General features: G+C 72.1%; 52 protein-coding genes and 1 tRNA gene (1 of these 53 only partly in view). 34 read left to right on the forward strand and 19 right to left on the reverse strand.

Annotation, left to right across the window (positions count from 1 at the left end):
• Nucleotides 1–161 precede the first annotated feature (161 nt).
• Together RF640_RS01380 and RF640_RS01385 are read left to right on the forward strand one after the other, a co-directional pair.
• A complete protein-coding gene (locus RF640_RS01380; RefSeq protein WP_284563057.1) occupies nt 162–587 on the forward strand; it encodes a hypothetical protein in 426 nt (141 codons plus the stop codon).
• 182 nt (nt 588–769) lie between these two features.
• On the forward strand, nt 770–2,122 hold the full coding sequence (locus tag RF640_RS01385) for a heparan-alpha-glucosaminide N-acetyltransferase domain-containing protein (RefSeq protein WP_368826252.1): 1,353 nt from the start codon (nt 770–772) through the stop codon (nt 2,120–2,122).
• Between the two features lie 177 nt (nt 2,123–2,299).
• Here the strand turns inward: RF640_RS01385 and RF640_RS01390 are convergent, their stop codons facing one another.
• Nucleotides 2,300–3,517: an MFS transporter gene (locus RF640_RS01390; protein WP_336650131.1), complete on the reverse strand. Its 1,218-nt coding sequence runs from the start codon at nt 3,515–3,517 to the stop codon at nt 2,300–2,302.
• Between the two features lie 155 nt (nt 3,518–3,672).
• Nucleotides 3,673–4,851, reverse strand: coding sequence for an acyl-CoA dehydrogenase family protein (locus RF640_RS01395; RefSeq protein ID WP_017831811.1), 1,179 nt, complete (start codon nt 4,849–4,851; stop codon nt 3,673–3,675).
• A gap of 189 nt (nt 4,852–5,040) precedes the next feature.
• Here RF640_RS01395 and RF640_RS01400 point away from each other — a divergent pair, with 189 nt between their 5' ends.
• From RF640_RS01400 to RF640_RS01440, 9 genes are all read left to right on the forward strand, one after another.
• Nucleotides 5,041–5,844, forward strand: a complete 804-nt coding sequence (locus RF640_RS01400; RefSeq protein ID WP_095650652.1) for an enoyl-CoA hydratase/isomerase family protein — start codon at nt 5,041–5,043, stop codon at nt 5,842–5,844.
• Nucleotides 5,845–5,873: 29 nt separating this feature from the next.
• Nucleotides 5,874–7,031: a TAXI family TRAP transporter solute-binding subunit gene (locus tag RF640_RS01405; RefSeq protein WP_176337139.1), complete on the forward strand. Its 1,158-nt coding sequence runs from the start codon at nt 5,874–5,876 to the stop codon at nt 7,029–7,031.
• A complete protein-coding gene (locus RF640_RS01410) occupies nt 7,021–9,033 on the forward strand; it encodes a TRAP transporter permease (protein WP_217905340.1) in 2,013 nt (670 codons plus the stop codon). Before RF640_RS01405 ends, RF640_RS01410 begins: the two co-directional genes overlap by 11 nt.
• A 15-nt stretch (nt 9,034–9,048) precedes the next feature.
• A complete protein-coding gene (locus tag RF640_RS01415; protein WP_368826256.1) occupies nt 9,049–9,945 on the forward strand; it encodes an enoyl-CoA hydratase/isomerase family protein in 897 nt (298 codons plus the stop codon).
• A gap of 68 nt (nt 9,946–10,013) precedes the next feature.
• Entirely contained in the window at nt 10,014–10,895 is an 882-nt protein-coding gene (locus RF640_RS01420; RefSeq protein WP_368826258.1) for a 3-hydroxyacyl-CoA dehydrogenase family protein, read from the forward strand.
• Nucleotides 10,896–10,929: 34 nt separating this feature from the next.
• On the forward strand, nt 10,930–12,144 hold the full coding sequence (locus RF640_RS01425) for a CaiB/BaiF CoA transferase family protein (protein WP_368826260.1): 1,215 nt from the start codon (nt 10,930–10,932) through the stop codon (nt 12,142–12,144).
• Nucleotides 12,141–12,587 (forward strand): acyl-CoA thioesterase, encoded by a 447-nt coding sequence (locus RF640_RS01430; RefSeq protein WP_368826262.1) that lies wholly within the window; start codon nt 12,141–12,143, stop codon nt 12,585–12,587. The genes RF640_RS01425 and RF640_RS01430 overlap by 4 nt, the downstream gene beginning before the upstream one ends.
• Complete coding sequence (locus tag RF640_RS01435) at nt 12,584–14,041, forward strand: MFS transporter (RefSeq protein ID WP_368826264.1); 1,458 nt, start codon at nt 12,584–12,586, stop codon at nt 14,039–14,041. Before RF640_RS01430 ends, RF640_RS01435 begins: the two co-directional genes overlap by 4 nt.
• Nucleotides 14,038–15,273: an acyl-CoA dehydrogenase family protein gene (locus tag RF640_RS01440; RefSeq protein WP_035924192.1), complete on the forward strand. Its 1,236-nt coding sequence runs from the start codon at nt 14,038–14,040 to the stop codon at nt 15,271–15,273. The genes RF640_RS01435 and RF640_RS01440 overlap by 4 nt, the downstream gene beginning before the upstream one ends.
• A gap of 27 nt (nt 15,274–15,300) precedes the next feature.
• Here the strand turns inward: RF640_RS01440 and RF640_RS01445 are convergent, their stop codons facing one another.
• Complete coding sequence (locus tag RF640_RS01445; RefSeq protein ID WP_284563062.1) at nt 15,301–16,230, reverse strand: LysR substrate-binding domain-containing protein; 930 nt, start codon at nt 16,228–16,230, stop codon at nt 15,301–15,303.
• Between the two features lie 205 nt (nt 16,231–16,435).
• Here RF640_RS01445 and RF640_RS01450 point away from each other — a divergent pair, with 205 nt between their 5' ends.
• The 3 genes from RF640_RS01450 to RF640_RS01460 all read left to right on the forward strand — a co-directional run bounded on the left by RF640_RS01450 (nt 16,436) and on the right by RF640_RS01460 (nt 19,517).
• Nucleotides 16,436–17,329 (forward strand): hypothetical protein, encoded by an 894-nt coding sequence (locus RF640_RS01450; protein ID WP_284563063.1) that lies wholly within the window; start codon nt 16,436–16,438, stop codon nt 17,327–17,329.
• A 333-nt stretch (nt 17,330–17,662) separates the two neighbouring features.
• Complete coding sequence (locus RF640_RS01455; protein ID WP_368826267.1) at nt 17,663–19,033, forward strand: acetamidase/formamidase family protein; 1,371 nt, start codon at nt 17,663–17,665, stop codon at nt 19,031–19,033.
• Between the two features lie 43 nt (nt 19,034–19,076).
• Entirely contained in the window at nt 19,077–19,517 is a 441-nt protein-coding gene (locus RF640_RS01460) for a hypothetical protein (RefSeq protein ID WP_368826269.1), read from the forward strand.
• Here RF640_RS01460 and RF640_RS01465 read toward each other — a convergent pair.
• Both RF640_RS01465 and RF640_RS01470 read right to left on the reverse strand, forming a co-directional pair.
• Nucleotides 19,514–19,696: a hypothetical protein gene (locus RF640_RS01465; protein WP_368826271.1), complete on the reverse strand. Its 183-nt coding sequence runs from the start codon at nt 19,694–19,696 to the stop codon at nt 19,514–19,516. The two genes, RF640_RS01460 and RF640_RS01465, sit on opposite strands and share 4 nt — an antisense overlap.
• Before the next feature lie 74 nt (nt 19,697–19,770).
• Nucleotides 19,771–20,460 (reverse strand): hypothetical protein, encoded by a 690-nt coding sequence (locus tag RF640_RS01470; protein ID WP_368826273.1) that lies wholly within the window; start codon nt 20,458–20,460, stop codon nt 19,771–19,773.
• Between the two features lie 148 nt (nt 20,461–20,608).
• Here RF640_RS01470 and RF640_RS01475 point away from each other — a divergent pair, with 148 nt between their 5' ends.
• Complete coding sequence (locus tag RF640_RS01475) at nt 20,609–21,160, forward strand: MarR family transcriptional regulator (protein WP_336650136.1); 552 nt, start codon at nt 20,609–20,611, stop codon at nt 21,158–21,160.
• A gap of 120 nt (nt 21,161–21,280) precedes the next feature.
• Here the strand turns inward: RF640_RS01475 and RF640_RS01480 are convergent, their stop codons facing one another.
• From RF640_RS01480 to RF640_RS01490, 3 genes are all read right to left on the reverse strand, one after another.
• Nucleotides 21,281–22,840, reverse strand: a complete 1,560-nt coding sequence (locus RF640_RS01480; RefSeq protein WP_368826275.1) for a CoA-acylating methylmalonate-semialdehyde dehydrogenase — start codon at nt 22,838–22,840, stop codon at nt 21,281–21,283.
• Between the two features lie 35 nt (nt 22,841–22,875).
• On the reverse strand, nt 22,876–23,796 hold the full coding sequence (mmsB, locus tag RF640_RS01485) for a 3-hydroxyisobutyrate dehydrogenase (RefSeq protein ID WP_368826277.1): 921 nt from the start codon (nt 23,794–23,796) through the stop codon (nt 22,876–22,878).
• A 121-nt stretch (nt 23,797–23,917) separates the two neighbouring features.
• Nucleotides 23,918–25,315 carry an MFS transporter gene (locus RF640_RS01490; RefSeq protein ID WP_017831831.1) on the reverse strand — a complete coding sequence of 466 codons (1,398 nt, stop codon included), beginning with the start codon at nt 25,313–25,315 and terminating at the stop codon, nt 23,918–23,920.
• 177 nt (nt 25,316–25,492) lie between these two features.
• On the opposite strand from RF640_RS01490, the gene RF640_RS01495 reads away from it, so the two are divergent.
• Nucleotides 25,493–26,422, forward strand: a complete 930-nt coding sequence (locus RF640_RS01495; protein WP_368826279.1) for a LysR family transcriptional regulator — start codon at nt 25,493–25,495, stop codon at nt 26,420–26,422.
• Nucleotides 26,423–26,439: 17 nt separating this feature from the next.
• On the opposite strand, the gene RF640_RS01500 is transcribed toward RF640_RS01495, so the two are convergent.
• Together RF640_RS01500 and RF640_RS01505 are read right to left on the reverse strand one after the other, a co-directional pair.
• The gene (locus tag RF640_RS01500) at nt 26,440–27,321 is read right to left on the reverse strand and encodes an NAD(P)-dependent oxidoreductase (RefSeq protein ID WP_126346782.1); all 882 of its coding nucleotides are present in this window, start codon (nt 27,319–27,321) and stop codon (nt 26,440–26,442) included.
• Nucleotides 27,318–28,706, reverse strand: a complete 1,389-nt coding sequence (locus RF640_RS01505) for a four-carbon acid sugar kinase family protein (RefSeq protein WP_368826280.1) — start codon at nt 28,704–28,706, stop codon at nt 27,318–27,320. The genes RF640_RS01500 and RF640_RS01505 overlap by 4 nt, the downstream gene beginning before the upstream one ends.
• A 258-nt stretch (nt 28,707–28,964) precedes the next feature.
• Here RF640_RS01505 and RF640_RS01510 point away from each other — a divergent pair, with 258 nt between their 5' ends.
• From RF640_RS01510 to RF640_RS01540, 7 genes are all read left to right on the forward strand, one after another.
• Nucleotides 28,965–29,684, forward strand: a complete 720-nt coding sequence (locus RF640_RS01510; protein WP_368826281.1) for a FadR/GntR family transcriptional regulator — start codon at nt 28,965–28,967, stop codon at nt 29,682–29,684.
• 26 nt (nt 29,685–29,710) lie between these two features.
• Entirely contained in the window at nt 29,711–30,571 is an 861-nt protein-coding gene (locus tag RF640_RS01515) for a class II fructose-bisphosphate aldolase (protein WP_368826283.1), read from the forward strand.
• A gap of 122 nt (nt 30,572–30,693) precedes the next feature.
• Nucleotides 30,694–31,770 carry an aldo/keto reductase gene (locus RF640_RS01520; protein WP_368826285.1) on the forward strand — a complete coding sequence of 359 codons (1,077 nt, stop codon included), beginning with the start codon at nt 30,694–30,696 and terminating at the stop codon, nt 31,768–31,770.
• A gap of 93 nt (nt 31,771–31,863) precedes the next feature.
• Nucleotides 31,864–32,868, forward strand: a complete 1,005-nt coding sequence (locus tag RF640_RS01525) for a lysostaphin resistance A-like protein (RefSeq protein WP_368826287.1) — start codon at nt 31,864–31,866, stop codon at nt 32,866–32,868.
• Between the two features lie 106 nt (nt 32,869–32,974).
• On the forward strand, nt 32,975–33,502 hold the full coding sequence (locus RF640_RS01530; RefSeq protein ID WP_109244497.1) for a PadR family transcriptional regulator: 528 nt from the start codon (nt 32,975–32,977) through the stop codon (nt 33,500–33,502).
• Complete coding sequence (locus RF640_RS01535; RefSeq protein WP_284563073.1) at nt 33,499–34,263, forward strand: ABC transporter ATP-binding protein; 765 nt, start codon at nt 33,499–33,501, stop codon at nt 34,261–34,263. The genes RF640_RS01530 and RF640_RS01535 overlap by 4 nt, the downstream gene beginning before the upstream one ends.
• Nucleotides 34,260–36,485, forward strand: a complete 2,226-nt coding sequence (locus RF640_RS01540; protein ID WP_368826290.1) for an FtsX-like permease family protein — start codon at nt 34,260–34,262, stop codon at nt 36,483–36,485. The genes RF640_RS01535 and RF640_RS01540 overlap by 4 nt, the downstream gene beginning before the upstream one ends.
• A 109-nt stretch (nt 36,486–36,594) precedes the next feature.
• Here the strand turns inward: RF640_RS01540 and RF640_RS01545 are convergent, their stop codons facing one another.
• From RF640_RS01545 to RF640_RS01555, 3 genes are all read right to left on the reverse strand, one after another.
• Nucleotides 36,595–36,894 (reverse strand): hypothetical protein, encoded by a 300-nt coding sequence (locus RF640_RS01545; RefSeq protein ID WP_095650667.1) that lies wholly within the window; start codon nt 36,892–36,894, stop codon nt 36,595–36,597.
• A gap of 123 nt (nt 36,895–37,017) precedes the next feature.
• On the reverse strand, nt 37,018–38,574 hold the full coding sequence (locus RF640_RS01550) for an LTA synthase family protein (protein ID WP_368826292.1): 1,557 nt from the start codon (nt 38,572–38,574) through the stop codon (nt 37,018–37,020).
• 294 nt (nt 38,575–38,868) lie between these two features.
• The gene (locus RF640_RS01555) at nt 38,869–39,129 is read right to left on the reverse strand and encodes a GlsB/YeaQ/YmgE family stress response membrane protein (RefSeq protein WP_133409484.1); all 261 of its coding nucleotides are present in this window, start codon (nt 39,127–39,129) and stop codon (nt 38,869–38,871) included.
• A 223-nt stretch (nt 39,130–39,352) separates the two neighbouring features.
• Between RF640_RS01555 and RF640_RS01560 the strand changes: the two genes are divergently transcribed.
• Nucleotides 39,353–40,459 carry a zinc-binding dehydrogenase gene (locus RF640_RS01560; RefSeq protein ID WP_031282172.1) on the forward strand — a complete coding sequence of 369 codons (1,107 nt, stop codon included), beginning with the start codon at nt 39,353–39,355 and terminating at the stop codon, nt 40,457–40,459.
• 18 nt (nt 40,460–40,477) lie between these two features.
• Here RF640_RS01560 and RF640_RS01565 read toward each other — a convergent pair whose 3' ends face one another.
• The gene (locus RF640_RS01565; RefSeq protein WP_368826295.1) at nt 40,478–42,937 is read right to left on the reverse strand and encodes a DUF3427 domain-containing protein; all 2,460 of its coding nucleotides are present in this window, start codon (nt 42,935–42,937) and stop codon (nt 40,478–40,480) included.
• Nucleotides 42,937–43,010: transfer RNA gene (locus RF640_RS01570), tRNA-Ala, on the reverse strand. The genes RF640_RS01565 and RF640_RS01570 overlap by 1 nt, the downstream gene beginning before the upstream one ends.
• On the opposite strand from RF640_RS01570, the gene RF640_RS01575 reads away from it, so the two are divergent.
• The 4 genes from RF640_RS01575 to RF640_RS01590 all read left to right on the forward strand — a co-directional run bounded on the left by RF640_RS01575 (nt 42,995) and on the right by RF640_RS01590 (nt 47,276).
• On the forward strand, nt 42,995–43,309 hold the full coding sequence (locus RF640_RS01575) for a hypothetical protein (RefSeq protein WP_150110237.1): 315 nt from the start codon (nt 42,995–42,997) through the stop codon (nt 43,307–43,309). The two genes, RF640_RS01570 and RF640_RS01575, sit on opposite strands and share 16 nt — an antisense overlap.
• Nucleotides 43,310–43,960: 651 nt before the next feature.
• Nucleotides 43,961–45,241 (forward strand): MFS transporter, encoded by a 1,281-nt coding sequence (locus tag RF640_RS01580; protein ID WP_368826297.1) that lies wholly within the window; start codon nt 43,961–43,963, stop codon nt 45,239–45,241.
• A 14-nt stretch (nt 45,242–45,255) separates the two neighbouring features.
• Entirely contained in the window at nt 45,256–46,371 is a 1,116-nt protein-coding gene (locus RF640_RS01585; protein WP_095650674.1) for an NAD(P)-dependent alcohol dehydrogenase, read from the forward strand.
• Between the two features lie 2 nt (nt 46,372–46,373).
• Entirely contained in the window at nt 46,374–47,276 is a 903-nt protein-coding gene (locus RF640_RS01590) for a helix-turn-helix domain-containing protein (RefSeq protein ID WP_368826299.1), read from the forward strand.
• Nucleotides 47,277–47,307: 31 nt separating this feature from the next.
• Here RF640_RS01590 and RF640_RS01595 read toward each other — a convergent pair whose 3' ends face one another.
• Nucleotides 47,308–48,021, reverse strand: a complete 714-nt coding sequence (locus RF640_RS01595; RefSeq protein ID WP_368826301.1) for a sulfite exporter TauE/SafE family protein — start codon at nt 48,019–48,021, stop codon at nt 47,308–47,310.
• Nucleotides 48,022–48,278: 257 nt separating this feature from the next.
• Here RF640_RS01595 and RF640_RS01600 point away from each other — a divergent pair, with 257 nt between their 5' ends.
• From RF640_RS01600 to RF640_RS01615, 4 genes are all read left to right on the forward strand, one after another.
• Complete coding sequence (locus RF640_RS01600; protein WP_081994190.1) at nt 48,279–48,677, forward strand: BatC protein; 399 nt, start codon at nt 48,279–48,281, stop codon at nt 48,675–48,677.
• 2 nt (nt 48,678–48,679) lie between these two features.
• Nucleotides 48,680–49,885: a cupin domain-containing protein gene (locus RF640_RS01605; protein ID WP_368826303.1), complete on the forward strand. Its 1,206-nt coding sequence runs from the start codon at nt 48,680–48,682 to the stop codon at nt 49,883–49,885.
• A 67-nt stretch (nt 49,886–49,952) separates the two neighbouring features.
• Nucleotides 49,953–50,792, forward strand: coding sequence for a sucrase ferredoxin (locus tag RF640_RS01610; protein ID WP_081994187.1), 840 nt, complete (start codon nt 49,953–49,955; stop codon nt 50,790–50,792).
• 192 nt (nt 50,793–50,984) lie between these two features.
• The gene (locus RF640_RS01615) at nt 50,985–51,521 is read left to right on the forward strand and encodes a ferritin (protein ID WP_035924162.1); all 537 of its coding nucleotides are present in this window, start codon (nt 50,985–50,987) and stop codon (nt 51,519–51,521) included.
• Nucleotides 51,522–51,574: 53 nt separating this feature from the next.
• Here the strand turns inward: RF640_RS01615 and RF640_RS01620 are convergent, their stop codons facing one another.
• From RF640_RS01620 to RF640_RS01630, 3 genes are read right to left on the reverse strand one after another with little or no spacing between them, the layout of a single operon-like run.
• Nucleotides 51,575–52,648 carry a low specificity L-threonine aldolase gene (locus RF640_RS01620; RefSeq protein WP_368826305.1) on the reverse strand — a complete coding sequence of 358 codons (1,074 nt, stop codon included), beginning with the start codon at nt 52,646–52,648 and terminating at the stop codon, nt 51,575–51,577.
• 8 nt (nt 52,649–52,656) lie between these two features.
• Entirely contained in the window at nt 52,657–53,328 is a 672-nt protein-coding gene (locus tag RF640_RS01625) for an SDR family NAD(P)-dependent oxidoreductase (protein WP_368826307.1), read from the reverse strand.
• Between the two features lie 3 nt (nt 53,329–53,331).
• Nucleotides 53,332–54,762 (reverse strand): DUF6421 family protein, encoded by a 1,431-nt coding sequence (locus tag RF640_RS01630; protein ID WP_368826309.1) that lies wholly within the window; start codon nt 54,760–54,762, stop codon nt 53,332–53,334.
• Between the two features lie 123 nt (nt 54,763–54,885).
• On the opposite strand from RF640_RS01630, the gene RF640_RS01635 reads away from it, so the two are divergent.
• Together RF640_RS01635 and RF640_RS01640 are read left to right on the forward strand one after the other, a co-directional pair.
• A complete protein-coding gene (locus RF640_RS01635) occupies nt 54,886–55,341 on the forward strand; it encodes an Lrp/AsnC family transcriptional regulator (RefSeq protein WP_031282182.1) in 456 nt (151 codons plus the stop codon).
• A 140-nt stretch (nt 55,342–55,481) separates the two neighbouring features.
• Nucleotides 55,482–55,932, forward strand: partial view of an HNH endonuclease family protein gene (locus RF640_RS01640; protein ID WP_017831861.1) — the 5' portion only. Its footprint extends 266 nt past the window's final position; the window shows 451 of its 717 coding nt (coding positions 1–451); it begins with the start codon at nt 55,482–55,484; its stop codon lies off the right edge, out of view.

Consider the following 55,932-nt stretch of genomic DNA (forward strand, 5'->3'; position numbering starts at 1 on the left):
GCACCAGATTAGGCGCACGTCCTGTGGAAGCTGTGCGCAGCCTGTGCCGTGCCACCGGGATTCTCAGACAGGCCGGGGCGGTCGGCACAGCTCCGGCACAGACTCCGGGCGGACAGTGGAACCACTCGAGCCAGCCACCCACCGGACACCCAGGAGCGGACATGCGCACCATCACCATCACCGACGCCGTCGAGGCCGCCGCCCGCGCCCAGTACGAGCGGGCCGCCCACCCCGGAGCACCCCGGTGGGAGGACTGCGCCGAGTCCGACCGCGCCGTCTACCGCCACGCGGTGCGGCCCCACGTCGAAGCGGCCGCCCCGTTCATCGCCGCGAGGTCCCTGCAGGACGCGGCCACCGCCTTCGCCACCACCCGCCCCACCGAGTCCGCCCGGCGCAGCCTCGAGTACCCCGTGGTGGAGCTGCAGGCCATGGCCTACCGGCACACGGCGGCCCAGCGCCCCGTCGTGGTGCCGTCGTCGTCGGCCACGGCCTCGGTCACCGCTCCCGCCGCCGCCGCTGCGGCGCCGCGGCGGGTGCGCGCCGTCCTCGGCGCCCTCCGTTCGTCGAGGCGCCCCGAGGCCGTGTAGGCCTCGGGCGGTCCTGCGACCGGTCGCCCGCCGGCGGGCGCGTGTGCCGCGTCACAGCGGAAGCACAGCATTCCGAAAAGCCCACCACATGTGCGCCAGCAAAGGTGGGGTGTGCACCGGTCCTCCGACCGGTCCGGCGGGCAGGGGGTCCGCCGTCCTGCCGCGCTGAAGGGGCCGCTGTCATGACCGATTCCCGGGGCCGCCCGCCGAGGACCGTGCCGTGGGCGCCGGTCCCCGCGCGGCTGGCGAGCACTCCGCTCGCGGACGAGGCCTCGACCGGCCGCGCGACGGCCGACCCGGCCACGGGCTCGGCCACGAGCTCGACCGCGAGTTCCACCGCGAGCCCGGCCGCCGCACCCGCCAAGCGCCGCCTCGTCGGGGTGGACGCCGCCCGCGGCCTGGCCCTGATCGGGATGATCGCGATCCACATCCTGCCCTCGTGGGACCCGGAGACCTTCGAGCCCACCGCGCAGTGGACCGTCTTCGCCGGCCGCTCCGCGGCGCTGTTCGCCCTTCTGGCGGGCGTGGGCCTGGCCTTCAGCACCGGTGGCCGGACACCGCACACCGGCCGGGCGATGACCGCCGACCGGGCGGGGGTGGCCGTCCGCGCGCTGCTGATCGCGGGCCTGGGGCTGGCGATCAACCACGTGCTCCCCGGGAGCACGATCGACGAGGTCCCGGCCGTCAACATCCTCGTCTACTACGGGGCCTTCTTCCTGCTGGCGATCCCGTTCCTGCGCCTGCCCGCCCGCGCCCTGTTCGTCTGGGCGGGGGTCTTCGCCCTGGCCGGTCCCGCGCTGGTGCACCTGCTGCGGGACGTCCTGCCGGTCGTGGAGCGCTACAACCCGGACTACCTCGATCTCGTCGGGGACCCCGGGGCCACCGCGGCCCGGCTGCTGCTGACCGGGACCTTCCCCGCCCTGCCGTACCTGGCCTACCTGCTGACCGGCCTGGCCATCGGCCGGCTCGACCTCGCCGGGATCCGGGTCCAGACCGGACTGGTGCTGGGCGGGGCACTGCTGGCCGCCGGGGCCTCGCTGGCCTCCTGGGTGCTCGTCGACCGGGCCGGCGGCCTCGACCAGCTCGTGACCCGCACCCCCGGCGTCGACGAGGAGCTCGTCACCGAGGTCATCGTGTTCGGCCCCGACCCGACGCTGCCGACGACCACGTGGTGGTGGCTGACGGTCGGCGGCCCGTACACGAACACCCCGCCGGCCCTGCTGCTGGGCCTCGGCTCCGCGGTGGCCGCCCTGGGCGTGTTCCTCCTGCTGGCCCGCCGCTGGGCCTCCTGGCTGCTGCCGCTGAGCGCGATGGGCGCGATGACCCTCACCGTGTACTCGGCGCACCTGCTCGCGCTGGCCGCCGAGCTGCACTACGACCAGCCGCTGTGGTTCTGGATCCACGTGGCCGTGGCGATGGCCTTCGCCCTCCTCTGGCGCCAGGCCATGGGGCAGGGCCCCCTCGAGCGGCTGGTGGCCGCCCTGGTGCGCGCCACCCGCCGGCGCGTGCTCGCCCGCGAGCAGCGCCCGGGCTGAGCGCGCGGGCCGGGCGGCGCACGGCCGGGCGGCGCCGGGCTGGGCAGTGCGGCCCGAGCAGCACCCGGGCGGAGCGCGCGGGTAGGGCAGTGCGGCCCGGGCAGCGCCGGGCTGGGCGACGCGGCTCGAGCAGCGCCCGTGCGGACCGAGCCCAGCGCTCCGCCCGGCGGGCGGGTGCTACCGGGTCCCGGCTGGGGCGCTGCGGCGCCGCAGTGCGGCGTAGCCCAGGATGAGCAGTCCGGCCGCGGCCAGGCCGACGCCCACCCAGGCGGGGGAGCGGTAGCCCCAGCCGGCGGAGATGACCACGCCGCCGAGGAACGCGCCCACGGCGTTGGCCAGGTTGAACGCCGCGTGGTTCATCGCGGCGGTCAGGGACGGGGCGTCCTTGGCCTCGCGCAGCAGGCGCACCTGGAGCGAGGTCGTGAAGATCGAGCCCATGATGCCGATCCACAGCGCGCCCAGGACGGCAGCCACGGGGACGTGGACGAACAGCGCGAAGAACGCCAGGGCCACACCGGACACCGCGCCGGCGCCGAGGGCGGTGCGCTCGATCGAGCGGTCGATGAGCGGACCGGCCAGCAGCGAGCCCACGGTCATGCCCACGCCGAACACGGCCAGCACCCACGGCACGGTGCCGATGTCGAGGCCGGTGAGCTCGGTGAGGGTCGGGGAGATGTAGGTGTAGACCGCGAACATGCCGCCGAAGCCGATCGCCCCGGCGAGCAGCGTCAGGGCCACCTGGGGCCGGGCCAGGGCGCGGATCTCCTGGGCGGCCGAGGCCATGCCCTCGTTGCGGGTGCGCGGCACCCACAGGGCCAGGGCGGCGATGGTCAGGGCGCCCAGGAGCACCACCAGGAGATAGGCGGAGCGCCAGCCGAGGGCCCCGCCCAGGGCCGCGGCGAAGGGCACGCCCACGATGTTCGCGATGGTGAGCCCCAGCATCACCCGGGCCACGGCCGTGCCGCGCCGTTCGCGGGCCACCAGGGAGGAGGCCACCACCGCGGCGACCCCGAAGTAGGCGCCGTGGGGCAGGCCGGCGAGGAACCGGGCCACGTAGAGCCACTCGAGGGAGGGCGCGGCGGCGGAGAGCCCGTTGCCCACCACGAACGTGAGCATCAGCGTCAGCAGCAGGGTCTTGCGCTCCACCCGGGCGGCGAGGGACGTGATGAGCGGCGCCCCGACCACCACGCCCAGGGCGTAGAGGGAGATGGACTGGCCGACGGCGGGGATCGAGGCGCCGAAGTCCTCGGCGATGAACGGCAGCAGGCCCATCGAGGCGAACTCGGTGGTGCCGACCCCGAAGCCGCCCATCGCCAGGGCGAAGATGGCGAGGCGGGTGCCGGCGGGACCGGGGGCGTTGACCACCTGGAGCAGGGCGGTGCGGGGTGCGGACACGGCGGGTCCTTCCGGGGAGGGCGCAGGGACGGGGAACGAGCACGTCGTCGAGCCCGAAGGAAAGGGGAGGGACAGCTTTCGATGCTACGCGCGTTCGCCCCGGTCTCCCATGCCTCCCGGTGTGATCTTCATCAGCCCGCCCGGCAGGCGCGTGCTCAGCGGAAGGCGGAGTGCCCGGTCAGCTGCTGGCCCAGGATGAGGGTGTGCACCTCGTCGGTGCCCTCGTAGGTGCGCACGGACTCCAGGTTGTTGGCGTGGCGCAGCGGCGAGTGCTCGAGGGTGACCCCGTTGCCGCCGAGCATCGTGCGCGCCTCCCGGCACACCTCGATCGCGATCCGGCAGTTGTTGAGCTTGCCCACCGAGATCATGTGGTTCTCCAGGCGGCCCTCGTCCTTGAGCCGCCCGATGCGCAGCGCCAGCAGCTGCCCCTTCTGGATCTCCAGGGCCATGTTCACCAGCTTCGCCTGCGAGAGCTGGTAGGCGGCGAGCGGCTTGTCGAACTGGATGCGCTGCTGCGAGTAGGCCAGTGCGGCGTCGAAGCTGTCGCGGGCCGCGCCCAGGGCGCCCCAGACGATCCCGTAGCGGGCCTCGTTGAGGCACGAGAACGGTCCCCGCAGACCGGGATTGTCGGGCAGGATCGCGTCGGCGGGCAGCCGGACGTCCTCGAGGGCGATGTCGCACTGGATGGAGGCGCGCATGGACAGCTTCGGCTCGATCGGCGTGGCGGTGAACCCGGGGGTGTCCGTGGGCACGAGGAAGCCGCGGACGCGCTCCTGCCCGCTCTCGTCGACGGCCTTGGCCCAGATCACGGCCACGTGGGCGATCGAGGCGAGCCCGATCCAGCGCTTGGCGCCGTTGAGGACCCACTCGCCGCCCTCGCGCACCGCGGTGGTCGCCATGGTCGAGGGGTCCGAGCCGGCGGTGGGCTCGGTGAGGCCGAAGCACCCGATGATCTCGCCGGCGGCCATGCCGGGCAGCCAGCGCTGCTTCTGCTCCTCGGAGCCGTGCTTGGCGATCGCGGACATCGCCAGCGAGCCCTGCACGGAGACGAACGTGCGCAGGCCGGAGTCCCCGGCCTCGAGCTCCTGCATCGCGATGCCGTACTGCACCGCGGACTTCCCGGCGCACCCGTAGCCCTGGATGTGCATGCCGAGCAGTCCGAGCTGCGCCATCTCCGGGACGATCTCCTGCGGGAAGACGGCGTCGGCGAACCACCCGGCGATGTTCGGCCGGATCCGCCGGTCCACGAACTCGCGGACGGTGTCCCGGGTCTCGAGCTCCTCGGCGCTGAGGTCTGCTTCGACGTCGAGCAGGTCGGTCGCGGCGGCGTTCATGGGTCCTCCTGGGGATCGGGGTGCGCGGATGCCTCTGACGAGGATGACGCATGCGTGACCTGGGCAACACCGTTCGCCACATATTTGAGCTTTAGGTATCACTGAACTGCACATTAGGTATTTGAAGTTTCACAGTGGGTCGTGGGAATGTGATCTGCACGACATCCATCCACCCCTCGGAGGACTCCTGTGACCCGATCGTCCCCCCGTGCCGTCGACGTCCCGCCCCGGGTGCGCATCGAGCGCACCGGTGCCGTGGCCGTGCTGACGCTCGACGACGAACGACGCCGCAACGTGCTCGGCCCCGAGCTGCGCACCCGGCTGCGGGCCGCCCTGGCGGAGCTCGCCGCGGACCCCGGGATCGGCGCCCTGGTGCTCACCGGCGCGGGAGGCTGCTTCAGCGGCGGCGGCGACCTCGCCTCCATGCCGCCCGCCGGTCCGGTCGAGTCCGCCGCCCGGATGGCCGAGGTGGCCGGGCTCGTGCAGGAGCTCGCGCAGCTGGAGAAGCCGGTCGTGGCCGCGGTGACCGGGCCCGCCGCCGGCGTGGCCGTCGGCCTGGTGTGCTGCTGCGACGTGGTGGTGGCCGGCGAGAGCGCCCGGTTCCTGTTCCCGTTCACCCGCCTGGGCCTGGCCCCGGACGGCGGGCTGGTGCACTCCCTGGTCCAGCGCACGGGTGCGGCCCGCGCCCGGCGGATCCTGCTGGAGGCCGCCCCGGTGGACGCCGCCACCGCCCTGGACGCGGGGCTGGCCGACCACGTGCTGCCGGACCCGGACGTGCTCGGCGCCGCGGTCGCCCGCGCCGCGGAGCTCGCCGGCCGGGCCCCGCTCGCCGTCGCCGCCGTGAAGCGGGGGATCCGCGAGGCCTCCGGCTCTCTCGGCGAGGCCCTGGACTTCGAGCGGGACCACCAGCCCGCGCTCTTCGGCACCGCCGACTTCCTGGAGGGCAAGCAGTCGTTCTTCGAGAAGCGGGTCCCCTCCTTCTCCGGGCGCTGAGCGCCCCCACCGCACGTCGAAAGGTCATCATGAGGACAACGAAGTCACGGCTCGCCGCTCTGGGCGCCGTCGCGGTGCTGGGTCTGACCGGCTGCGCGAGCGCCGAGGGGGACGAGCCGGTGGGCCCCAACGGCCTGCCGCAGCAACTGGTGTGGTCCACCTACAACGTGGGCACCGGCACCTACAACGACCTCGCCGCCATCGCGAACACCCTCACCAACGAGGAGGGCGTGCAGGTGCGGCTGATGACGGCCGACACCGGCATCGGCCGGCTGGCGCCCCTCGTGAACGGCACCGTGGACTACTCGCGGGCCGGGGACGAGTACTACTACGCCTTCGAGGGCGACTACGAGTACGCCAGCGAGGAGTGGGGCCCCCAGGACATCCGCATGGTGTGGGCGCCGCTGGGCAACTACGGCCTGCTGGTGCGCGAGGACAGCGGCATCGACTCCTTCGCGGACCTCGAGGGCAAGCGGTTCCCCGAGCTGACCGCCAACACGTCCATCAACAACAAGATGGAGGGCTTCCTCAACTACGGCGGCCTGACCGGGGACGACGTCCAGAAGGTCCCCATCTCCTACGGCGAGCAGATCGCCGGTCTCGAGGCGGGCCAGATCGACGCCCTGTACCAGAACGTGGTCGGCTCCAACATCGACGAGCTCGCGTCCTCCACGGACGTCAAGTGGCTGGGCTTCGACGACCCGGACCCGGCCCGCTACGAGACCTGGGAGGAGCTCATGCCCATGGTGTCGGTCGGCGAGGTCACGAACGCCGCCGGGATGGACGAGGGCGAGAGCGCCCGCGTCCTCGAGTACACGATCCCGCTGACCACGATGGGCTCCCGCGACGCGGACGAGGTCTACCACCTCGTGAAGTCGATGGTCGAGAACTACGAGCACTACGAGGGCACCACCCCGGACACGAAGCAGTTCGCCTTCGACGCCGTGCTCAAGGAGCCGCTGGTGGTCCCCTTCCACGAGGGCACCGTCCGCTACTTCGAGGAGCGCGGCGTGTGGACCGAGGAGCTGGAGCGGAAGAACGACGAGCTGATCGAGCGCGGCGAGCGGATGCGCGAGGCCTGGCCCGGCGTCGTCGAGTCCTCCTCCTCCGCGGAGGAGCTCGAGCAGAACTGGACGGACTGGAAGACCGACGAGCTGGACGGCGAGGAGACCGACGATGCGAACTGAGACCCGGGTGACACCGTTCTGGCGGACGGTGGTGATCGTGCTGACCGTCCTGGGCGTGCTGCTGGCCATGAACCAGGTCTTCTTCTGGAACGTGGGCGGGCTGTCCCTGCTGACCAACTCCTACCTGTACCTCATCCTGGCGGTGTTCCTGCCGGTCGTGTTCATCGTCAACCCCCTGCGCAAGATCCCGCTCGCCCAGCAGGTGGAGGCCCAGCAGGAGCACGGATCCGGCGGCAGCACCGCCCCGGTCCGCGAGCGCCGGGTCCAGTGGTTCGACGTCCTGCTCATGGTCGTCGCGGCGGCCGTGTGCGGCTACTTCGCGGTCAACGGAACGCGGATCAAGGACTTCGGCTGGGAGTACATGGCGCCCACCACCGCCACGGTCGCCGCGTTCGTGCTGTGGCTCGTGGTGCTCGAGGCCCTGCGCCGCACCGGCGGGCTGACGGTGACGGTCATCGCGCTGCTCTTCTCCCTGTACCCGCTGGTCGCCGAGAACCTGCCGATCGGCGTCCTGCAGGGCGTCACCTACGACCTGCCGACCCTGGCGCAGGTGCACATCATGGGCGCCGAGGGCGTGCTGGGCCTGCCCATCCAGACCGCGGCGACCATCCTGATCGGCTTCCTGGTCTTCGGGGTGGCCCTGCAGCACACCGGCGGCGCGGACTTCTTCCACAACCTCTCCATGTCGATCTTCGGCCGGTACCGCGGCGGCGCGGCGAAGGTGTCCGTGGCCAGCAGCGCCGCGATGGGCATGATGAGCGGCAGCGCCGTCTCCAACGTCCTGACCACCGGGCCCATGACCATCCCGGCCATGAAGCGCTCCGGGTTCAGCCCCACCTACGCGGGCGGCATCGAGGCCACGGCGTCCTCCGGCGGGTCCATCACCCCGCCGATCATGGGCACCGCGGCGTTCCTCATGGTCTCCTTCGTGGGCGTGCCCTACACGGAGATCCTGGTGGCCGCGACCATCCCCGCGGTCCTCTACTTCCTCGGCATCTACCTGCAGGTGGACGGCTACGCCGCCCGCAAGGGGCTCAAGGGCGTGCCCGTGGCCCAGCTGCCCCGGGCCCTCGCCACGCTCGTCCGGGGCTGGCCCTACGTCCTGGCCCTGGCCCTGCTGACCGGGCTGCTGTTCCTCACGAACTCCGAGACCCAGGTGCCGTACTGGGTGATCCTGGTGCTGCTGGTCGTGGCCGTGCTGCGCCCGGGCCAGAAGTTCGGGCTGCGGGAGTTCGCCGACTTCCTCGTGGAGTCCGGCCGGACGCTGGGCAACATCATCGGCATCATCGCCGGCGTGGGCCTGATCGTCGGCGGTCTCACCGCCACGGGCGTGAGCCTGTCCCTGGCCCGCGAGCTGGTCTCGCTGGTCGGTGACAACGTGGTCCTCATCCTCATCGCCGGCGCCGTCACCTGCTTCATCCTCGGCATGGGCATGACGATCTCCGCGGCCTACGTGTTCCTGGCGATCGTCATGGTCCCGGCGGTCATCGACCTCGGGGTCAACCCGCTCGCGGCGCACCTGTTCGTCATCTACTGGGCGTCCGTCTCCTACATCACCCCGCCGGTGGGTCTCGCCGCCTTCGCCGCGGCGGGCCTGGCCAAGGCTCCCGCCATGGCCACCAGCGTGGCGGCCATGAAGCTCGGCGCGGTGAAGTACATCGTCCCGTTCGGCTTCGCCCTCAACCCCGCGCTGGTCGCCCAGGACTCGCCCGGCCGGATCCTGCTGGCCTTCGCCCTGAGCATCGTGGGCGTCTACGCCCTGGCCTCCGCCATCGAGGGCTGGACGGTCGGCTTCGACCGCCGGATGCCCGTCCTGTTCCGGGTCGCGGCCGCGGTCGGCGGGTTCCTGCTGTTCCTGCCCACGCCGCTCAGCGCCGTCGCCGGCCTGGTCCTCGTGGCCGGGAGCGTGCTGCTGACCTTCCTCACCGTGCGGACCGGACCCACGGACGACGACGACGCCGCTCCCGCCCCGGCCCCTGCGCCCGCCACCGCCACCGTCTGACCGGAAGGACCCGCCATGACCGACACCACCACGGACACCACCACCGCCGCCACGAGCGGCAGCACCACCGGCGCTCCGGCCGGCACCACCACCGCCCCTCCGGCCGACACCGGCGCGGGCACCCGCCTCGACACCGGGACCGGCACCGTCACGGCCGAGCTGCGGGGCAGGGTCGCCGTCGTCACCGTGAACCGCCCCGAGGTGCGCAACGCCCTGAACGTCGGGGTGCTGGACGGGATCGAGGCGGCGCTCGACGCGCTGGAGCGGCGCGAGGACGCCGGCGCCGTCGTCTTCACCGGCGCGGGGGAGAAGGCCTTCGTGGCCGGGGCGGACATCTCCCAACTGGTCGGCTACACGCTGCGGGACGGCCTGCGGGCCCGGATGCAGCGCCTCTGGGACCGGATCCAGGACCTCGAGCTGCCCACGATCGCCGCGGTCAACGGCTTCGCGCTGGGCGGGGGCAACGAGCTGGCGATGTCCTGCGACATCCGCGTGGCGGCCGCCGGCGCCCGGTTCGGACTGCCCGAGACCAACCTCGGCATCCTGCCCGGCGCCGGCGGCACCCAGCGGCTGTCCCGGCTCGTCGGGCTCGGCCGGGCCCAGGAGATGATCCTCACCGGCCGGATCATCGACGCGGAGGAGGCCCTGCGCATCGGCCTGGTGACCAGCGTGGTCCCGGCGGACGAGCTGATGGACGCGGCGCTCGCCACCGCGGACTCGATCCTCGCCAAGGGCCCCCTGGCGGTGCGGCTGGCCAAGCTCGTGGTGCGCAACGGCGCCGAGACGGACCAGCGCACCGGGCTGCTGCTCGAGCGGCTGGCCCAGTCCCTGCTCTACGCCTCCGACGAGAAGGCCGAGGGCGCGAGCGCCTTCCTGGAGAAGCGCCCCGCCCGCTTCCGCGACGACGACTGACCACCGGCCCCAGCCCCGAACCCCGCGGCCCCGCCGACGGGCCCCACCACAACCTCCGAGGAGCAGACATGAACCCCCAGCCGAGCATCGACGCCGTCCGAGACGTCCTGGTCGTGGGATCCGGTGCCATGGGCACCCAGATCGGGGCGGTCTTCGCCCTCGCCGGCTACACCGTCACCACCAGCGACCTCGACCCCGCCGCCCTCGAGCGGTCCCGGGACGAGGTGCGCCGCCGCCTCGGCCGGCTCGCCGAGAAGGGCAGCCGGAGCCGGGCGGAGGTCGACGCCGCCCTCGCCCGGATGGCGTACACCACCGACTCCCTCGAGGCGGCCCGCACCACCGACTTCGTGCTCGAGGCCGCCGTGGAGCGCCTCGACATCAAGCGGCAGCTGTTCGCCGACCTGGACGAGGCCGCCCCCGAGCACGCGATCCTCGCGACCAACTCCTCGACCATCCCCTCGTCCCTGCTCACGGACGCGACCGGCCGCCCGGACCGGGTGTGCAACATGCACTTCTTCAACCCGGCGCTGGTCATGGCCTGCGTCGAGGTGGTGCGCAACCCGCAGACCTCCGACGCCACCGCGGAGACCACCACGGAGCTCGCCCGCCGGCTCGGCAAGCAGCCCGTGCGGCTCCACCACGAGGTCCCCGGCTTCGTGGCCAACCGCCTCCTCGGGGCCCTGCGGGACGAGGCGCTGCGCCTCGAGGCCGACGGCGTGGCGAGCTTCGAGGACATCGACGTGGCCGCGCGGACGGCCCTGGGCCACCCCATGGGGCCGTTCGAGCTCATGGACCTGGTCGGCATCGACGTGGCCTACCTGATCCGGCTGGCCCAGCACGAGCAGACCGGGGACCCCGACGACCTCCCGCACCCCTCCGTGGAGAAGCTCTACGAGCAGGGCCGGTACGGCCGCAAGACCGGCCGCGGCTGGTACGAGTACGCCGGCTGAGCCCGGACGAGACGCGACGACGAAAAGAGAGAACATGAGCCAGTTCGAGGACGCCCACGCCCTGCAGGAGATCTTCGGCCGCCCCGGCACGGGCCCGCTCGCCGGGGTGGTGGTGGCGGATCTCAGCCGCGTGCTCGCCGGCCCCTACTGCACCATGCTGCTGGCGGACATGGGCGCGACCGTCATCAAGATCGAGAGCACCGCCGGGGACGACGCCCGCGCGTGGGTCCCGCCCCACCGGGACGGCGAGAGCACGTTCTTCCTCTCGGTCAACCGCAACAAGCACTCCATCGCCCTGGACTTCTCGGACCCCGAGCAGCTCGCGGTCGTGGAGCGGATCATCGCCCGGGCGGACATCCTGGTGGAGAACTTCAAGCCCGGCGGCCTGGTGCGCTACGGCCTCGACTACGAGAGCGTCAGCGCCTGGCGCCCGGACCTCGTCTACGCCTCGATCACCGGCTTCGGCACCGCCGGCGGCGCCGACCTGCCCGGCTACGACCTCCTGGCCCAGGCCCTCTCCGGGATGATGAGCCTCACCGGCAGCCAGCACGGCGAGCCGTACCGGGCCGGCGTGGCCCTCTTCGACGTCATCACGGGCCTGCACGCCTCCACCGGCATCCTGGGCGCGTTCCACGAGCGGCAGTCCTCCGGGACGGGCCAGCACGTGGAGCTGAACCTGCTGACCTCGGCGCTGTCCGGGCTGGTCAACCAGTCCGCCGCCTACGTGGCCGGCGGCAGCGTCCCCACCCGGATGGGCAACGAGCACCCGAGCCTCTACCCCTACGAGCCCTTCCCCACCCGGGACAAGGACATGGTCATCGCGGTGGGCAACAACGGGCAGTTCGCGCGGCTGTGCCGGTGCCTCGGCGCGCCCGAGCTCGCCGAGGACGAGCGGTTCGCCACGGTGTCCGCGCGCAACGCCAACCGGGTGGATTTGCGCCGGCTGATGATCGAGCGGCTCGCCGCCCGGGACGCCGAGGACTGGTTCGAGCTGCTCAAGGCGGTCAAGGTGCCCTGCGCCCCGATCCTGGGGGTGGACGAGGGCGTCCGGTTCGCGGAGGACCTCGGCCTGGACCCGGTGGTGCTGGCCGGGACGGGGGGCCGGGAGGTCCCCACGGTCCGCCACCCGGTCGACTTCAGCCGCACCCCGGTCGACTACACGCAGGCCCCGCCGCTGCTCGACGCCGACCGGGACCGCGTCCTGGCGTGGCTCGAGCGCGGGGAGCCCGCGGTCCGGCAGGCGTCGTGAGCGCCGTGCACACCACCGTGCTGCCCGTGCGCTGGTCCGACCAGGACCTGAACCGGCACGTCAACAACGCCCGCGTGGTCACCCTGATCGAGGAGGCGCGGCTCTCGGCGGTCGCCTCCTGGCTGGGGGAGGACGGCGTCCCGGACCCCGCCCGGCCGCGCGTGGTGGTCTCCCTGGCGCTCGACTACCTGCGCTCCATCGACCACGGCCCCGAGCTCACGGCACGCGTCTGGGTCTGCCGCCTCGGCCGGTCGTCCTACACGGTGGCCTACGAGCTGGTCCAGCACGGGCAGGTCGCGGTCCGCGCCCGGACGGTGCTCGTGCAGACGGACCCGGCCACGGGCCGCTCCACCCCGCTGCCGGCACCGGTGCGGGCCGCCCTGGAGGGCGTCGTCGTCCCGGAGCCGGAGCCGGAGCCGGACTCCGTGACCGTGCGTGCATGACCGCGTTCCGGAGGGGCCGGCCCGCCCTGCGGGCGCGGCGGATCGCCTATCCGGCGCTGCTGGCCACCACGGCGATGGGCACGATGTCCTCGAACGTGATCAACGCGCCGCTGTACGTCATCCAGACGGACCTCGGCATGACGGCCCAGCAGTCGGTGCTGGCCGTGAGCGCCTTCACGGTGGCCATGGCCACCGCCGTCCCCCTCGCCGGCTGGCTCGGCGACCGGCTCGGGGTCAAGACCTTCCTGATCTCGGCGCTGGGCGTCATGGTCCTCGCGGAGCTCACGGCGGCCGCGGCGACCGGCATGGAGTCGCTCGTGCTCGCCCGGATGGTGCAGGGCGCGGCGTGCAGCGCGATCCCGCCCTGCGTGCAGGCGGCCCTGGTCACCACCTGGCCGGAGCGGACCGCGCAGACCATGGGCGCCTGGGCCTCCGCCATCGGCGTGGGCCAGGCCGTGGGCCCGCCCTTCGGCGGTGTCCTCACCGAGGCGCTGAGCTGGCGCTGGGTCTTCGTGGTGCACGCCGGGCTGGTGCTCGTGCTGATGGTCCTCCTGGTGGCGTTCATGCCCCGGATCGGGCGGCGGCGCCCGCCGATGCACGTGGCCGCGATGGTCTGGCTCGTCCTCGGCGGCGGCTCGACGGCCGCGGCCGTGGTGCTGGCCGGGCAGTCCGGCCCCTGGTCCTGGGCGGCGGCGAGCGCGGTCTGCGCGGTGCTCGGCTGGTGGCTGTTCGCCCACCTCTGCCGGCGCCGGGCCCGGCGGGCCGCGTCCGGGGCGACGTCCCCGCGGCCCCTGCTGGACCCGGCCCTGCTGCGGGACCCCGCCTACCTCACGGCCGCGGCCGGAGCGGGGCTGGCGATGGGGTCCATGGCGGTGGCCATCGTGGCCGTGCCCCTGTTCCTCGCCTCGGACCTGGACCTGGGCCCGGCCCGGATCGGCGCCGTGGTCTTCACCCTGGCGCTCGCCATGACGGCGGCGGGACCCGTCGCGGCGCGGGTGGGCCGCCGGCACGGCAGCGGCGTCCAGCTCGGCCGTGGCGTCCTGATCCTCGTGGTCGCCGCCCCGGTGGTCACGCTGGCCATGGTCTCGTCCGGTCTGGGCGTGGCCCGCTGGGTGATCGTGTCCCTGGTGGTCCTGGGGCTCGTGCTCGCCGGGACCGGCATCGCCTTTGCCCAGAGCGCGGCGGCCACGGAGCTCCTGCTCTCGCCCGCCGGGGGCTCCGGGACCGCGATCGGCATCCACAACATGGTCCGCTTCCTCGCGATGGCCGTGGGCTACTCCGGGGTCTCCCTGGCGTGGGCCACCGGCGCCTCGCTCCTCGTCTTCCCCGCGGTCGCCCTGACCGCGCTGGGACTGCTCGCGATCCTGCGGGCCACCCGCCGGGAACGCCCGGCACCACCGACCACTCCGACCACCGCGGGTCCTGGGACCCGCCGACGAAAGGACCGACCATGACCACCATCTCCAGCGCCCCCTCGACCGAGGCCCCGGCCGCCGTCCGCGCGGGCGCCGCGACCTCCGACTACTTCCGGCTGGACGACGACCTGACGCCCGAGGAGATCGCGATCCGGGACCGGGTCCGCGAGTTCGCCCAGCAGCGCGTGCTGCCCGTGATCAACGACTACTGGGAGCGCGCCGAGTTCCCCTGGGAGCTGGTGCCCGGGCTGGCGGAGCTGGGCATCATCGGCACCACGATCCAGGGCTACGGCTGCCCTGGGATGTCCCGCAAGGCCGCGGGCATGGTGGCCCGGGAGATGGCGAGGGCCGACGGCAGCATCAACACGTTCCTGGGCGTGCACGGCAACCTGTGCATGGGGGCGCTGAACATGCTGGGGTCCGAGGAACAGAAGCGGCGCTGGCTGCCGGCGATGGCGCGGCTGGAGAAGACCGGGGCGTTCGCGCTCACCGAGCCGGAGCACGGCTCGGACTCCGTGGCCCTGGAGACCTCCGCCCGCCGCGAGGGCGAGGAGTGGGTGATCGACGGGCACAAGCGGTGGATCGGCAACGGGGACGCGGCCGACGTCGTCGTCCTGTTCGCCCGCAACACCGAGGACGGGAAGGTCAACGCGTTCGTCGTGGAGAAGGACGCCGACGGCAACCACCCGGCCGGGTACCGGCCTGAGGTGATCACCGGCAAGGTCGGCAAGCGGGCCATCCAGCAGGCCGACATCGTGCTCGAGGGCCTGCGGGTCCCGGCGGGCAATCGCCTCGAGAACTGCCGGTCCTTCAAGGACGTCTCCCGGGTGCTGCAGGCCACCCGCGGCGGCGCCGCGTGGGAGGCGGTCGGCCACGGCATGGCGGCCTTCGAGATCGCCGCCGACTACGCCGCGACACGGCAGCAGTTCGGCCGGGCCATCGGCGGCTACCAGCTGGTCCAGTCCCGGCTGGCCAACATGCTCAGCGAGCTCACCACCATGCAGCTGCTCTGCGACCGCATGGCCGAGCTCGCCGACCGCGGTCAGCTGTCCAACGCGCAGGCCTCGATGGTGAAGATGGCCACGGCGCAGAAGGGCAAGTGGATCTGCAACGAGGCCCGGGACCTCCTGGCCGGCAACGGGCTGCTGCTCGAGAACCACGTCGTCCGGCACATGACGGACATGGAGGTCGTCTCCACCTACGAGGGCACCGACTCCATCCAGGCGCTGCTCGTGGGCCGGGACATCACCGGGATCTCGGCCTTCAGCTGAGCACCCCCTTCGGCGAGAGGGCGGGGGTCACGGAGTGCCGGGCGCCGGGGCGGGCAGCGGGCCCCCGGGCGCGGGGAACACCGTCTCGGAGATCTCGATGACGGACTGCAGCGCCGGGTTGGCGTCCCCGCGGCGCCACAGGAGGCGGACCTCGACCGGCTTCTGCTCCTGCGTCAGCGGCTTGTAGACCACGCCCCGGGACGGCACGTTGTCCCGGACGCTGGAGAGGATGAGAGAGATGCCCATCCCGGCGCCCACGAGGACCACGAGCGTCCACGAGTCCGGGGCCACCTGGACGATGCGCGGGACGAACCCCGCGTTCATCGCCAGGGTGTTGAGCCGGTTGGGCAGCGTGGCCCCCGCCCCGCCGGGCAGCACGATCCACGCCTCCCCGGCGAGGTCCTCGACGTCGACCGTCTCGCGGTCGGCCAGCGGGTGGCTCTCCGGGAGGGCGATGAGCAGCTCCTCGAGCGCGACCAGCCGGGAGCTGATCTCCGCGGGCAGGAAGTCCCACCGGCCGATCACGAGGTCGAGGGAGTCGTCCAGGACCTTCTCCAGACCCAGGTAGGAGAACTGCGAGCTGTAGAGCTCCAGGCTGATCCCGGGGCGGCGGCGCCGGACCTGGCGCGCCAGCTCGCCCACCGCCTGGTTCACCGAGGCCCCGGCGAAGCCGAGCCGCACCCGCCCGGTCTCGCCCGCCTGGGACTTGCGGACCACGTCCTTCATGCGCTGCGCGAGCATCACCAGCTCCCGGGCCGGCTCGAGCAGGGCCTCGCCCTGCGGCGTCAGGGTCACGTGGCGGGTGTTGCGCTCGAACAGGGTGGCGCCCAGCTCGGACTCCAGCTGCCGGATCAGGCGGCTGAGGGGCGGCTGCGCCATGTGCAGGCGCTTCGCCGCGCGGCCGAAGTGCAGCTCCTCCGCGACGGCGAGGAACGCCTGGGCCTTGTGGACTTCCATCCGGCCAGACTAGGTCGTGCGCGAGGGGCAGCACGGGAGCGCCGGCGTCGCAATTGTCATTTGTGGGGCTTGCCCGCCCGTCCGTGGCATGCTTCCTCTCGTTATGAGGATCGTCATGCTCCGGAAACACGACGTGCCCGATGCAGCAACAAGCACTTCCTACCGTCGGAGCTGAACCGCTCGCCCCGCCCCCAAGGAGCAGCCCATGACCGAGCACGCCGGACCAGGACCCGCGCCCGTGGTGCCGCACGCCCGGCGGCCGGTCCTCCGGGTGGTCGGCGGCACCGCTGCCGCCCCCGCCCGTCCCGAGCCCCTCCGCGCCGAGCCGGACCCCGAGGACGCCGCCCGGGCCCGCGCTGCGGCCGCGCGGGCCGCCCACCCCTCGTCCGGCCTGGGCGTCCCGGGCTTCCAGCGCCCGCAGCCGGCGGGTCCCGCGCAGGACGGACGTCCGGCGCCCGAGCCCCCCGCGGCACCCCGGGCCCAGAAGGGCCACGACATTGCCGGCCACGAGATTCCCGGCCACGACGCCCCCGCCCTCGGGATCCCCGGCCTCGACGGGCCCGGCCCGCACGTGGTCACGGGACCGGTGCTCCTGCCGGCGGCCCGCTCCGGCGACGCGCTCAAGGTCGAGGTGCTCCAGGTCGCGGACCCCGGCGCGTCCGACGGTCCGCTCGGGACCGGGTGCACTGCCTACCTGCCGGTCCGTGCGGACGGGGCCGCCTTCTGCCCCCGGGAGCTCCACCGGGCCCTCGGCGCGGCCGGACAGCCCCTGCGCGGCACCTTCCGGGTGACCGTCTGCCGCACCGGCGCCCAGGACGTGCCCGCCGTGGCGCACCGGCAGCCGTTCGCCGAGACCGACGAGCACTGGATCGTCGTCGGGCGCTCGGGGACGGAGGACGCCGACGAGCAGACGTTCTGCCTGACCGCGGCCATGCAGCAGGCCGTGCGCGCCGGGGTGGACTTCCTGGCCCGGGACCGCGGCATGGACCGGCCCATCGCCCACGCCTATCTCTCCAGCGCCGCGGAGTTCGCCGTCACCCGGCTGGAGGACAGCTCCGCGGGCGCCCACGGCCGGATCCGCAAGGCCGACTTCCGCTGAACCAGCACCCCGCCACGGGCTCCTCCCGCCCGTCCCGATCGATGTGCATTCGTAACCGTCACATTTCGCATGGGATGCGCCGGACCCCTTGGTAACCCCCTACTGTGGGTGACGCAGGTCATGCGGGCGTCCGTGCGCGGTCCCGACAACGAGGTCGGGCTGTCGCCGCCGGTAGCACCACGGCCGGGGCGCCCGGTGACCTGTCCAACCCCCGCTCCCGCCCCTCGGCGCCCACCGTCACCGCCCGGAAACACGGGGACCCCGAACCGGAAACACGCTCTCCCTATGGTCGTAGGCATTCGAGAAAGCCGCCCCTGACCTCAGGAGACACCCATGAGTGAGCACTTCGCCCGCCGCGCCGCCGAGGAACTCCAGCGGGGCTTGGGGCGGCGCACCTTCTTCCGGGCGGCCACCGCCGTGGCCGCCGCCGGCGCGGTCACCGGCACCGGGGTGGGTGCGGCCTCCGCGGCCGTCCCGATGGGCGTCCAGCACTCCGGCGGCGGCCGCCCCGGCTTCCGGGGCACCGTCCTGCAGCCCGGGAAGGGCAGGATCCCCGGGGACCACTACCTGCCCTCGGAGGTAGACAGCGTGCTGTGGGGCTACGTCCCGTCCGTGGACGCCGAGCCCTCGCTGCGCATGCGCTCGGGGCGCACGGTCACCATCGACGCCGTCTCCCACGAGGGGATCCTCGAGGACCAGGGCCGGGACCCGGTGGAGTTCTTCGGCGCGCAGGGGGTCTCCCGCGCCCGGGTCCTGGACGACGCGGTGGAGATCGCCCGCGACTACGACCGCACCGAGCGGGACTTCGACCGGGACGGCCCGCACGTGGTGACCGGCCCGGTGTTCGTCGAGGAGGCGCGGCCCGGGGACGTCCTGAAGATCGAGACCCTGCACGCCGACCTGCGCGTGCCGTACGGGGTGGTCTCGAGCCGTCACGGCAAGGGCGCGCTGCCGGGCCCCGCCCGCGGCGGGCCGGTGGCCGACATCCTCGTCGAGGACGTGCTGCCGGCGGTGGGCACGGACGGCCGGTCCACGGGCAACCCGGAGGAGTACGGCAACGTCTCCACGTTCACCCCGGTGGAGCACGGTCAGGGCGTCATGGCCGGCGGGGCCGTGCGGTTCCCGCTGCGCCCGTTCATGGGCATGATGGGCGTCGCATATCAGCAGGGCTCCGGGCCCACCGACGACCTGCTCAACTCGATCCCGCCGACGCTGGGCGGCGGCAACATCGACATCCGCCACCTCGGCGTGGGCTCCACCTTCTACCTGCCCGTGCAGACGGACGGCGCCCTGTTCTACGTGGGGGACCCGCACATGGCCATGGGCGACGGCGAGGTGGCGCTCACCGCGATGGAGGGCTCGCTGCGCGGCACGTTCCGGCTCACGGTCTGCAAGGCCGGGGAAGGGGACGCGCCCTCCGTGGCCCACTCCTACCCGTTCGCGGAGACGGACGAGCACTGGATCCCCATCGGGCTCTCCGACCCGGACGGCGCGGCCGGCGGGGAGCAGAACTCCGACCTGGACGTGGCGATGCGCCGGGCCGTGCTCAACGCCCTCGACTTCCTCGAGCAGGACAAGGGCATGGACCGCGCCGTGGCCTACGCCTACCTCTCGGCCGCCGCGGACTTCGCCATCTCCCAGGTGGTGGACCGCACCGTGGGGGTGCACGGGCTGATCCGCAAGGCGGACTTCGACCGCGCCTGAGCCCGCGCTGTCGATTCGCGGGCATGACCTCTAGTCTGCGGGCATGACCTCGTCCGCCCGGCCGGCAGCACCGGCCGCCTCCCTGCCGCGCACGATCGCCCGGGTGCTCCTCGGGCTCGTCCTGCTCGGCGCCGGGATCAGCCACCTCACGGTGGCCCGCCAGGAGTTCACGGCCCAGGTGCCCGAGTGGCTGCCCGTCCCCGACGACGCCGTGGTGCTGGGCTCCGGGGTGGTGGAGATCGTCGTCGGCGCCGCGCTGGTGGTCCTGCCCCGGCGGCGGGTGCTGCTCGGGTGGCTCGCCGCGGCGTTCTTCGTGGCCGTGTTCCCGGGCAACGTCTCGCAGTACCTCACGCGCACGGACGCCTTCGGTCTGGACACCGACCGCGCCCGGGCCGTGCGGCTGCTGTTCCAGCCGCTGCTCGTGCTGTGGGCCCTGTGGTCCACCGGGGCGTGGCGGTCGTGGCGCCGCTCCCGCCGGGATTAGTCCCGGCGCTCGGTGTAGCGGTCCCGCACGCGCCGGTACAGGGTGAAGGTCCCGAGGTAGGCGAGGGCCGCGAGCACCACGACGGGCAGCCACTCCTGGGCGTCCACGGTGGTCAGCAGCGCCCCGGCCGAGGTCAGCACCAGGGCCAGGACGAGCAGGGTCGCGACGATCGACTTCACGGGCGTCCTTCCGGGGCGCGGCGGCGTTGCGGGGCCCTTCCAGGGTAGCGGCCCGGCACGCGCGGCCCGGCGGTTCAGCAGGCCTCGGCGAGCGCGCGGCCGGTCCCGTCCGCAGGAGAGGTCGCCGGAGAGTGCGCGGAGGAGTGCGCGGGGGACGTCGCGGGGATGTCGCCCAGGTGCAGCAGGTCCACCACGTCCGCCTCGTCGAGGGCCGCCTCGCGGGCCAGGAGGGTGATCGGCACGCCGTGGCGCACGGCCAGGCGGAGCTCGTCGCGCAGGGACTCGAGGGCCTGGTCCAGCCGCCAGCGCTCGGCCTCGAGGCCGGCCTCGTAGGCGCACAGGCGCCGGGCCTGCTCCTGGGTGTCCGGGGCGGCAAGAGGCCCGGCGTCCGCCAGGGCCTGGTCGAAGGACCACTCGGCGTTCTCGACCCGTCCGGCCGCGGCGAGGACGCGCCGGGTGAAGAACGGGCGGAACAGCATCGCCTCGCCGTCGGGGACGATCGAGGGCACCGTGCCTCCGGGGACCGGCGTCTCCTGCAGGAAGCCGCAGGCGCAGGCGTGCACCCGCCGGCCGTCGATCGCTGCCTGGGCCACGGCGTGGTTGACGTGGTCCTGCACCTCGGCGAAGTCGAGGGTGCGCACCGGCATGGGCTCGCCGCAGTGCACGGGGGCGGCGGCAACCGCCCCGGGGTCGTTCCGGACCGCCCGGAGGGGGGAGGGGGCGGCCTTCTCGGCGGTGGTCCCGGGGTGCTGCTGCTGGCTCATGTCTCGACCTCTTCCTCACGTATCCTGCGGTGTTCCTCTGCGACTGCGTGCGCTCCCTCACAGGACCACACGATCCCATCGAACAGCAGTGTTACTAGTTTGTCTAGTTATCAGTCCTTCTGATTTGTAGATCCCCTACACTGGACGCATGAGCGCACATCCCAGCACCTCGTCCGGCTACTGGTACGCCGCCGAGGGTGACCGTCCTCCGGCCGTGCAGGTGCTCGAGGCCCTGCGGGCCTACCGGGCGGCCGAGTCCGCCATGCGGCTGCGCACCCGCGACTCCATGGGCATGGGGGAGAAGGACGTGCTGGCCCTGCGCTACCTGCTGGAGGCCGACCGCGCCGGGACCCCCATGAGCCCCCGGGACCTGGCGAGCAAGCTGGGCATCTCCTCGGCCTCCACCACCACGCTGCTGGACCGGCTCTCCCGCAGCGGCCACGTGGCCCGCCGCCCCCACCCCACGGACCGGCGGGCGCTGGTGATCGTGGCCACCCAGGAGGCCGACTGCGAGGTCCGCTCCACCCTGGGCGCCATGCACGAGCGGATGCTCCGTGCCGCCCGGGACCTGTCCGCCGAGGAGGCCGCCACCGTGACCGCCTTCCTGCACGCGATGGCCGAGGCGGTCGAGGCCGTCGACGAGCGGCAGCTCCACGAGCACGTCGAGGACTGCCGGCACCCCGGACCCGGGGCCGCCTGAGCCGGCGCCCGCAACATCGGCGACGGCCTCAAGAGCTGACCGGGGCGCGCACGCCGGTCCCCGCCCTCCGAACCGAGGGCGGGGACCGGCGTCGTCATGGCCGGGACCCCGGCGGACCCGTCAGTGGGTCGGGAAGCCCAGGTTGATCTGGGACTCCGAGGGCTCGGGCCAGCGCGTGGTCACGAGCTTGCGGCGGGTGTAGAAGTTGAACGCCTCCGGCCCGTACATGTGGGTGTCGCCGAACAGGGAGTTCTTCCAGCCGCCGAACGAGAACGCGCCGATCGGCACCGGGATGGGGACGTTGACCCCGACCATGCCGACCTCGATCTCGAACTCGAACTGCCGGGCCGTCTTGCCGTCGCGGGTGAACACCGCCACCCCGTTGGCGAACTGGTTGGTGTTGATCAGCCGCACGGCCTCCTCGTAGGTGTCCACCCGCACCACGGACAGGACCGGGCCGAAGATCTCCTCGTCGTAGGCCTTCATGCCCGGCTTCACGTGGTCCAGCAGCGAGACGCCGGTGAAGAACCCCTCGCCGTCGAACTCCTGCCGGGTGCCGTCGACGACGACGGTCGCCCCCTCGGCCTCCGCCCCGGTCACGTAGCCGTTGACCCGGTCCAGGGCCGCCCTCGTGATGAGCGGGCCCATCTCGGAGGCCGGGTCGGTGCCGTCCCCGATGGTCAGCTTCGCGATCCGCTCCTTCAGCCGCTCGATCAGCGGGTCGGCCACGTCCCCCACGGTGACGAGCACCGAGACCGCCATGCAGCGCTCCCCGGCGGATCCGTAGGCGGCCGAGATCGCGGCGTCGGCGGCCCCGTCCAGGTCCGCGTCCGGCATGACCACCATGTGGTTCTTCGCCCCGCCCAGGGCCTGGACGCGCTTGCCGTGCTGCGCCGAGGTCTCGTAGATGTACCTGGCGATGGGGGTGGAGCCCACGAAGGACACGGCCTTGACCAGGGGGTTGGTCAGCAGCTCGTCCACGGCCTCCTTGTCCCCGTGCACCACGTTGAGCACCCCCGGGGGCAGCCCGGCCTCGGCGAAGGCCTCGGCGATCCACACCGCCGCCGAGGGGTCCCGCTCGGAGGGCTTGAGGATCACGGTGTTCCCGGCGGCGATCGCGGTGGTGATCATCCACAGCGGGACCATGGCGGGGAAGTTGAACGGGGTGATGCAGGCGACCACGCCCACCGGCTGGCGGGTCTGGTGCACGTCCACCCCGGTGGCGGCCTGCTCGAGGAACTCCCCCTTCATGTGGTGCATGAGTCCCGCGCAGAACTGCACGTTCTCCAGCCCGCGGGCGACCTCGCCGGCCGCGTCCGAGAGGACCTTGCCGTGCTCGGCGGTGATGATGGCGGCCAGCTCCGGGGTGCGCTCCCGGATGATGTTCTCGACCTTGAACATGATCGCCGAGCGCTTCGACAGTCCGGTGGCCCGCCATCCGGGCAGGGCGAGCTCGGCGGCCTCCACCGCGGTGGCGACGTCCTCGGCGGAGGCCAGCAGCACCTGCTTGGCCACCTGCCCGGTCGCGGGGTTGTAGACGTCCGCGGTGCGCCCGGGCCCGCCGTGGCGCTTCCCGTCGATGAAGTGCTCGATGACCGCGCCGGTGGTGCCGGGGTCCTGGGCGCCCCGCTCGGCGTCCTGCTGCGCGCGGGCCTCGGCGTCCTGCTTGGTGTTCTGCATGGTGTCCTCCTCGGTCGTGGTGGTCTCGGCGCCGTTCAGGCCTTCTCCGGGTCCCAGCCCGGGATCTTCCCGTCCGGCGCGGCGTACTTGGTGATGAGGGAGCAGTCCTTGTCCCCGAGTCCCTCGTCGATGAGCTGCTGGAGCCTCTCCGCCACGAGCTTCGCGGCGGGCAGCTCCACGCCGGTCTGCTCGCCCGCCATGAGCGCCAGGCCGGCGTCCTTGGCGGCGAGGGCGGCGCTGAAGGTGGCCTCGAAGTTCTTGTTCGCCGCGGCGGAGTCCACGATCCCGGGCACGGGGTACCAGGTCTGCAGCGCCCAGGAGTTGCCCGAGGACACCGAGGCGATGTCCCAGAACACCTGCGGGTCCAGGCCCAGCCGGTCGGCGAGCACGGAGCCCTCGGCGCAGGCCTCGAGGCAGATGAACAGCATCATGTTGTTGACGATCTTGGCGGCCTGGCCCGTGCCGGCGTGGCCCGTGGCCACGATCTTGCGGGCCATGGGCTCGATGAACGTCCGGGCCTGCTCCACGACGTCGGGCTTCCCGCCGACCATGAAGGTCAGGGTGGCCGCGGCCGCGCCGCTGATCCCGCCGGAGACCGGAGCGTCCACGAAGCGGAAGCCGGCGTCCTCGGCGGCCCGGTGGAGCTCCTCCGCGGTCTCCACGTCGATGGTGGAGCTGTCGATGAGCAGCGCGTCCTTCGGGGCGAGCGCGATCACGCCGCTGTCGCCGAGGTAGACGGCGCGGGCGTGCTCGCCCTTGGGCAGCATCGTGAACACGACGTCGGCGCCCTGGAGGGCCTCCTCCAGCGTGTCGAAGGTCTGCACGCCGCGGTCGCGGGCGGCCGCCATGGCGTCGGCGCTGACGTCGTGGCCGCGGACGTCGTAGCCCGCCCCGGCGAGGTTGGCGGACATCGGGTTGCCCATGTGGCCGAGGCCGATCCAGGTGATGGTGGTCATCGGGGAGTCCCTTCTGCAAGGTGTCGAGGGTGTCGGGAGCTGGGGGTCGTGCACAGCGCGCCCAGCGGCGGACCGGGGAGCCGGTCCGCCGCTGGGCGCGGGTGGGTGCGGAGGTCGGGGATCAGGAGGTCCGGTCCTCGGCGGACTTCTCCTCGGAGAGCCGGCGCCGGTCCTCGGCGTCGATGTCCTGCAGGGAGATGCCCTTGGTCTCGCGCAGCGTCCACACCGCGAAGAGGGTGATGAGACAGGCGATGGCGATGTAGATCGCGATCGGCACCCAGGAGTTGAACTCGCGCAGCAGGGCGGTGGCGATGATCGGGGCCAGCGAGCCGGCCACGATCGAGGTCACCTGGTAGCCCAGGGAGACGCCCGAGTAGCGCATCCGGGTGGGGAACATCTCGGCCATGATGGCCGGCTGCCCGGCGTACATGAGCGCGTGGATCATCAGGCCGATGGTGATGGCCGCCAGGATGATGAAGCTGTTGTCCGTGTTGAACATCGGGAAGGCGATGAACGCCCAGAAGATGCCGAGGAAGGCGCCCGCGGCGTACATCGGGCGGCGGCCCACCCTGTCGGTGGCCCGGCCGACGAGCGGCACGCAGATCGCGTGGATCACGTGGGCGATCAGCAGCAGGAGCAGGATCCGGCTGGTGTCCACGTCACGCTGGGTGGACAGGTAGGTGATCGAGAAGGTGACCACCACGTAGTAGAGGATGTTCTCGGCGAAGCGCAGGCCCATGGCGCCGAAGACGCCGCGGGGGTAGCGGCGGAAGACCTCGCCCACGCCGTAGGCGGCGGACTTCTCCTCGCGGACCTCCTGCTGGGCCTCCTTGAAGATCGCGGCGTCCGTCACGTGGGTGCGGATGTAGTAGCCGATGGCCACGATGACGATCGAGAGCCAGAAGCCCACGCGCCAGCCCCAGGAGAGGAAGGCCTCCTCGGAGAGGGTGAAGGACAGGGTGAGCAGCACGACGGTGGCCAGCAGGTTGCCCAGCGGCACGGCGGCCTGCGGCCAGCTGGACCAGAAGCCGCGCTCCTTGTTGGGGGAGTGCTCGGCCACGAGCAGGACCGCGCCGCCCCACTCGCCGCCCACCGCGAAGCCCTGCACGAAGCGCAGCACCACCAGCATGGCGGGGGCCCAGTAGCCGACCTGCTCGAAGCCGGGCAGGCAGCCCATGAGGAAGGTGGCGGCGCCGACCATGACGATCGAGATCTGCAGCAGGTGCTTGCGCCCGTACTTGTCGCCGAAGTGGCCGAAGACGATGCCGCCCAGCGGGCGGGCGATGAAGCCGACCGCGTAGATCAGGAACGCCTTGAGGATGCCGTCCAGCGGGTTGCCGGTGTCCACGAAGAAGAGCTGGCCGAAAACCAGGGTGGACGCGGTGGCGAAGAGGAAGAACTCGTACCACTCCACGACCGTGCCGGCCATCGAGGCCGCCACGACCTTCTTCAGCCCGCCCCGGTTCTCGGGGGAGTCGTTCGGGTCCGCCGACGCGGCGACCCTGTCCTCGGTGCTCATGTGGTTCTCCTCCTGCTGGGGAAACGGTGACGGTGGTCACAATGTTTGCCTACAGTGTGCGGATATGTGGTGCGCTTCACAATGACCATGCGCTCGCGGCGCCTGTGCAAAAATGCACATGCCGCCCGGACGTGTGCGTTCCCCCGGGCCGGTCCAGCCCCCGGGAGGAGAAGCCCCTTGTCGCACGGTGCCGACGACCTCCTGCTGCTGCTCGCGGTGGTCCGCCACGGCTCCTACGCCGGCGCCGCCGCGGACCTCGGGCTCAGTCACACGACCGTGTCGCGGCGGATGGCGGCGCTCGAGAAGACCGTGGGCGCCCGGCTGCTCGTGCGCACCGGGGAGATGTGGGAGCCCAGCGAGCTGGGCCGGAAGTTCGTGGCCGCCGGCGAGGAGATCGAGGCGGCGCTGGGCTCCCTCCCGCTCGGCGCAGGCGGGCGCGGCAGCACCGTCAACGGCGTGGTGCGGGCGCTGGCCCCGGACGGCTTCGGCGGCGTGGTGATGGGCGCGGCCATGCGGCGGCTCATCGAGGAGCACCCCGGGGTGCGGCTGGAGATGATCAACGCGGCACGGCGGGCGCAGACCAACCCGGTGGGCATCGACCTGGAGGTGGTCGTCGGGCGCCCGGAGGTCTCCCGCAAGGAGGCCTTCCACCTGGCCGACTACTCCCTGGGCGTCTACGCCTCCCAGGACTACCTGGCCGCCCACCCGGCCATCCGCACGCCCGACCAGGTGCAGGAGCACCCGCTCATCTACTTCGTGGACTCCATGCAGGACGTCGCGGAGCTGGACATCCCGCGCCGGCGGTTCCCGCGGATGCGCCAGGGCGTGGGCGCGACGTCCTCCGTGGTGCACGTGGAGCTCACCCGGGCGGGCGCCGGGGTCGGGCTGCTGCCCTGCTATCTCGCCGAGCGGGCCGGGGACCTGGTCCGGCTCTTCCCCCAGGAGCTGTGGTTCCCCGTGGAGTACTGGGTGGTCTCCCGCGCCGACCTGCTGCGCCGGCCCGCCGTGCGGGCGGTCATGACCGCGATCCGCGCGGCCGTGACCGACATGAAGGACGAGCTCATCGCCGCCCCGGCGGCGCAGTCCCCGGCGAGCTCCCGCGACTGACCGCGTGCGTGCTGCCCCTACCGGGAGCGGAGGATGTCGAAGACCGAGGAGTCGTCGTGCCGGCCGTGGCCCTCGCGGCGGCCGCGCACGTAGAGCTGCTCGGCCGCCGAGGCCAGCGGCACCGGCTGGGCGACCGCCCGGGCGGCGTCGGTGACCAGGCCCATGTCCTTGACAAAGATGTCCAGGGCGGAACGGACCTCGGCCTGCTCGCCCTGCAGCATCCGCGGCCCGCGGTCCTCGAACATGAAGGACGTGGCGGCCCCGGTCGAGAGGACCTCCAGGCACTGCGCCGGGTCCAGGCCCATGGAGTCCGCCAGGGCCAGCGCCTCGCCCGCCACGGCGATGTGCACTCCGCACAGCAGCTGGTTGACCACCTTGAACCGCTGCCCGTCGCCCACCCGGGGGCCGACGAGCGGGGCGTTGGCGGCCATCGCGTCCAGCAGCGGCCGGACCGCCGCGACGTCCTCGTCCGCGCCGCCGACCATCACGAGCAGGTCCCCGGTGGCGGCGCGCGCCGTGCCGCCGGACACCGGGGCGTCGACGACCCGCCGGATGCCGCGGCCCTCGAGGCCCTGCACGGCGGACTCCACGGCCTGGGGGCCGACGGTCGCCATCACGAGCAGGACCGTGTCCGGGTCCAGGGCGTCGGCGATGCCGCGCTCGCCGAACAGGACGTCGTGCAGCTGCGCCCCGGTCGCGACCATGACGACGACGACGTCCGCGCCGGCCGCCGCCTCCCGGGGGTCGACCAGCAGCTCCAGGGCGGCGCCCACGACCTCCCCGGCGCGGGGGGAGACGTCGAAGCCGCGGACGGGGAAACCGGCGCGGGCCAGGGTGAGGGCCATGGGGGCGCCCATGGCGCCCAGCCCCAGGAAGCCGACGGACAGGGGTGTGCTCATGACGGGTTCTCCTGGGGATCAGAGGTGCGGGTGTGTGCGGCGGCCCGGTCGAGGACCTCCACGACGTCGGCGAGGGCACTCTCGGTGCCCACGTTGCCGGGGAAGACCACGTAGGGCCCGCCCCGGGTGGTGTCCGGGGCATCGGTGGGTTGGAACATGGAGATCTGGCCGGGGAAGAACTGGCCGGCCACGGTGGCCCGGCGGATGCCGAGACCGCGGTGGGCCACCTCGTGGGAGGTGATCCCGCCCTTGGCCACGACCCACGCCGGGCGGGCCTGCGCCACCCCGTGCACGACCTCCACGAGCGCGTCGGAGACCGACCGGGCGATGGCCAGCGACTCGTCGGGGTCGTCCGTGCGCACGAGCTCGCGGCTGGTCCACACGACCGCGTCGCTGGTCCGCAGCGCCTCGGTGATCCGCGCGACGGCGTCGGCCACGTAGCCGGGGCGGGCGTCGTCGTCGAGCAGGGTGGGCACGTGGAGCTCGACCTCGAAGAGGTCGCGGCGGGTCCGCAGCTCGGCGAGCTGGCGGTTGGTGAGCCCCACGTGGGAGCCGACCGCCACGAGTCCGTGCGGCAGCCGCCCGGGGCCCACCACGATGTCCTCCGGGCCGAGCTCGCGCGAGCCGGTCAGCCCGGCCAGGGGCCGCACGAAGGACGGGCCGCACCGGGTGACGAACGTGCGGCCCTCGGCCTCGAGGACGGCCAGGGCCTGCGCCACGGTGTCGAGGTCCGCGTACTCCGTGGCGTTGACGACCACCCAGGCCCGGTCCCGGGCCCGGCGCAGGATGCCGGCGACCGCGTCCACGCCCCCGGAGCGGATGTCCGTCAGGCCGAGGGAGAGGATCGCGTCCCGGTCCAGCGTCCCGCCGGAGCGCTCCACGAGGAAGTCCTTGAGGTCGGAGGAGGAGTAGCCGAAGGTGGCGTCCGCGGCGAAGTCGGTCTCCCCGACGGGCATCGGGCGGCCCTGCAGGACCGCGTAGTGGACGTCGTCCTCGGTGTAGCGGCCGGCCTCGAGCATGGCCGGGGCGAGGAGGAACCCGTCGACCGCCACCCCGTGCCGGGCGAGGACGTCGGCGAGGGCCGTGGGTTCGGCGATGACGTGCCCGCGCAGGGTGGAGTCGCTGCGGGAGACGAGGTGGGGCAGGGGCAGGTGCTCGGCGGTGAGGGCCTCCAGCACCGCGGAGACGAGCTCGGTGTTGATCGCCACGGCCTCGGCCTCGGGCCGGGCCCGGCTGTTGGTGAGCACGAAGCAGGTGCGCCCGGGGTGCCGGACGACGTCCAGCACGGGGGCGGGGTCGAGCTCCAGGACGACGTCGACGTCGTGGACGCACTGGGAGCCGGTCGGGTCGTCGTCGAGCACGAGCAGGGTCCGGGGAACGGTCATGCGGGGACTTCCTCTCGGGGAGCGGTCAGGACGGTCCTCAGGTCCTGGCCGGTTCCGCACCGACACTCCACCTGTAAGATGTCAGACATGCTATGTGTCGTGGGACACGTGGTCAACGGCAGGAATGCCGCGCGCGGCCGGGGGAGTCGCCCCTCGACTGCTCGGACATCTGACATTCCCTGGTTGATAGGATCCCCTGTCACGGGCGGAGCACGCAGGAGCTGCCCTCCGCCGTCCACCTCACCGCAGAGGAGCACCATGGCCCGCCCGTCCCTGGTCGACCAGGTCGCCGACGCCCTCCTCGACCGGATCGTCGCCGGGGACCTGCCCCCGGGCTCGGTGGTGCCCGGCGAGATCGACCTCAGCGCGGAGCACCAGGTCAGCCGCATGACGGTGCGGGAGGCGGTCAGGACCCTGGGCGCCCAGCGCATCCTCCGCGTGGAGCGCGGACGCGGGACCTTCGTGAACCCCGTGTCCCAGTGGGCGTCCCTGGACGCGGTCATCCGGGCGGTCTCCGAGGGGCAGGACGACGCGGCGGCCGCCGTGCAGCTGATCGAGCTGCGCCGCTTCCTGGAGGCCGGCGCCTGCGAGCTGGCGGCCGGACGGCTGTCCGCCGCCGAGCTGGCCGGGCTGGCCCGGGACGCCGACGCCATGGAGGACGCCCACCGCGCCCAGGACGTGGCGGCCTTCGTGCGCGCCGACCTGCGCTTCCACGAGCGCATCCTGCAGGCCTCCGGCAACGTGTTCATCGCCGTCCTGTTCGCACCGCTGCACCGGGTGCTGGAGGAGCGGCGGGCCCAGACCTCACGGGTGCCCGAGATCCAGGCCCACGCCATCGACGAGCACCGCAGGATCGTCGCCGCCCTGGGCTCCGCCGACCCCGTGCGGGCCCGCCGGGCCATGGACGAGCACATGCAGCAGACGCTCGCCGATCTGAAGACCTACGTGCTCGGGGACCTCTCCCCGGCCGACCGCTGAACGACACCTGACGAAGGACTGTGCCCGTGCGCGCCAACCTGCTCGACGTCGTCACCTCCGCCCTCGACGCCCGCACCGCCGTGCCGGCGCTGAGCACCTACGACTTCACCACGGCCCAGGCCGTGGTGGCCGCCAGCGAGCGCGCGGACCGCCCCGTGATCCTCCTGGTCCCGCCCAAGGCGGCCGCCGGGACCGGCGGCCGGCGCCTCGTCACCGCCCTGCGCCACCTGGCCGACGACGCCGCCACCCCCGTGTGCGTGCAGCTGGACCACGCCGTCGACCTGGGGCTCGTCGAGCAGGCCGTGGCGGCCGGTGCCGACGCCGTCCTGGCCGACGGCTCCGCCCTGCCCCACGCCGAGAACGCCGCGTTCGTCGCCCGCGCCCGCGAGCTGGCGGGCCCCGGCGTGGTGGTCGAGGCGGAGCTCGGCGGCCTCCCCGGCGACGAGGACACGGCCCGGATCTCCGCGGCCGGCGGCATGACCGATCCCGATGCGGTCCCCGCCTTCCTGGCCGCGTCCGGGGCGGACCTGCTGGCGGTGAACGTGGGCAACGTGCACGGGCACTACCAGGGCACCCCGCGCCTGCACTGGAGCCGCCTCGAGCAGATCTGCGAGGCCGCCGACCGCACCCCCCTCGTGCTGCACGGCGCCTCCGGTATCCCCGAGACCATGCTGGTCCGCGCGCCCCTGGCGGGCATCGGCAAGATCAACATCAACACCGAGCTGCGCTCGGCGGTCCTCGCCGCCCTGGCGGACCGGCTCGAGGAGCGCCGGCACGAGGGCCTGGACCTCTGGGCGCTGCTGGGCGACTGGACCGGGGCGGTGCGCGAGTTCACCGCGCTGGCCCACGCGCTCACCACCGCCGAGGCCCGCTCCAGGAATTCCTGAGCACCGGTCCGTCGTTGTCGCCTACCGTGCCCCGGGGCCCGGTCCGCCGGCCGCCTCCGGAGCGCCGGCAGGCACCACCAGCACGCACCACCAGCACCGATCACGACCAGAGGAGTTCCCCCATGGAGTACACCCGACTCGGCAGTTCCGGCCTCTACGTCTCCCGGCTGGCCCTGGGCACCATCCCCTTCGGCTCCGGCGGAGGGTTCGAGAAGATCGCGGGCCTCGGCCCGGACGAGGCCCGCCGCCAGGTCGACGAGGCCCTGGACCGCGGCGTGAACTTCATCGACACCGCCAACCTGTACTCCGCCGGGGACTCGGAGCGCGTCCTGGGCGAGATCCTCGGGAACAAGCGGGACGACGTGGTCCTCACCTCCAAAGCGCGGACCCCCACCGGGGACGGCCCGAACGACGGCGGCGCCAGTCGCCTCCACCTCACCCGCGCGGTCGAGGACAGCCTCGAGCGGCTGCGGACCGACCACCTCGACCTGCTCTACATCCACCAGTGGGACGGGCAGACCCCGATCACCGAGACCATCGCCACCGCCGACGAGCTGATCCGGGCCGGGAAGATCCGGTACTGGGGCGTGTCCAACTACAACGGGTGGCAGCTGGCCAAGACGGTCTACGAGGCCCGGGCCGCGGGGCTGCAGGGCCCGATCGCGCACCAGGCGTACTACACGCCGGAGGCCCGGGAGATCGAGTACGAGATCGTACCGGCCGCCCGGGACCTCGGGATCGCGACCTTCGGGTGGAGCCCGCTGGGCGAGGGGCTGCTCAACGGCAGGGTCCGCCGCGGCGCCGAGACCCCGGCCGACACCCGCCAGGGCACCGGCTGGCCGGAGCCCCACGTGGTGGACCGGGACCGCGCCTACGACCTGATCGAGCTCTTCGACGAGATCGCCGGGGAGCTCGGCTGGACGATCCCCCAGGTGGTGATCTCCTGGATCCTGGGCCGCCCGGGCATCGACGGCACCGTGATCGCCGCGCGGAGGTTCGAGCACCTCACGGAGGACCTCGACGCCGCCGAGCTGACGCTGCCCCAGGAGGCCCGGGACCGCATCACCACGGCGTCGCAGCTGCCCGCCTACTACCCGCTCTGGCACCGGCTGCTCAACGGCCAGGACCGGCCTGAGCCCGCGGAGGCGGAGTTCTACGCCGAGCAGCGGGGCCACGTCTTCGGGGAGGAGCAGACCTGAGCCCGGGGCGGTCCCCAGGTCCACGGTGATGGGCCCCCCGGCTTCCACCTCGGGGTGGATTTCCCGGGACGGCCCGAGAACTACTCTGTGGCCATGACCTCGTACCCTCCGCCCCGGCCGGCGCCCTGGCAGACCGGTGCCCCGTCCGCTCGCCTGGGCGGCGGGACTCCGGTTCCGCGACCCGGCGGTCCGACGACCGCGGCGCCGCTCACCCACTCGGAGTTCTACCGGACGCCCCGCAACCGCTGGTGGAAGGGTCTCATCAGCATCCTGGCCGTGAGCGCGGCGATCCTGCTGATCTCGGTCGTGGTGTCCTTCGGCGCCGTGGCGATCGAGCTCCTGCGGGGCACCATGAGCACGGAGGAGATCGCGAGCGGACAGATCGGGATGACCCCGGTGCTGCTGCTGGCCACCAACCTGGCGCTGATCGCCTCGGCCGCCGTCGCGGTGGTCCTGCACCGGTACCTGCACCGGCAGCCGGTCGGCACCCTGCACGCGGTGGAGGGTCGCTTCCGGTGGGGTTGGCTGGGGCGGGCGGCCGTCGTCGTCGTCCCCCTGTTCGTGGGCTACGCGGCGGTGGTGGCGCTCCTCGAGGCCCCGGGGCCGCTGGCCCTGGACGCGACCGCCTGGGCCTTCCTCGCGATCGTCCTGCTGACCACACCCCTGCAGGCCGCGGCCGAGGAGTACGTGTTCCGCGGGGTGATCCAGCGCGCGGCGGGCTCGTGGGTCTCCGGGGCGGTCCCGTCCCTCGTGCTCGGCACCCTGGTGAGCGCGGCGGCCTTCTCGATCGCGCACTTCGCCTCGGACGGGTGGCTCATCGCGTACTACTTCGTCTTCGGGGTCGCGATGTCGCTGCTGACCCACTTCACGGGCGGGCTCGAGGCGGCCTCGCTCGTGCACGCGGCGAACAACGTGGTGCTGTTCCTGGTGTCCACGCTCACGGGGCAGATGGGCGAGGCGGTCGACCGCTCCGCCGGCGTGGGCGGCCCGTTCATGCTGGCGCCGATGCTCGTCATCGCCGCCGTCGCGGCCGTGCTGATCCTGCTCGGCCGGCGGCGGGGACTGCAGCGCCGGGCCGTGCCGCCGGCGACCGCCTGAGGCCGCGCCGCGGCCGCACCTTGATGGGACCCCGCGGCCGACACGACGTGCACCGGCCACAGGACCCTGTCGCGTTCCACTATGCACTGGGTGTATAGATGGGGGCATGAACAATGCGCTGACCCTCCTGGGGCTGCTGCGGCGGGAGCCCAGCTACGGGTACGACCTCAAGCACGCCTACGACCGCTACTTCGGCTCGCAGAAGCCGCTGGCCTTCGGGCAGGTGTACTCGACCCTGGCCCGGATGATCCGGGACGAGCTGATCCGGGCCCTGGGCGAGGAGCCCGGGGCGGGCCCGGACCGGAAGAAGTACGAGATCACCCCGGCCGGGCAGCAGCGCGTGGAGCAGTGGCTGCACACCCCTGATGTGCCGTCCCCGACCCTGCAGAGCGAGCTGTTCGCCAAGACCGTGATCGCCCTGCTGGTCGACGACGACGCCCAGCGGCTGCTGGACGTCCAGCGCGCCGAGCACATGGCCCGGATGCGGGAGCTGACCCGGCTCAAGCGCGAGGGCGACCTGCTGCAGGTCCTGATGTGCGACCACGGGCTCTTCCACATCGAGGCCGACCTGCGCTGGATCGAGCTGACCGGCGCCCGCCTCACCCACCTCAAGAAGGAGCTGACGAACGCATGACCCCCACCCCTGTTCCCCTGCTGTCGGTGCGCGGAGTGCACAAGGACTTCGGCGCCACCCCCGCGCTGCGCGGCGTCGACCTCGAGGTGCTCCCCGGCGAGGTGCTGGCCGTGATGGGCCCCTCCGGCTCCGGCAAGTCCACCCTGCTGCACTGCATGGCCGGGGTCATGGTCCCGGACCGCGGCACGGTCAGCTACGCCCGGCCCCTCGACCGATCCGCCGCCCGATCCGCCGACCGATCCGCCGACCGGCCCGCCGCCCGGCACGAGCCGGCGGTGGTGCTCAGCGAGCTGGGCGAGGCGGCGCGCTCGGCCCTGCGGCTGCGCGAGTTCGGCTTCGTCTTCCAGTACGGGCAGCTGCTGCCCGAGCTGAGCGCGGTGGACAACGTCACCGTCCCGCTGCTGCTGGCCGGCACCGGGCGCCGGGCGGCGCTGCGCTCGGCCGCCGAGCTGCTGGGACGGCTGGGACTGTCCGGGCAGGAGGACAGGCTGCCCGGGGAGCTCTCCGGCGGCCAGGCCCAGCGGGTGGCCATCGCCCGGGCGATGGTCGGCGAACCGGCGCTGCTGTTCGCCGACGAGCCGACCGGGTCCCTGGACTCCCTGGCCTCCGAGACCGTCCTGGAGCTGATGCTCGAGCTGGTCCGGGAGGCCGGCACCACCGTGGTGATGATCACCCACGACCCCCGCACGGCAGCCTACGCCGACCGCGAGGTCGTCGTGCGCGACGGCATGATCGGCGCCGACCAGTGGGTCGCGGCGTGAACCCGGCGGTGCTGCGGCTCGCGCTGGTGGGCAGCCGCTCCTCGCTGGGCCGGCTGGCCGGGATCGTGGGCGGGGTGGCGGTGGGGGTGTGCCTGCTGCTGCTGGTGTGGGGAGCGGGCCAGGGCATGATCCAGCGCGATGCGCGCGCCCTGTGGCTGGACGCGGACCGCGTGCCCGCAGTGGTCGCCGCCGCCGGTGCCGAGGGCTCCGCCGCGGCCGAGGAGGCCCGGCCGGTGCCGCTCACCGCGGACACGGCCCTGGTGGACCGCGCCGACGAGGTGTTCCGGGACCAGCTCGTCCAGCGCCGCGACGTCGCCGTCACCGAGGACTCCGCCGTGCGGATCCCCGGGATCGGCGCGCCCCCGGAGCCGGGGACGTACTACGCCTCCCCGGCCCTGCAGGACCTGATCGAGTCCACCCCGGCCGATCAGCTCGGGGACCGCTTCGGGACCCTCGCCGGCGCGATCGAGGACACGGCCCTGGCCGGACCGGACTCCCTGGTGGCGGTCAGGGGGGCCGAGGAGGCCGAGCTGCGGCAGCGGCCGGCCGCCGCGATCGTCCCCGACTTCTCGGTCAACTCCTTCGCGGACAACACCGGCAACTACCGCACCCTGATGGTGGTGGGCGGCATCGCCGTGCTCTTCCCCGTGCTGCTGCTGATCAGCATCAGCACGCGCCTGGGCGCGGCCCAGCGCGCGGAGCGCTTCGCGACCCTGCGCCTCATCGGGGCGAGCCCGCGCACGGTGGCCGGCATCGCGGCGGTCGAGATCGCCGCCACCAGTCTCCTCGGCTCCGTGCTGGGGGTCGTGGCCGCCGCCGCGGTGCGCCCCCTGGCCGCCCAGCTGCCCGTCAACGGCACGAGACTTCACCCGGCCGACCTGGCCGTCGGACCGGTCACGACCGCGGCGGTGGTCGCCGTGGTCGCCCTCGCCTCCGCCGCCGTGGCGGGCCTGCGCACCCTCCGCGCCGGGATCGGCCCCCTGGGTGCCGCCCGCGCCCAGGCCGAACCGGCGCCCACCGCACGGCGGACGGTGCCCCTGGCGGCCGGGCTCGCGGCGATGGGCACCGGCGTCCTGCTCGCGGACACCGGGCGCCTCGACCCCGGCGCGCTCGAGGTGCTGCTGATCGGAGGGTTCGGTCTCACCGCGGTGGGCATCGTCGTCGTCGGACCCTGGCTGACGCTGCTGGCCGCCCGGATCGGGCTGGCCCGCGCCTCCGGCGCGGCCGCCGTGATCGCCGCCGGACGCATCCGGCTCACGCCCCGGGCCACCTTCCGCTCCGTCTCGGGACTGGTGATCGGGGTGTTCATGGTCTCCGTCTTCGCCGGCGCCTCCAGCAGCGTGGGCCCGGACGAGACGCCCTCGGCCGGCCCCGGGATGCTCCCGTCCGCGAGCGTGCACACCTGGATGGAGCCGGACCGGGCGCTCGCGGACGTGACCGGGCTCGCCGGGAGGGCCGAAGGCCTCGACGGGGTCCGGGACACCGTGGTGGGCTGGACCCGTCCCGCGGCGGACCCCGGCGGCAGCGCCGAGATCCTGCTCACCGCTGCCGACGCCACCGTCCTGGGGTTCGAGGACGTTTCGGCCGCCCCGGTGGTCGCCGTGGACGCCGCCTTCTTCGAGACCCACACCGAGGAGCCCCTTCCGCTGACCGCCGCCCCCGTGACGGACCTGCAGGGGCTGGTGCCGGCACTGCTGGTGGTGGACACCGACGGGAGCCCCGGGGCCCTCGACCGTGCCCGCACTGTGCTCACCGCGTCGGGGCTCAGCACCACCGCGGCGGTCTCCCGGGCCGACGCCGCCGCCACCGGCGGCGCGGAGCTGGTCCGGAGTCTGTCCGTGCTGGCCTACGCCGCGGCGTTCGTGGTGGTGGTCATCGCCGGGATCTCCCTGGCCGTGGCCACCGCCGCGGCCGTCATCGACCGCCGGCGGGTGCTGGGGCTGATGCGCCTCATCGGCATGCCGCTGTCCGCCCTGCGCGGTGTGGTGGTGCGCGAGGCCGCCGTGCCCCTGGCCGCGGTGCTGCTGCTCTCGGCCGGGCTGGGGTTCTGCGTGGCGTGGCTGCTCGTCACCGGTCTCGACGACAGCCGCACCGTCAGCTGGCCCGGTCCGGCCTATCTCGCCGCCCTCAGCGCGAGCCTCCTGCTCGCGCTGGTGGCGATCGCCGCCGCCTGCGGGATGCTCCGCACGAACACCGCCATCACCACCACCCGCTTCGAGTAGGGGCCGCGGGGCCCTGCAATCGCATGGGCGGGGCAAGGGGACGGGCCGCTCCGCCGGCGAGGGGCGGGTGCGACCCGTGGGCAGTGCCCACGGGTCGCGATCCGGGGCACTAGAGTTCGCGGTCCTCCACGACGTCGAGGTCGCGGAACGTCGGCTCCCCGTCCATGAGCTCGCGCATCTTCCCTGCGTACTCCTGGGTCTGCGGGAGCTCGGAGTTCTCCATGGCGGACTCGTAGGAGTCGAAGGAGACGATCTCGTAGTAGCGGCTCGGGTCCTTGCGGTCCTGCGTCAGCAGGACGCGGCGGGCCGTGCGGTTGCCCTGCGAGGCCCGCTCCCACTCCGCGACGACCTCGGCCACCTCCTCCGGCCGCGAGGTGGTGTATTCGATCAGCTGGATGAAGGCCATCATGCACGCTCCTTGGAATGCGACCCCTCCCGGGCCACCAGTCTAGGCCGGGGCGGGCGGGCCACCCAGGGCCGCGGACAGATGACGGAGCGGGATTCCGCCGCCGGGCGAGGGGGCCGGGCAGCGCTACTCGGCGGCGGTCTCGCCTGCCCAGGCCTCCGCGTAGAACGGCGCGGAGCGGGAGTCCAGCAGCTCGGCGTAGAGCTCCGGCTGCATGGCCTGCGCCGAGTCCTCCGGGACCGTCGGGGCGAACGCGGACACGCCCAGCCCGGCCGCGCGGTCCTGCAGGGTCAGGCCGGCGGCCTCCAGGAGCGTGGGGTACATGCTCAGCTGGTCCACGCCGGGGCGCGGCGTGCTGTTCCCGTCCGCGCCCGGGACCCAGATCCGGTTGAAGATGGTGCGGTTGTCGTGGTGGTCCAGCTGCTCGTGGAAGGCGTCGCCGGCGCTCATGTGCTTGAGGTGGTCGCCCATGATCACCACGGCGGTGTCCTCGAGGTAGCCCTGCTCCTCCATGTGCTGGACGAAGCCGGCCACCTGGGTCATGGAGCAGAAGAACGCGGAGGTGACCTCGTTCTGCGTGTCCACGGTGCAGTAGTCGTAGATGTGCACCGGCTCGTGGGTGTCCAGCGTCAGCACGGAGAGGTTGAACGGCCGGCCGGTCTCCTCCGCCTCGGCGTGCAGCTCGTCGATCTTGTCCGCGGCGTGGGCCATGAGGCGTCCGTCGCTCAGGCCCCAGTCGCCGCGGAAGCTCTCCTCCGGGTCACCGGCGGCGCGCCAGTCGGAGAGGTCCTTGACCTCGTCGTAGCCGTGGCTGCTCAGGAAGGTGTCCTTCGCGGCGAAGGAGGCGTTGGCGCCGCCCAGGAAGACGCTGCGGTATCCGTGCTCGTCCAGGACGTCGCCCAGGCAGGTGGTGCCGCCCAGGTAGGTCTCCACGTCCCCGCCGAGCTCGTTGAGGGCGCCGCTGTCCGCGGCGGAGCCCATGCCCTTCAGCGGGATGCCGCACTGCGTGGCGGTGAGACCGGCCATGGTCCAGCCCCCGCCCCGGTACTGCTGGAGGTCCGCCACGCTCTGCCAGCCGTCCGAGGCCTCGGTGACCTCCTTGAGCGGGGCGAAGGCGTCCTTCTCGAAGTGCTCGTCGTTGGCGAGGGTCTGCTCGCCGGACTCGAGGTAGATCAGCACCAGGTTGCGCCGGTCCTGATCCCCGGTGACGGCCGGCGCCGTGTAGTAGTCGCCGAGGTCGTACTCGGAGTTCCCCGCCCTGATGTAGTCCCGCACGCCCACCGTGGTGGCGAAGGCCGTGGTGCCGCCGATCACCAGCGTGCCCACCAGGGCGGTGGTGAGGGTGCGCATGATCCACCGGGTGCGGCGAGGGCGCGGGTCGTGGCCGTGCTGGCGGCGCCGGCGGCGCCGGACGTGCTGCCACAGGGCGATCCCGGCGGTGAGGAGCAGGGGCACCACGCCGATCCCCAGGATGCCCATCCAGACGATGGCTCCGCCCCCGCCGTCCATCTCCACGGAGACGAGGTTCAGGAGCATCTGGCCCACGGAGATCTCGCCCCAGTAGTACCGGATGCCGGCGGCGGCGATGAGCAGCGCGAGCCCCGCCCAGATGAGGACGTAGACCAGGAAGTGCCCGAGGACAGCGCCGACCCGGCGGATCACGTGAAGATTTCGATCGGACATGGCACCACCTCGCGTTCCAGGTGCGCGCGTGGTCGCCGAACGCCCTTGACATCAAACCGTTCTCGGGTGCATAGAACCCTAGTACCGATTCGTAACCTGTTCAACAGCGATTCACCCGGGAATGCGGAACAGTTCACCTCCGCATGCACCGCACGGCCGTCCGTTCAGGGGAGGCAGGCTTCGCGGACTTCTCCGAGACGGCCCGCGATCCGACCGGTGCCCAGCAGGGGCACGGCCGGCTCGCGGGCCGTCTCGGAGAAGTCCGTGGACGCTACCGGGCTGTCCGGTGAGCGGTCAGCGCACGGCCTTGCTGCGCCCGGCCACGCCCTCGGCCACGCCGATGAGCAGCACCGCGGCGACGACGGCCACGATGAAGCCCAGGACGTTCAGCTCGAAGATGTCCCCGGTGCCCAGCGCACTGGCGATGACGCCGCCGATCACCGAGCCGGCCAGGCCGAGCAGCAGCGTGGCGATCAGGCTGAGGTTCTGCTTGCCGGGCTTGATCAGGCGGGCGAGGGCGCCGATGACGAGGCCGGCAACGATGAATCCGATCATGGGTGATGTCTCTTCTCTGTCGTGGTTCCCGATGAGGACGGGACGGGGGGAGGGTTCTCGGGGCAATGTCGCCCATCGATCCTACGCATACTCAGCCGACTGTCGAACTGGCCCTCGAGAGCCGCGTCCGCGGCGGGGCGAACGGGCGCACGTCCTCGATCATCGGAGAGTCGGGCGGTACGGTGAACGGCGTCACACCCGTGCACCGATTCCGGAGGTCGTCGTGAAGATTCGTGGAGCCGTCCTGGAGACCATGGAGGCCTCCGCCCCGTACGCCGAGTCGCAGCCGCTGCGCGTCGAGGAGCTCGAGCTCGGCGAGCCCGGGCCCACCGAGCTGCGGGTGCGGATCACCGCCGCCGGGGTGTGCCACTCCGACCTCTCCGTGGTCAACGGCAACCGGCCGCGGCCCCTGCCGATGCTGCTGGGACACGAGGCGGCCGGCGTCGTCGAGCACGTGGGCGCCGAGGTCACCGACCTGGCCGTGGGCCAGCACGTGGTGATGGCGTTCCTGCCGCGCTGCGGCGAGTGCGCCGCGTGCAAGACCGAGGGGCTGCTGCCGTGCACGGTCGGCTCGAAGGCCAACGCCTCCGGCACCCTCATCGAGGGCTCGATGCACCTGCGCTCCGAGACCCGCGGGAACGTCTACCACCACCTGGGGGTCTCCGGTTTCGCCACCCATGCCGTGGTGGACCGGCGCTCCGTGGTGCCCGTGGGCGAGGACGTCCCGGGCCCCATCGCGGCCGTCATGGGCTGCGCGGTGCTCACCGGGGGAGGAGCCGTGATCAACGCGGCGCAGGCCACCCCCGACGACGCCGTGGCCGTGGTCGGCCTCGGCGGCGTGGGACTCGCCGCGGTGCTGGTCGCCAAGGCCGTGGGCTGCCGCCGGGTGATCGCCGTGGACGCGCTGGCCGAGAAGCTGGAGCTCGCCAAGGAGTTCGGCGCGGACGAGGCGCTCACCCCGGACGAGCTCGTGGCGCTCGAGGACAAGCCGCGCGTGGTGATCGAGGCCGCCGGGCACCCCCGGGCGTTCGAGACCGCCTTCAACGCCACCGCCGTGGGCGGGGTGACCGTCACCGTGGGCCTGCCCGCGCCGGGGGCGATGTCCCAGATCGAGCCGCTGAAGATCACCGCCGAGGCCCGCCAGATCATCGGCAGCTACCTCGGCTCCGCCGTGCCGGCGGTGGACATCCCCAAGTACGAGCAGATGTGGCGGGACGGCGTGCTGCCGCTGGAGAAGCTCATCACCTCGCACATCACGCTGGACCAGATCAACGAGTCGATGGACGAGCTGGATGCGGGCCGGGCGGTGCGACAGGTGATCGAGTTCTAAGCCCCGCCGTCCGCGGCTCTAACTGAGAGGCGCTACCGTGCTCGCGGCCGAGAACACGGGGGACGGCATCGGACGGCGCAATTTCCAAATAATCGACATGGGTTTGGACCCTTCGTGCGACACATAATCGACAGGTCCCAAAAAGACGTACGGCGAGGTGCCGGCCTCCTGAGTCGGGGACTCACGGACAAACAGCATGATGTGGCTGTTCTGTACGGTGTGGTGTTGATAACGCTGTCCCGCTGCGGATTCCGGAGTCGTCTGGTTCTGCGACTCCCAGTGGAAGAGCGTCTCGGAGACGGCGTAGTCCTTGTACATGGTGTTGGGCGAAAAGTCCTTCTCCGACTTATGGAGCGTGACGAGAAGCGCCTCGCAGCGTGATGACGGAATCCAGGACACGCCTTCGCGCACTGTGCCGGGAGTGCGCTGCCCTTCTTCTCCCATGCCCAGACCGGCCAGAAGTTCCTCCCGGGTGTAGTGCGCATGTGTCTGCAGGGGAATGTCGGCGTAGTCCTGTCCCAGTGAACGCGGCAGGTTGCGTGCGCCGTCGGCGGTGACGTCGATGAGCTGCGTCAGCTCGTTCCGCAGGATGGCGTGCGACCGGAGCAGCTGGAGGCCGCTCTCTAATTCGCCCGGACCGCCGCTCTTCCGACCCTGTGGCCAGAAGGAGTAGTAGAGCATGCGCGCTATTCGCTGCTCTCTGAGCGGCAGAGACAACACCGGCGGGGCATCCGGGCGAAGCAAATCCTCGTAGCACCGTAGCCGGGCGGGGTCATCCACGTTCAAAAACGCCTTGGCGCGCTGTAGCAAAACGAGGACCTCCGTCTCCTGATCCTCGGCGGGCCACAGAACATCGGGGACCAGTCCACCGGCACGACGCAAGGTGTTCCAGGTCGTCGGCCGACCGTCAAACTTGTTCCGTCGGTAGATGTCCGATGCCTCTGAGAGGGAATCTGTCAGGTACTGACGCAGGGTGTACGACTCGGGCGACGGCTGCTGCGCCGCCAAATCCCTAATCTCGTCGACCACTTGCCGGGTCGTCAGGCGCAGTTGACGCTTCACGTTGTCGAGCACCACGGATTGGGCGACAGTATCGAAGACGACCTGCGTTCCGGAGGGGAGGAAGGAAAAACCCTCCTCCAGGTCCTTGGCCAGGCGCGTCCGGCTCGATCCCGTCACGGCACGGTATTTCAGGTCGAACCGGAACTCTCGGTGCTGGAATCCGATGAAATCCAGAACGGTTAGTACGGGTTTATCGGGAGCTAGCCGCAGGCCGCGTCCCAGTTGTTGCAGAAACAGCGTGGAGGACTGCGTCGGCCGGAGCATGAGAATGGTGTCGACCTGCGGAATATCAAGGCCTTCGTTGAACAGATCGACGGCAAAGACGGCACGCAGTTCTCCGAGCTGCAGCGACTTGAGGGCAGTCCGCCGCTCGTCGCTGGAACTCTCCCCGGACAGTGCCGCGGACGGCAGCCCGGCCGCCGTGAACTTCCGTGCCATATATTCCGCATGTTTGACGGAGACGCAGAAGCCAATGGCTTTCATGCGATGCGGATCGAGCACCTTGTCGTTGAGAGCCTGCAACACCTTGGCCGTGCGTGCGTCATTGCCCGTGTAGACGGCATCCAGTTCTTTGTCCTCGTACCGACCCCGCCGGAACTGAAGTGAAGACAGGTCGACGCCATCTGAGACGCCGAAATAATGGAACGGCGTCAGCAACTGCTGATCGAGGGCATCCCACAGGCGCAGTTCGCTCGCAATGCGGCCTCCAAAGAACTTCTCTGCGACGTTGACGCCGTCGCCGCGCTCCGGAGTGGCGGTGAGTCCGAGGAGTTCCTGAGGCTGGAAGTGCTCAATGATCTTGCGGTAGGTCGGAGCATCGGCATGGTGGAACTCGTCGATGACTACCACGTCAAACGACTCAGGGGCGAAGCGGTCCAGGCTCTTGGCGTTAAGAGATTGAATCGACGCAAAAACGTGTTTGCCTCTGACTGACTGATAGCCGTCGACCATGAGCTCACCGAAGGCGCCGTCACGCAGAACTGTGGCATAGGTCTGGCGTGCTTGCTCGAGAATTTCTCGGCGGTGGGCCACAAAAAGCAGTGATAGCTCACCAGGGGTACCGGCCTGCAGCCTGCGATAGTCCAAAGCCGCGAGGATGGTTTTTCCAGTGCCCGTCGCGGCGACCACGAGATTCCGGTGGCGGTCGTGAATAACACGCTCGGCCTCCAGCTCCTGGAGCATTTGAGCTTGGTAGGGATAGGGCTGGACATCTAGGTGCGCAATGGAGACCTCCGAAGACACCCGTCCGCCTCCTTCGGCGAGCGCCCTCGCGAGGCGCTCGCCGTCATCATCCGGGTTGTAGGACTCAAAGCTCTCCGACGCCCAGTAGCTCTCGAAGGTCGCCTCGAACTTATGGAGGAGTGCCGGCGTCGCGACGGAGGACAGGCGCACGTTCCACTCGAGCCCGTCCAGCATGGCGGCGTGCGACAGATTCGAACTGCCGACATAGGCCGTGCTAAAGCCGGTCTTGCGGTGGAACATCCACGCCTTGGCGTGCAGGCGCGTATTGCGGGTTTCGTAGCTGACTCGAACTTCCGCGCCGTACTTACGCGCCAGCGCGTTGATTGCCTTGGCATCGCTGGCACCCATGTAGACGGTGGTCAGGACGCGGAACGGAATGCCGCGGTCCTTCAACGACTGGAGCTCTTTGTCCATGACATGCAGACCGGACCACTTGATGAAAGCAATGAGAAGATCCACACGATCGGCGCTTTCGAGCTCCTTGGCGATCTCGCGTCCGACCTGCGGCTCATGCGGTGTATTGGTGAGCAGAGCAGCGTCAGATAGTGGCGTTGCTGGCTTTCGTAGCGCAGCACCGGTCGTCGGCGCGATCGACATGAGTTGTCGAGGACCTTCGCTGATGCTCGCCGGATCCTGCATTTCGTCGTTAAGGGCCGCCAGGATGCGATTGGCTTCGTGCACACGGGTGGCGGCGGGTGTGGATTCTAAGTGGAACAGAATGCGGTCGCGGAGATAGCGCGCGAGAACGTGAGGGGTGTCGGCAGGATCCACGGTGTCCAGAGCGGCACTGCCATCCGGCAACTCCGTAAGTTCCGTCGCCAACGCTGAATCTTCGAGGAGCTCATACAGGCCAGGGGAAAGACGGACGGCGTTGGCATTGTGCAATTGACCCATAGGGGCAGCTTAGGGTTGCCGACATCCCGGAACGGTGAGTGCCGTGTCAGCAGACGTGACGCGTCGCGCCGAGGCTTGGGACGGCCTGCCGGGACGTACGGCCTGAAGCTTCGGCAGGGTAGGTGAGGACGTTGGAGTCCTATGAAGCAGCACCGGCATATACGCAGAAGTATCAGTCCGCGTCGAATTAACCGGCTAGTGGCCCGCGTCACACCTCCGTAGCGTTGAGGACATCGCGCACCGGCTGCCCGCTCTTCTGCTCGTCAGGTGCCTCCCGCTTGGTGTCCACGAAGGAGTACCCGCATGTTCGGCATGCCCCGCCGCCTGCTCTTCGGCTATCTCGCCCTCGCCATCTTCATGACCGGTGATGGTTTTGAGCTCACGTTCCTGTCTCGCTTCCTCGTCGAGAACGGCTTCACGCCCACCCAGGCCGGCCTCGTCTTCACCGTCTACGGCCTGGTGGTCGCCATCTCGGCCTGGACCACCGGCGTGCTCGCCGAGGTCGTCGGCGCCAAGCGCCTGATGGTCCTCGGCGGCGTGCTCTGGATGGTGCTGCACGTCCTGTTCCTCACCGTGGGGCTGGAGAGCGTGGTCGGGACGATCATCATCTACGCCCTGCGCGGGGTCGCCTACCCGCTGTTCATGTACTCCTTCGTTGTCCTCATTGCGCAGTCGGTGCACCCCAGCCGCCTGGCCTCGGCCATGGGCTGGTTCTGGGCCTCCTTCTCGCTGGGCATCGGCGTGATGGGCGCCTACGTGCCCAGCCTCCTGGTCCCCGTCATCGGCGAGTACGCCACCCTCTGGGCGTCCCTGCCCTTCGTGGCGGCCGGCACCCTGATGTGCGCCTTCCTGGTCCCCGGCGCCCCGCCCGAGACCGACCTCTCCCAGAAGCTGCACGGCGCCGAGCGCACCCGCGAGCTGCTGCGCGGGGTGACCATCCTGGTGGAGAACCGGCAGATCGCGCTTTCCGTGGTCATCCGTGTGCTGTGCAACCTCACCCTCTACGCGTTCCCCATGATGATGCCGCTGTACCTGACCACCGGCGAGATCGGCGGGCAGTCCTGGTTCACCTTGCCCGAGTGGATGATGCTGTGGGCGATCATGAACACCATCACCATCGGCGCCAACATCGTCTGGGGCCGGCTCGGCGACCGCTACGGCTGGATGCGCCAGATGCGCTGGTTCGGCTTCGGCGGCATGGCCCTCGCGGTCCTCGCCTTCGCCTACGTCCCGGTGTGGTTCGGCCCCAGCTTCCCGGCGATGGTCGGGGCCGCTGTGCTCTTCGCCCTGTCCGTCACCGCGTTCGTCCCGATGGGCGCCATCTTCCCGGCCCTGGCCCCCGAGCACCGCGGCGCGGCGATCTCCGCCCACAACCTCGCCTCCGGGCTGACCACGTTCCTCGGCCCCGGCATCGCCACCCTTCTGCTGCCCGTCCTCGGCCCGATCGGGGTGTGCTGGGTCTTCGCGGCCCTGATGCTCCTCGGCACCCTCACCACCTTCTTCATCCACCCGCCCCAGCCCGGTATCACCACCGAGGACGGCCGGATGCTCCCGCGCCGCGATCGCCTCGCCATGGCCGCCTGAAAGGACCTGAGATCATGAACCCCACCACGCTCACCACCCTGAACCCCACGACCACCGCCGCGAAGTCCCCGAGCACCCAGGAGAGCACCATGGACGCCGTCGTCCTCGAACGCCAGCACGAGATCCAGGTCCGGCCCGTCCCGGGGCTGCGCCCGGTGGGCCCCGGCGAGGTGCGCATCGGCGTGCACACCGTGGGCATCTGCGGCAGCGACGTCCACTACTTCACGCACGGGCGGATCGGGCCCTACGTCGTCGAGAACCCCATGGTCCTCGGCCACGAGGCCTCCGGCACGGTGCTGGAGGTGGGGGAGGGCGTCGATCACCTGGCCGTGGGGGACCGGGTCTGCATGGAGCCCGGCATCCCCAACCCGCGCTCCCGGGCCGCGCGCCTGGGCATGTACAACGTGGACCCGGACGTGCAGTTCTGGGCCACACCCCCGGTGGACGGCTGCCTGCAGCCCGAGATCATCCACCCCGCCGACTTCACCTACAAGCTCCCCGAGCAGCTCTCGCTGGAGGAGGGTGCCCTGATCGAGCCCTTCGCCGTGGCGGTGCATGCGGTGACCAAGGCCGGTCTGGCGCCGGGCGACGTCGTGGTGGTGGTGGGCGCCGGCACCATCGGGGTGCTCACCGCGATCGCGGCCGCCGCGAGCGGGGCGTCCCGCGTGTACATCTCGGACGTGGCACCGGAGAAGTTCGCCAAGATCGAGGCCTATCCGACCATCCACGCCGTGGACGTCTCCCGCCAGGACCTCGGCGAGGCGGTGCGGGAGGCCACCGACGGCTGGGGCGCGGACGTGGTGTTCGAGGCCAGCGGCAGCCCGCACGTCTTCGGCAATCTGTGGGAGATCCCTGCGCCCGGCGGGACCGTGGTCCTGGTCGGCATCCCCGTGGACCCGGTGCCGCTGGACGTCGCCGCGGCCCAGGCCCGGGAGCTGCGGATCGAGACCGTGTTCCGCTACGCCAACTCCTACCAGCGGGCCATCGAGCTCGCCGCCTCCCCGGCCGTGGACCTGGGCGCCCTGATCAGCGCCACCTATCCGTTCGCCGACGCCGTGGCCGCGTTCGAGCGCGGCGCTGAGGGCCGGCCCACCGACACGAAGATCCAGATCCGCGTGGCCGGAGCCTGACCGTGGCTGCCGCCGCACGGAGCACGACGCCGGAGGACGCCACCTCCCCGGTCCGGGAGCTGGTGATCCCGGACCCGTCGAGCTCCGTGCGGTGGCACGAGCACGACTGGCCCCACCCCCTGGCCCGCTGGCACTACCACCCCGAGGTGGAGGTGCACCTGATCCGGGAGTCCTCCGGGACGGTGATGGCCGGCGACTGGGCCGGGCCCTTCGGCCCCGGCCACCTCAGCCTCATGGGCTCCTTCCTGCCGCACAACTGGATCTCCCACCGCGACGACAGCGCCGTGGTCCGCAACCGGGACGCCGTGCTCCAGTTCGACCAGGAGCGGTTCTTCGCCGCCGCCGGGACGCTGCCCGAGCTCGAGGCCCTGCGCCCGCTCCTGGAGGCCGCGGCCCGGGGCATCGAGTTCACCGGCCGCACCGCCGTCCAGGGCGCGGCGGCGATGGAGGCGGTGAACGGCACGTTCGGCCTCCGGCGGCTGGCCGCCGTGGCCGAGCTGCTGGCCGTCCTCGCCGAGTCCCCGGAGAGCGAGCGCCGCTACCTGGACAGCCGCGGCGGCACCTACCGCCTGGACGCGTCCGAGGCCGAGGTCTTCAACCGGGCGCTGGGCTACATCACCGAGCACCTGGACGGCCGGATGCTCGTGCCCGAGGTGGCCGAGGCCGTGGGCCTGAGCCGGGACGTGTTCTCCCGGCTGTTCGCCAAGGCCACCGGGGTGGGCTTCAACCGCACGGTCACCCGGATGCGGCTCACCGAGGCCTGCCGGCTGCTGCGCGGCACCGACCTGCTGGTCTCGGACATCTGCTACCGGGTGGGCTTCACCAACCTCTCCAACTTCAACCGGCACTTCCGGGCCACCACGGGCACCACGCCGTCCCGGTACCGGCGGATCGACCAGCTCTGAGGTTGGCCGGAGGGACCCGGCAGGACGTGCTTCAGAGCGCCTGCAGCAGGACCAGCACGGCGCCCAGCGCGGAGGCGCCGAGGCCCACCCGCCGGACGATGCGCCGGTTGATCCGTGCGTTGACCGCTCCGGACACCGCGAAGCCCAGGACCATGGCCGGCAGGAGCGCGGCCGCGAAGAGCACGGTCCGGCGGTCGATCGACCCCACCGCGGTCAGCGCAACGAGGGCCATCACGGCGCCGACCAGGAAGAAGGCGCTCATCGTGCCGGGCATCCGGGCCCGCGAGGACCCGTGCCACACGAGCGCCATGGGCGGACCGACGATGGACGTGGCCGTCCCCAGGAGCCCGGAGGCCGCCCCCGCGACGACGACGGCCGCGGGCCGGGGCCGCGGCCGCCAGCCGCACACGCTGAGCAGCACGGCCAGCAGCACGGTGCTCGCCAGGACGAGGGCCAGCGTCCGGGCGGACAGGGCCGCCACCAGCAGCGCTCCCGCCACGGTGCCGGGGACCTGCCCCGCCACGGCCCAGCCCGCGTCCTTGACGTCCACGGCGGCGCGGTCCCGCAGCACGCCGAGCGCGGTGAGCCCGGTGACCACCAGGATGAGAGAACCGGGCAGCAGGGTGGGGTCGAACAGGGCGATCACGGGGGCGGAGAGCAGGGCCACGCCGAAGCCGATCGCTCCCTGCAGACAGGACGCGATGCTCACCACGAGCGCGACGACGGCGAGCTCCAGGCCGGCCATCCAGCACCTCCCGGTCGCGGGCAGGGGATGGGTGAATTGTTCCACCTCCGGAGGCCGCCCGGAGATCGTGCCCCCGGCGAGGACGGCGCACGTCGCGCCGCTCCTCGTCCGGCTTCCCTGACGGCGGCGGACGTGAGGGCTGTTCCCTCGCCCGCGCTGCCCGGATAGCCTCGACATGGGCGGTGCTGCTCACGCATCGCCTGTCCTGGTGACCCGGTGCCGGCGACGGCCCGGTCACTCGAAACTGGGAGGTCAACATGACTGATGCACAGCAGGATCCGAACCAGACGGAAGGTCCCGCCGACGGCGGAGCCTTCGGTGCTCCGGGTGTTCAGGACGGCGGTGCCGATGGCGGCGCCGACGGCGGCGCTGACAACGGCGCCGAGGGCCCGGCCGACGGAGGAGCGGCCGGCACCCCGGGCGTGCACGACGGTGGCGCGGACGGCGGTGCCGACGGCGGTGCTGACAACGGCGCCGAGGGCCCGGCCGACGGTGGAGCCGCCGGCACTCCGGGTGTCCACGACGGCGGCGCGGACGGCGGCGCCGAGGGCCCCGCTGACGGTGGAGCGACCGGCACTCCGGGGGTGCACGACGGCGGCGCGGACGGCGGTGCCGATGGCGGCGCCGACGGAGGAGCCGGAGCACGAGGCCTCTGAGCGTGGACGTCGTCCGCACTGACGGGCAGGACCCCGGCGCCCGGAGCGGCGCCGGGGTCCTGGAGACCCGCCTGATCGACATCGGCCGGGAGCGGTTCGCCCGTGACGTCTGGGGACGGGCACCGCTGCTCACGCGCCGGGCGGGCGGCTTCGCCGACCTGTTCTCCGCCGACGCCGTCGACGAGCTGATCTCGCGCCGCGGGCTGCGCACGCCCTTCCTGCGCGTCGCCAAGGACGGGTCGACGTTCCCCGACTCCACCTTCACGTCCCCCGCCGGGGTCGGCGCCACCATTGCGGACCAGCTCGACGACACCGCGCTGTGGCGGCAGTTCGCCGACGGCGCCACGCTGGTGCTGCAGGCGCTGCACCGCACCTGGGAGCCGGTCGCGGACTTCAGCGCCGCGCTGAGCGGCGAGCTCGGGCACCCGGTGCAGGCCAACGCCTACATCACCCCGCCGCAGAACCGCGGGTTCGACGACCACTACGACGTCCACGACGTCTTCGTCCTGCAGATCGAGGGGACCAAGCGCTGGGTGCTGCACGAGCCGGTGCACCCGGACCCGCTGCGGGACCAGCCCTGGACCGACCGCCGCTCCGCCGTGGCCGAGGCGGCGAAGGGCGAAGCGCATCTCGACGTGGTGCTCGAACCCGGCGACGCCCTCTACCTGCCGCGCGGCTGGCTGCACGCGGCCCAGGCGCAGGGGGCGGTCTCCATCCACCTCACGCTCGGGATCCACACCTGGACCCGCCACGGCCTGGCCGAGCAGCTCGTCCAGGAGGCGCTGGCGCTGCTGGCCGAGGACCCGCAGATGCGCGGGTCCCTGCCCCTGGGCGTCGACGGACCGGGCGGGGAGCTCGACACCGTCCGGGAGCGCCTGGTCGCCGCACTGGCCGCGGCCGATCCCACACCGCGGTTCCAGCGCACCCGGCGAGGGCAGGGGCGCCCGGCCCCGCTGGGGCCGCTGGCCCAGCTCGCGGCCGTCCAGGGCTTGAGCGCCGGGACCCTCGTGCGGCTGCGCGGTGCCCTGGAGGCACGGCTGGAGGGCCCGCGGCTGAGCACGCGCGTGGGGTGGCTCGACTTCCCGGCGACCGATCTGCCCTCCGTCTCGTGCCTGCTCGACGGCGAGGTCCACACCGCGGGCGAGCTCGGTGTCGAGCTCGTCGCACGACTGCTGCGGGCGGGGGTTCTTGTTCCCTGTGACCAGTGACACCGCCACCGTGAATGCCTCGTGCCGCTTCTGGTGCGCCGACGGAGCCCGGGGGCGCGGCGACCCGATGGCAGGGACGGCCCCGCGGGGGCTCGTCTGGGTCCTCATCGAGCACCGCGGCGGATGGCCGGTCAACGGGTTCGACGGTCTCGAGCTCGAGCCGGAGACCAAGGCCCTCGTGTTCTCCGCCGCGCAGGCGGCGAAGGCCCGAATCCTTCTGGTCCGGCGACACGGCCGCCGTAGCCTTGAGGGCCCCCGCCGGTGGGCCGTGCTGCGCCACGACGACTCCGGCGACGGCCGTCAGCACTGGGGCACGTGGAGCCGCGACGAGGACCTCGCGGGAATCGCCACGGCCCTCGGCGTGCCGGGTGAAACCGGCCACCCACCGGTCCTCCTGGTCTGCGCCCACGGTCAGCACGATCCCTGCTGCGCGGTGCGCGGACGGCCCGTGGGACGTGCCCTGAGCGAGCGCTGGCCGGATTTGGTCTGGGAGTGCTCGCATGTCGGCGGTGACCGGTTCGCCGCCAATGTCGTCGTCGTCCCCGACGGCGTCTACTACGGAGGGCTCGACGCGGAGTCCTCCGTCACCACGGTCGAGGAGCACCTCGCCGGCCGGGTGCACGCGGAGCACCTGCGCGGGTACACCGATCTCTTCCCACCGCAGCAGGCCGCTGTCGCGGCCGCGCTCGAACGCTTCGGCCCGGCCGGCCGCCACGACTGGACGGTCACCGAGTCGGCTCGCGACGGCGACCGCTGGCGGATCCGTCTCGCCGGCCGCCCGCCCCGGCCGGGCCTCGTCGACGTCGAACTGCGGTCCCACACCGCCCCGCCGCATCAGCTGACCTGCCACGGACCGGCCACGAGCACGGCCAGGGTCTACGAGCTCACCGCGGTGCGCGTCGTCTGAAGGACGGGACGACCCGGAGCATCGTGTCGGGGGAAAGTTTCCGGTGACCGGCCTACACCCGGCCGTCCCACCGCGCTACGCTCGAACTCCAGACCCGAGCGACGATTCCTGCCGGCCCTGCCCCGGGCTCGCACCGGTGGAGCGGCCGGGGCGTCGTCCGCCCTGGGGACCCACTGATGTCAGGAGATCCTGATGGCCCCCGAGACCTTCGACGAGCTGCTCACCCGCCAGGTGGGCCACGAGTTCGCCGCCTCCCACCAGTACATCGCCGTGGCGGTCTGGTTCGACAGCCAGGACCTCCCGCAGCTGGCCCGGCACTTCTACCGGCAGTCGCTGGAGGAGCGCAACCACGCCATGATGATCGTCCAGTACATCCTGGACCGGGACCTGCCGCTGACCATTCCCGGGGTGGGGGAGGTGCGCAACGACTTCACCGACGTCCGTGAACCCCTGGCCCTGGCGCTGTCCCAGGAGCAGGAGGTCACCGAGCAGATCAAGGCGCTGTTCGCCGCCGCCCGGGCCGAGGGGGACGCGCTGGGGGAGCAGTTCATGCTCTGGTTCCTGAAGGAGCAGGTCGAGGAGGTCGCCTCGATGACCACCCTGGTGAACGTGGCCCGCCGGGCCGAGAACCTCTTCGACCTGGAGAACTTCGTGGCCCGGGAGCACGTGGGCGACGGCGGGCACGGCCACGACTCCGGGGCCCCGGCGGCCGCCGGCGGAGCCGCCTGACCTGGCAGCAGTCCCCGTCACCCGCCCCGGGCGGCGGGCACGGGCCGGCGGGATCAGCCGACCGGGACGAGCTCCGACCGCAGGGCGGTCAGGAACGCGTCGACGTCCTCCTCGGTGGTGTCGAAGCTGCATACCCAGCGGACCTCGCCCTTCGCGGCGTCCCAGTCGTAGAACCGGAACCGCCGGCGCAGGCGGTCCGCGATGCCCGCGGGCAGGGTCGCGAAGACGGCGTTCACCTGGGTCTCCTGGGTGAAGGCCACGCCGGGCATCGACCCGTCGGCGATGCCCGCCTCGATGCCGTCGCGGAGCCGCCGGGCCATCGCGTTCGCACGGCCCGCGGTGCGCAGGTACAGGCCGCCGTCCAGGAGCGCGAGCAGCTGGGCCGAGACGAACCGCATCTTCGAGGCCAGCTGCATCTGGCTCTTCCGCAGGTAGACCAGGCCCTGGGACGCGGCCTCGTTCAGGACCACCAGGGCCTCGGCGCCGAGGGCCCCGTTCTTGGTGCCACCGAAGGAGAGCACATCGACGCCGGCGTCGGTGGTAAAGGCGCGCAGGGGCAGTCCCAGGGCGGCCGCCGCGTTCGAGAGCCGGGCCCCGTCCAGGTAGACGGACATGCCGTGGGCGTGCGCGTAGTCCGTGACGGCCCGGATCTCGTCCGGTGTGTACAGGGTGCCGAGCTCGGTGGACTGGGTGAGGTAGACGACGAGCGGCTGGGCGCGGTGCTCGTCCCCCCAGCCCCAGGCCTCCGCCGCCATCAGCTCGGGCGTGAGCTTCCCGTCTCCCGTGGGGACGGGCAGGAGCTTGAGGCCGGCGGACTTCTCGGGCGCGCCGCCCTCGTCGACGTGGATGTGCGCCGTGTCCGCGCAGATCACCGCGCCCCAGCGCGGGAGCATCGACTGGAGCCCGACGACGTTGGCGCCGGTGCCGTTGAACATCGGCCACACCGAGGCGCCCTCGCCGAAGTGCTGCACGATCACGTCCTGCAGCCGTGCCGTGTACTCGTCCTCGCCGTAGGCGATCTGGTGACCGCCGTTGGCCTCGACCAGGGCGTCCAGCACCTCCGGGTGGACCCCGGAGTAGTTGTCCGAGGCGAAACCCCTCAGCTCGGCGTCGTGGGACCTCTTCATGTGGTGCCTCATCCTTTCTCCTGGAGTTCGATGGTCGAGTCGTTCAGTTCCGGGGCCTCGGCGTCCCAGAGCCCGGCGTAGGCGTTCGCGAGCCGGTCCTCCAGACCGGCCAGGGCCTTCACCCGGAAGATCACGGCGGCGACGCGCAGCGGCTCGCCGGCCTCGCGGGCGCCCTTCGCATATCCCTGCGCCACAGCCCGGGTCCACGCCTCGCTCGCGGCCTTCACCGCGGCGTAGTTGGCCCCGCCCGCCAGCGGACGGTTCACCGCGGTCGAGGACACGATCGCCAGCCGGCCCGCTGGCGAGGCCCGGAGGTCGTCGTCGAAGGTACGGCTCAGGTGGCGCAGGGCGGTGAAGGAGGTCTCCAGCACGCGGTAGTCCTCCTCCGTCTGCCCAGCGAGCCCACCGCCGCCGCGCCATCCTCCGACGAGGTGGAGGATCCCGTCGATCGACCAGCCGCGGTCGTGCAGCCGGCGGGCGAGGTCGAGCACGGCGCGCTCGTCGGCGAGGTCCACCGTCTCCGTGTGCGCCCCCAGTGCTGCGAGGGGGACGAGCTTCTCCGCGTGGCGCCCCGTGGCGACGACGCGGGCCCCGGCCGAGGTCAGGGTCCGCGCCGCCGCCAGACCGGACGCACTGGTGGCGCCGGCGATCAGGACGGTGCGCCCGGTCAGGTTGGTCATCGCTCAGGCGTCCGTGGCGCGGATGCCGGTCGTCGACGCGATGACGCCCTTCATCTTCTTGTCGAGCGCCTCGAAGAACATCGACAGCGGGAACTCGTCGTCCAGCACCAGGTCCGTGTAGCCTCGCGGCGGCCCGGCCAGCACCTCGCGGGGGAGCCCCTCCGCCCACACCGATGCGGGGTTCGGAGGGACCACGGAGGCGATGAGCTCGTACGCCTTCATCCAGTGCACCGTCTTCGGCCGGTCGATCGACTCCCAGTACAGCTGGTCGATGGCCTCGCCGAGCTCGACGACCGCGTCCGCGACCCGGTCCCAGTCGAAGCTGAGCTCGACGTCACGCCACTGCAGGACGTGCTTCCGGTGGAGCCAGGCGAACAGCAGCTGCCCGCCCAGCCCGTCGTAGTTGCGCACCCGCGAACCGGTGATCGCGAAACGGAAGATCCGGTCGAAGATCACCGCGTACTGCATGAGCTTCCCGTGCCGGCGGGTCTGCTCCTCGATCTCGGTGAGCTCCTCGCCGGCCGCTCGCCGCGCCGTGAGCGCACGCTCGATCGTCACCGACTCCCGGAACGCCGTCAGGTCGCAGCGCAGCTCCTCCAGGGAGTACAGGAAGAACGGCATCCGCTGCTTGATCATGAACGGGTCGAACGGCAGGTCGCCGCGCATGTGCGTGCGGTCGTGGATGATGTCCCACATCACGAAGGTCTTCTCGGCGAGATCCTGATCGGCGAGCAGGGCCGCGGCGTCCTCGGGCAGGTCCAGCTTCGTGATGCCGGCGGCTGCGGTGACCACGCGGCGGTAGCGTGCCGCCTCACGGTCCTGGAAGATGGCGCCCCAGGTGAACGTCGGGATCTCCCGCACGGCGACCGTCTCGGGGAAGAGGACCGCGGAGTTCGAGTCGTAGCCCGGGGTGAAGTCGATCAGCCGCAGGGACACGAACAGCTTGTTGCCGTAGTGCCCGGCCTCGAGCTCGGCGATGAACTCCGGCCAGATCGCCTCGACGATCAGGGCCTCGACGTGCCGGTTCGCCGAGCCGTTCTGGGTGTGCATGGGGAACACGACGAGATGCCGGATGCCGTCCACGCGGTGCTGCTGCGGCTGGAACTCGACGAGGGAGTCGAGGAAGTCCGGCTCCCCGAAGCCGCCGTCCGCCCAGCGTGCGAAGTCGCGGGGCAGGGCCGCCAGGTACGCCGCGTCGTGCGGGAAGAGCGGGGCGAGCTCGGCGATCGACGCCACGATCACCTCGACGTGCTCGCGCGCCGTCGGGTGGTCGGCGAGCTCGGGGATCGACCCGTCCTTGACCTGCAGGGCCTGCAGGGCGGTGGCCGCCGACCGGAGCCGGAGCCAGGCCGGGCTCGACTCCACGGTGCGGGCATCCTCCACGACCTCAGGTTCGCCGATGATGGCCTGCACCGCCTGCAGAGACGTGGACATTGAAACCCTCCTGTCGTAGATCAGCGGAAATTTTCCGGTGATGATGATCACATACAGGAACATTCACATGTGGTCGTGAGGCTGTCAACCCTCTCGGCGGGATCAGCTGGTAGCGTTCGGCCCATGGACGACCCCATGGATGTGCGACTGGCAACCGAGGTGTCCCACGACCCGCGCGCCACCCTCGCCCAGTTGTCCGAGCGGGTCGGCCTCTCGGTCTCGGCCGTGCAGGCGCGCCTGCGCAAGCTCGAGAGCAGCGGGGTGATCGCCGGGTACCAAGCGATCCTCGACCCCGAGGCCATCGGCAAGCCGCTCGCGGCCTTCATCGAGATCACGCCCCTCGATCCCCGCCAGCCCGACAACGCCCCCGAGCTCCTGCAGTCGATCACGGCGATCGAGGCCTGCCACTCGGTGGCCGGGGACTCCGCCTACATGCTGTTCGTCCGGGTGGCTTCGCCGAAGGCGCTCGAGGCCCTCGTCAACGAGGTGCGCCACGTGGCCTCCGTGAACACCCGCACCACCGTGGTGCTGCAAACCTTCTACGAGCACCGGCCGATGCTCTCCCCTGTCGAGGCCTGACGCAGCTCTCAGAGGTCCCCCCTGTCCCGGGAGTCGTCCCCAAAAGTGTGACCACAACACGTTGCATGTATTTGCAATAGCGATGCCAGGATGGAGTGACGCCCGCGCCGGCGCCTCATCCCCCTTCCTGGAGGCCCCCGATGTTCCTCAGCATGCTCTTCCGTGCCCGCCCTTCCGGCGACGGCTCGCCCACTGTCGGCGGCCCGCTCCGGACTGCCGCGGCATCGGTGGTCGTGGCCGGTCTGGTCCTCGTCGGTGGTGCTATGCCCGTCGAGGCGGCGACGACCTACAGCGCCTCGTTGCGCACCGCAGTGAAGTCCCTGCCCGTGGCCGGGGAGAACAACGTCGGCTATGACCGGGCCAGGCAGTTCGGCGACTGGAACGACGCCAACCGCGACTGCCAGAACACCCGCGCCGAGGTGCTGCAGAACGAGTCCAGGGCGAGCATCAGCTTCACCACCAGCAAGCGTTGCACCGTCAAGGGCGGGCGCTGGATCACCACCTGGGACGGGAGGGTGCACACCTCGGCCACCACGGTGCAGATCGACCACACGGTGCCCGTCCACGAGGCCTGGGGCTCCGGGGCGCGGT

Origin of the sequence: Kocuria sp. CPCC 205231 (assembly GCF_040980965.1) — a bacterium.
Taxonomy (GTDB): Bacteria; Actinomycetota; Actinomycetes; order Actinomycetales; family Micrococcaceae; genus Kocuria; species Kocuria rosea.

Coding starts and splice junctions, on each gene's coding strand:
- RF640_RS01415 (WP_368826256.1), top strand. CDS start 9,049: ATGACCGACACCACCACGGACACCACCACCGCCGCCACGAGCGGCAGC.
- RF640_RS01490 (WP_017831831.1), bottom strand. CDS start 25,315: ATGAGCACCGAGGACAGGGTCGCCGCGTCGGCGGACCCGAACGACTCC.
- mmsB (WP_368826277.1), bottom strand. CDS start 23,796: ATGACCACCATCACCTGGATCGGCCTCGGCCACATGGGCAACCCGATG.
- RF640_RS01500 (WP_126346782.1), bottom strand. CDS start 27,321: ATGAGCACACCCCTGTCCGTCGGCTTCCTGGGGCTGGGCGCCATGGGC.
- RF640_RS01565 (WP_368826295.1), bottom strand. CDS start 42,937: ATGCTGGACGGGCTCGAGTGGAACGTGCGCCTGTCCTCCGTCGCGACG.
- RF640_RS01635 (WP_031282182.1), top strand. CDS start 54,886: ATGGACGACCCCATGGATGTGCGACTGGCAACCGAGGTGTCCCACGAC.
- RF640_RS01470 (WP_368826273.1), bottom strand. CDS start 20,460: ATGAGCCAGCAGCAGCACCCCGGGACCACCGCCGAGAAGGCCGCCCCC.
- RF640_RS01505 (WP_368826280.1), bottom strand. CDS start 28,706: ATGACCGTTCCCCGGACCCTGCTCGTGCTCGACGACGACCCGACCGGC.
- RF640_RS01585 (WP_095650674.1), top strand. CDS start 45,256: ATGAACCCCACCACGCTCACCACCCTGAACCCCACGACCACCGCCGCG.
- RF640_RS01600 (WP_081994190.1), top strand. CDS start 48,279: ATGACTGATGCACAGCAGGATCCGAACCAGACGGAAGGTCCCGCCGAC.
- RF640_RS01580 (WP_368826297.1), top strand. CDS start 43,961: ATGTTCGGCATGCCCCGCCGCCTGCTCTTCGGCTATCTCGCCCTCGCC.
- RF640_RS01620 (WP_368826305.1), bottom strand. CDS start 52,648: ATGAAGAGGTCCCACGACGCCGAGCTGAGGGGTTTCGCCTCGGACAAC.
- RF640_RS01530 (WP_109244497.1), top strand. CDS start 32,975: ATGAACAATGCGCTGACCCTCCTGGGGCTGCTGCGGCGGGAGCCCAGC.
- RF640_RS01380 (WP_284563057.1), top strand. CDS start 162: ATGCGCACCATCACCATCACCGACGCCGTCGAGGCCGCCGCCCGCGCC.
- RF640_RS01545 (WP_095650667.1), bottom strand. CDS start 36,894: ATGATGGCCTTCATCCAGCTGATCGAATACACCACCTCGCGGCCGGAG.
- RF640_RS01510 (WP_368826281.1), top strand. CDS start 28,965: ATGGCCCGCCCGTCCCTGGTCGACCAGGTCGCCGACGCCCTCCTCGAC.
- RF640_RS01615 (WP_035924162.1), top strand. CDS start 50,985: ATGGCCCCCGAGACCTTCGACGAGCTGCTCACCCGCCAGGTGGGCCAC.
- RF640_RS01410 (WP_217905340.1), top strand. CDS start 7,021: ATGCGAACTGAGACCCGGGTGACACCGTTCTGGCGGACGGTGGTGATC.
- RF640_RS01440 (WP_035924192.1), top strand. CDS start 14,038: ATGACCACCATCTCCAGCGCCCCCTCGACCGAGGCCCCGGCCGCCGTC.
- RF640_RS01395 (WP_017831811.1), bottom strand. CDS start 4,851: ATGAACGCCGCCGCGACCGACCTGCTCGACGTCGAAGCAGACCTCAGC.
- RF640_RS01630 (WP_368826309.1), bottom strand. CDS start 54,762: ATGTCCACGTCTCTGCAGGCGGTGCAGGCCATCATCGGCGAACCTGAG.
- RF640_RS01525 (WP_368826287.1), top strand. CDS start 31,864: ATGACCTCGTACCCTCCGCCCCGGCCGGCGCCCTGGCAGACCGGTGCC.
- RF640_RS01450 (WP_284563063.1), top strand. CDS start 16,436: ATGACCGAGCACGCCGGACCAGGACCCGCGCCCGTGGTGCCGCACGCC.
- RF640_RS01480 (WP_368826275.1), bottom strand. CDS start 22,840: ATGCAGAACACCAAGCAGGACGCCGAGGCCCGCGCGCAGCAGGACGCC.
- RF640_RS01445 (WP_284563062.1), bottom strand. CDS start 16,230: ATGGAAGTCCACAAGGCCCAGGCGTTCCTCGCCGTCGCGGAGGAGCTG.
- RF640_RS01405 (WP_176337139.1), top strand. CDS start 5,874: ATGAGGACAACGAAGTCACGGCTCGCCGCTCTGGGCGCCGTCGCGGTG.
- RF640_RS01550 (WP_368826292.1), bottom strand. CDS start 38,574: ATGTCCGATCGAAATCTTCACGTGATCCGCCGGGTCGGCGCTGTCCTC.
- RF640_RS01435 (WP_368826264.1), top strand. CDS start 12,584: ATGACCGCGTTCCGGAGGGGCCGGCCCGCCCTGCGGGCGCGGCGGATC.
- RF640_RS01555 (WP_133409484.1), bottom strand. CDS start 39,129: ATGATCGGATTCATCGTTGCCGGCCTCGTCATCGGCGCCCTCGCCCGC.
- RF640_RS01475 (WP_336650136.1), top strand. CDS start 20,609: ATGAGCGCACATCCCAGCACCTCGTCCGGCTACTGGTACGCCGCCGAG.
- RF640_RS01520 (WP_368826285.1), top strand. CDS start 30,694: ATGGAGTACACCCGACTCGGCAGTTCCGGCCTCTACGTCTCCCGGCTG.
- RF640_RS01385 (WP_368826252.1), top strand. CDS start 770: ATGACCGATTCCCGGGGCCGCCCGCCGAGGACCGTGCCGTGGGCGCCG.
- RF640_RS01425 (WP_368826260.1), top strand. CDS start 10,930: ATGAGCCAGTTCGAGGACGCCCACGCCCTGCAGGAGATCTTCGGCCGC.
- RF640_RS01460 (WP_368826269.1), top strand. CDS start 19,077: ATGACCTCGTCCGCCCGGCCGGCAGCACCGGCCGCCTCCCTGCCGCGC.
- RF640_RS01535 (WP_284563073.1), top strand. CDS start 33,499: ATGACCCCCACCCCTGTTCCCCTGCTGTCGGTGCGCGGAGTGCACAAG.
- RF640_RS01455 (WP_368826267.1), top strand. CDS start 17,663: ATGAGTGAGCACTTCGCCCGCCGCGCCGCCGAGGAACTCCAGCGGGGC.
- RF640_RS01420 (WP_368826258.1), top strand. CDS start 10,014: ATGAACCCCCAGCCGAGCATCGACGCCGTCCGAGACGTCCTGGTCGTG.
- RF640_RS01595 (WP_368826301.1), bottom strand. CDS start 48,021: ATGGCCGGCCTGGAGCTCGCCGTCGTCGCGCTCGTGGTGAGCATCGCG.
- RF640_RS01610 (WP_081994187.1), top strand. CDS start 49,953: ATGGCAGGGACGGCCCCGCGGGGGCTCGTCTGGGTCCTCATCGAGCAC.
- RF640_RS01625 (WP_368826307.1), bottom strand. CDS start 53,328: ATGACCAACCTGACCGGGCGCACCGTCCTGATCGCCGGCGCCACCAGT.